General features: G+C 71.2%; 52 protein-coding genes (2 of these 52 only partly in view). 17 read left to right on the top strand and 35 right to left on the bottom strand.

Translation table 11 applies throughout. From position 1 onward, the window contains the following. The 3 genes from OG776_RS30925 to OG776_RS30915 all read left to right on the top strand — a co-directional run. Positions 1–386, top strand: partial view of a carbohydrate ABC transporter permease gene (locus tag OG776_RS30925; RefSeq protein WP_148011977.1) — the final stretch only. 466 nt of this gene lie to the left of the window's left edge; the window shows 386 of its 852 coding nt (coding positions 467–852); its start codon lies beyond the left edge, outside the window; the stop codon is at positions 384–386. After that, positions 383–1,372 (top strand): zinc-dependent alcohol dehydrogenase family protein, encoded by a 990-nt coding sequence (locus tag OG776_RS30920; protein ID WP_148011976.1) that lies wholly within the window; start codon positions 383–385, stop codon positions 1,370–1,372. The genes OG776_RS30925 and OG776_RS30920 overlap by 4 nt, the downstream gene beginning before the upstream one ends. A gap of 200 nt (positions 1,373–1,572) precedes the next feature. Then, complete coding sequence (locus OG776_RS30915) at positions 1,573–2,763, top strand: TerD family protein (RefSeq protein WP_329322886.1); 1,191 nt, start codon at positions 1,573–1,575, stop codon at positions 2,761–2,763. A 136-nt stretch (positions 2,764–2,899) separates the two neighbouring features. Here the strand turns inward: OG776_RS30915 and OG776_RS30910 are convergent, their stop codons facing one another. Next, positions 2,900–3,466, bottom strand: a complete 567-nt coding sequence (locus OG776_RS30910; protein WP_148007454.1) for a TetR/AcrR family transcriptional regulator — start codon at positions 3,464–3,466, stop codon at positions 2,900–2,902. Between the two features lie 136 nt (positions 3,467–3,602). Here OG776_RS30910 and OG776_RS30905 point away from each other — a divergent pair, with 136 nt between their 5' ends. After that, positions 3,603–5,156 carry an MFS transporter gene (locus OG776_RS30905; protein WP_329322885.1) on the top strand — a complete coding sequence of 518 codons (1,554 nt, stop codon included), beginning with the start codon at positions 3,603–3,605 and terminating at the stop codon, positions 5,154–5,156. On the opposite strand, the gene OG776_RS30900 is transcribed toward OG776_RS30905, so the two are convergent. The 4 genes from OG776_RS30900 to OG776_RS30885 all read right to left on the bottom strand — a co-directional run bounded on the left by OG776_RS30900 (position 5,138) and on the right by OG776_RS30885 (position 11,461). Beyond that, positions 5,138–6,154 carry a 1-aminocyclopropane-1-carboxylate deaminase gene (locus OG776_RS30900; RefSeq protein WP_329322884.1) on the bottom strand — a complete coding sequence of 339 codons (1,017 nt, stop codon included), beginning with the start codon at positions 6,152–6,154 and terminating at the stop codon, positions 5,138–5,140. The genes OG776_RS30905 and OG776_RS30900 overlap by 19 nt on opposite strands. 79 nt (positions 6,155–6,233) lie before the next feature. Continuing rightward, a complete protein-coding gene (locus tag OG776_RS30895; protein WP_329322883.1) occupies positions 6,234–7,820 on the bottom strand; it encodes a TROVE domain-containing protein in 1,587 nt (528 codons plus the stop codon). 516 nt (positions 7,821–8,336) lie between these two features. Continuing rightward, positions 8,337–9,782, bottom strand: a complete 1,446-nt coding sequence (locus tag OG776_RS30890; RefSeq protein ID WP_148007452.1) for an alkaline phosphatase PhoX — start codon at positions 9,780–9,782, stop codon at positions 8,337–8,339. A 257-nt stretch (positions 9,783–10,039) separates the two neighbouring features. Further along, positions 10,040–11,461 (bottom strand): hypothetical protein, encoded by a 1,422-nt coding sequence (locus OG776_RS30885; protein ID WP_329322882.1) that lies wholly within the window; start codon positions 11,459–11,461, stop codon positions 10,040–10,042. 363 nt (positions 11,462–11,824) lie between these two features. On the opposite strand from OG776_RS30885, the gene OG776_RS30880 reads away from it, so the two are divergent. Then, positions 11,825–13,651 carry an endonuclease/exonuclease/phosphatase family protein gene (locus OG776_RS30880; RefSeq protein ID WP_148007450.1) on the top strand — a complete coding sequence of 609 codons (1,827 nt, stop codon included), beginning with the start codon at positions 11,825–11,827 and terminating at the stop codon, positions 13,649–13,651. 61 nt (positions 13,652–13,712) lie between these two features. Here the strand turns inward: OG776_RS30880 and OG776_RS30875 are convergent, their stop codons facing one another. From OG776_RS30875 to OG776_RS30860, 4 genes are all read right to left on the bottom strand, one after another. Then, positions 13,713–14,447, bottom strand: a complete 735-nt coding sequence (locus tag OG776_RS30875) for an SRPBCC family protein (RefSeq protein ID WP_329322881.1) — start codon at positions 14,445–14,447, stop codon at positions 13,713–13,715. Between the two features lie 19 nt (positions 14,448–14,466). Continuing rightward, a complete protein-coding gene (locus tag OG776_RS30870; protein ID WP_329322880.1) occupies positions 14,467–15,159 on the bottom strand; it encodes an ArsR/SmtB family transcription factor in 693 nt (230 codons plus the stop codon). A 225-nt stretch (positions 15,160–15,384) separates the two neighbouring features. Then, the gene (locus tag OG776_RS30865) at positions 15,385–16,053 is read right to left on the bottom strand and encodes a hypothetical protein (RefSeq protein ID WP_148013407.1); all 669 of its coding nucleotides are present in this window, start codon (positions 16,051–16,053) and stop codon (positions 15,385–15,387) included. Further along, positions 16,050–16,211 (bottom strand): hypothetical protein, encoded by a 162-nt coding sequence (locus tag OG776_RS30860; protein ID WP_187285979.1) that lies wholly within the window; start codon positions 16,209–16,211, stop codon positions 16,050–16,052. The genes OG776_RS30865 and OG776_RS30860 overlap by 4 nt, the downstream gene beginning before the upstream one ends. 176 nt (positions 16,212–16,387) lie before the next feature. On the opposite strand from OG776_RS30860, the gene dapA reads away from it, so the two are divergent. Together dapA and OG776_RS30850 are read left to right on the top strand one after the other, a co-directional pair. Continuing rightward, entirely contained in the window at positions 16,388–17,314 is a 927-nt protein-coding gene (dapA, locus tag OG776_RS30855) for a 4-hydroxy-tetrahydrodipicolinate synthase (protein WP_187285980.1), read from the top strand. Positions 17,315–17,624: 310 nt separating this feature from the next. Then, positions 17,625–18,128: an HAD domain-containing protein gene (locus OG776_RS30850; protein ID WP_148013409.1), complete on the top strand. Its 504-nt coding sequence runs from the start codon at positions 17,625–17,627 to the stop codon at positions 18,126–18,128. Between the two features lie 433 nt (positions 18,129–18,561). Here OG776_RS30850 and OG776_RS30845 read toward each other — a convergent pair whose 3' ends face one another. Beyond that, on the bottom strand, positions 18,562–19,176 hold the full coding sequence (locus OG776_RS30845; RefSeq protein ID WP_329322879.1) for a hypothetical protein: 615 nt from the start codon (positions 19,174–19,176) through the stop codon (positions 18,562–18,564). Between the two features lie 316 nt (positions 19,177–19,492). On the opposite strand from OG776_RS30845, the gene OG776_RS30840 reads away from it, so the two are divergent. After that, positions 19,493–20,143 (top strand): tetratricopeptide repeat protein, encoded by a 651-nt coding sequence (locus tag OG776_RS30840; protein WP_329322878.1) that lies wholly within the window; start codon positions 19,493–19,495, stop codon positions 20,141–20,143. 390 nt (positions 20,144–20,533) lie between these two features. Here the strand turns inward: OG776_RS30840 and dapD are convergent, their stop codons facing one another. From dapD to OG776_RS30785, 11 genes are all read right to left on the bottom strand, one after another. Beyond that, entirely contained in the window at positions 20,534–21,529 is a 996-nt protein-coding gene (gene dapD / locus OG776_RS30835; protein WP_148013411.1) for a 2,3,4,5-tetrahydropyridine-2,6-dicarboxylate N-succinyltransferase, read from the bottom strand. A 242-nt stretch (positions 21,530–21,771) separates the two neighbouring features. Then, positions 21,772–22,341 (bottom strand): TetR/AcrR family transcriptional regulator, encoded by a 570-nt coding sequence (locus OG776_RS30830; RefSeq protein WP_329322877.1) that lies wholly within the window; start codon positions 22,339–22,341, stop codon positions 21,772–21,774. Continuing rightward, complete coding sequence (locus OG776_RS30825; RefSeq protein WP_148013413.1) at positions 22,341–22,661, bottom strand: DMT family transporter; 321 nt, start codon at positions 22,659–22,661, stop codon at positions 22,341–22,343. Before OG776_RS30825 ends, OG776_RS30830 begins: the two co-directional genes overlap by 1 nt. A 262-nt stretch (positions 22,662–22,923) precedes the next feature. Beyond that, complete coding sequence (locus OG776_RS30820) at positions 22,924–23,262, bottom strand: metal-sulfur cluster assembly factor (protein ID WP_101405825.1); 339 nt, start codon at positions 23,260–23,262, stop codon at positions 22,924–22,926. Further along, positions 23,259–23,723, bottom strand: coding sequence for a Fe-S cluster assembly sulfur transfer protein SufU (gene sufU, locus OG776_RS30815; protein ID WP_148013414.1), 465 nt, complete (start codon positions 23,721–23,723; stop codon positions 23,259–23,261). Before sufU ends, OG776_RS30820 begins: the two co-directional genes overlap by 4 nt. Before the next feature lie 15 nt (positions 23,724–23,738). Next, the gene (locus tag OG776_RS30810) at positions 23,739–24,995 is read right to left on the bottom strand and encodes a cysteine desulfurase (protein ID WP_148013415.1); all 1,257 of its coding nucleotides are present in this window, start codon (positions 24,993–24,995) and stop codon (positions 23,739–23,741) included. Continuing rightward, positions 24,992–25,756 carry a Fe-S cluster assembly ATPase SufC gene (sufC, locus tag OG776_RS30805; protein WP_148013416.1) on the bottom strand — a complete coding sequence of 255 codons (765 nt, stop codon included), beginning with the start codon at positions 25,754–25,756 and terminating at the stop codon, positions 24,992–24,994. The genes OG776_RS30810 and sufC overlap by 4 nt, the downstream gene beginning before the upstream one ends. 7 nt (positions 25,757–25,763) lie before the next feature. After that, the gene (locus tag OG776_RS30800; RefSeq protein WP_148013417.1) at positions 25,764–26,093 is read right to left on the bottom strand and encodes a bifunctional 3-phenylpropionate/cinnamic acid dioxygenase ferredoxin subunit; all 330 of its coding nucleotides are present in this window, start codon (positions 26,091–26,093) and stop codon (positions 25,764–25,766) included. Then, positions 26,093–27,310 carry a Fe-S cluster assembly protein SufD gene (gene sufD / locus OG776_RS30795; RefSeq protein WP_148013418.1) on the bottom strand — a complete coding sequence of 406 codons (1,218 nt, stop codon included), beginning with the start codon at positions 27,308–27,310 and terminating at the stop codon, positions 26,093–26,095. The genes OG776_RS30800 and sufD overlap by 1 nt, the downstream gene beginning before the upstream one ends. A gap of 88 nt (positions 27,311–27,398) precedes the next feature. Beyond that, positions 27,399–28,823 (bottom strand): Fe-S cluster assembly protein SufB, encoded by a 1,425-nt coding sequence (gene sufB, locus OG776_RS30790; protein ID WP_148013419.1) that lies wholly within the window; start codon positions 28,821–28,823, stop codon positions 27,399–27,401. Beyond that, the gene (locus OG776_RS30785) at positions 28,820–29,572 is read right to left on the bottom strand and encodes a helix-turn-helix transcriptional regulator (RefSeq protein ID WP_329322876.1); all 753 of its coding nucleotides are present in this window, start codon (positions 29,570–29,572) and stop codon (positions 28,820–28,822) included. The genes sufB and OG776_RS30785 overlap by 4 nt, the downstream gene beginning before the upstream one ends. Before the next feature lie 161 nt (positions 29,573–29,733). On the opposite strand from OG776_RS30785, the gene OG776_RS30780 reads away from it, so the two are divergent. The 4 genes from OG776_RS30780 to OG776_RS30765 all read left to right on the top strand — a co-directional run bounded on the left by OG776_RS30780 (position 29,734) and on the right by OG776_RS30765 (position 33,420). Then, positions 29,734–30,585, top strand: coding sequence for an aminoglycoside N(3)-acetyltransferase (locus tag OG776_RS30780; protein ID WP_329322875.1), 852 nt, complete (start codon positions 29,734–29,736; stop codon positions 30,583–30,585). 11 nt (positions 30,586–30,596) lie between these two features. Continuing rightward, positions 30,597–31,520 (top strand): ABC transporter ATP-binding protein, encoded by a 924-nt coding sequence (locus OG776_RS30775; RefSeq protein WP_148013421.1) that lies wholly within the window; start codon positions 30,597–30,599, stop codon positions 31,518–31,520. Next, the gene (locus OG776_RS30770; protein ID WP_148013422.1) at positions 31,517–32,287 is read left to right on the top strand and encodes an ABC transporter permease; all 771 of its coding nucleotides are present in this window, start codon (positions 31,517–31,519) and stop codon (positions 32,285–32,287) included. Before OG776_RS30775 ends, OG776_RS30770 begins: the two co-directional genes overlap by 4 nt. 125 nt (positions 32,288–32,412) lie before the next feature. Next, positions 32,413–33,420, top strand: coding sequence for a COX15/CtaA family protein (locus tag OG776_RS30765; protein WP_148013423.1), 1,008 nt, complete (start codon positions 32,413–32,415; stop codon positions 33,418–33,420). A gap of 137 nt (positions 33,421–33,557) precedes the next feature. On the opposite strand, the gene OG776_RS30760 is transcribed toward OG776_RS30765, so the two are convergent. The 3 genes from OG776_RS30760 to OG776_RS30750 all read right to left on the bottom strand — a co-directional run bounded on the left by OG776_RS30760 (position 33,558) and on the right by OG776_RS30750 (position 36,343). After that, a complete protein-coding gene (locus OG776_RS30760) occupies positions 33,558–34,664 on the bottom strand; it encodes an amidohydrolase family protein (RefSeq protein WP_148013424.1) in 1,107 nt (368 codons plus the stop codon). 267 nt (positions 34,665–34,931) lie between these two features. Continuing rightward, on the bottom strand, positions 34,932–35,288 hold the full coding sequence (locus OG776_RS30755) for a hypothetical protein (protein WP_329322874.1): 357 nt from the start codon (positions 35,286–35,288) through the stop codon (positions 34,932–34,934). 101 nt (positions 35,289–35,389) lie between these two features. After that, positions 35,390–36,343: a heme o synthase gene (locus OG776_RS30750; RefSeq protein ID WP_148014081.1), complete on the bottom strand. Its 954-nt coding sequence runs from the start codon at positions 36,341–36,343 to the stop codon at positions 35,390–35,392. A 379-nt stretch (positions 36,344–36,722) separates the two neighbouring features. Between OG776_RS30750 and tkt the strand changes: the two genes are divergently transcribed. The 5 genes from tkt to pgl are packed head-to-tail and all read left to right on the top strand — an operon-like array spanning position 36,723 to position 43,325. Then, on the top strand, positions 36,723–38,810 hold the full coding sequence (gene tkt / locus OG776_RS30745) for a transketolase (RefSeq protein ID WP_148013426.1): 2,088 nt from the start codon (positions 36,723–36,725) through the stop codon (positions 38,808–38,810). A gap of 34 nt (positions 38,811–38,844) precedes the next feature. Next, positions 38,845–39,963 (top strand): transaldolase, encoded by a 1,119-nt coding sequence (gene tal, locus OG776_RS30740; protein ID WP_148013427.1) that lies wholly within the window; start codon positions 38,845–38,847, stop codon positions 39,961–39,963. 4 nt (positions 39,964–39,967) lie between these two features. Next, complete coding sequence (gene zwf / locus OG776_RS30735; RefSeq protein WP_148013428.1) at positions 39,968–41,491, top strand: glucose-6-phosphate dehydrogenase; 1,524 nt, start codon at positions 39,968–39,970, stop codon at positions 41,489–41,491. After that, the gene (gene opcA / locus OG776_RS30730) at positions 41,488–42,546 is read left to right on the top strand and encodes a glucose-6-phosphate dehydrogenase assembly protein OpcA (protein ID WP_148013429.1); all 1,059 of its coding nucleotides are present in this window, start codon (positions 41,488–41,490) and stop codon (positions 42,544–42,546) included. Before zwf ends, opcA begins: the two co-directional genes overlap by 4 nt. After that, on the top strand, positions 42,543–43,325 hold the full coding sequence (pgl, locus tag OG776_RS30725) for a 6-phosphogluconolactonase (RefSeq protein WP_148013430.1): 783 nt from the start codon (positions 42,543–42,545) through the stop codon (positions 43,323–43,325). Before opcA ends, pgl begins: the two co-directional genes overlap by 4 nt. Positions 43,326–43,397: 72 nt before the next feature. On the opposite strand, the gene pgi is transcribed toward pgl, so the two are convergent. From pgi to rapZ, 11 genes are all read right to left on the bottom strand, one after another. After that, positions 43,398–45,050 carry a glucose-6-phosphate isomerase gene (pgi, locus tag OG776_RS30720; protein ID WP_329322873.1) on the bottom strand — a complete coding sequence of 551 codons (1,653 nt, stop codon included), beginning with the start codon at positions 45,048–45,050 and terminating at the stop codon, positions 43,398–43,400. Between the two features lie 71 nt (positions 45,051–45,121). Beyond that, positions 45,122–46,393: an MFS transporter gene (locus tag OG776_RS30715; protein WP_187286112.1), complete on the bottom strand. Its 1,272-nt coding sequence runs from the start codon at positions 46,391–46,393 to the stop codon at positions 45,122–45,124. Between the two features lie 543 nt (positions 46,394–46,936). Beyond that, positions 46,937–47,272: an RNA polymerase-binding protein RbpA gene (locus OG776_RS30710; protein WP_003957010.1), complete on the bottom strand. Its 336-nt coding sequence runs from the start codon at positions 47,270–47,272 to the stop codon at positions 46,937–46,939. A gap of 235 nt (positions 47,273–47,507) precedes the next feature. Next, positions 47,508–47,744 (bottom strand): preprotein translocase subunit SecG, encoded by a 237-nt coding sequence (secG, locus tag OG776_RS30705; RefSeq protein ID WP_094052663.1) that lies wholly within the window; start codon positions 47,742–47,744, stop codon positions 47,508–47,510. Between the two features lie 97 nt (positions 47,745–47,841). Further along, on the bottom strand, positions 47,842–48,618 hold the full coding sequence (gene tpiA / locus OG776_RS30700) for a triose-phosphate isomerase (RefSeq protein ID WP_148013432.1): 777 nt from the start codon (positions 48,616–48,618) through the stop codon (positions 47,842–47,844). A gap of 6 nt (positions 48,619–48,624) precedes the next feature. After that, on the bottom strand, positions 48,625–49,836 hold the full coding sequence (locus OG776_RS30695; RefSeq protein WP_148013433.1) for a phosphoglycerate kinase: 1,212 nt from the start codon (positions 49,834–49,836) through the stop codon (positions 48,625–48,627). A 129-nt stretch (positions 49,837–49,965) separates the two neighbouring features. Continuing rightward, positions 49,966–50,976, bottom strand: a complete 1,011-nt coding sequence (gap, locus tag OG776_RS30690) for a type I glyceraldehyde-3-phosphate dehydrogenase (RefSeq protein WP_148013434.1) — start codon at positions 50,974–50,976, stop codon at positions 49,966–49,968. A gap of 189 nt (positions 50,977–51,165) precedes the next feature. Continuing rightward, the gene (locus OG776_RS30685) at positions 51,166–54,123 is read right to left on the bottom strand and encodes a M14 family metallopeptidase (protein ID WP_148013435.1); all 2,958 of its coding nucleotides are present in this window, start codon (positions 54,121–54,123) and stop codon (positions 51,166–51,168) included. Between the two features lie 163 nt (positions 54,124–54,286). Continuing rightward, a complete protein-coding gene (whiA, locus tag OG776_RS30680) occupies positions 54,287–55,276 on the bottom strand; it encodes a DNA-binding protein WhiA (RefSeq protein ID WP_148013436.1) in 990 nt (329 codons plus the stop codon). After that, entirely contained in the window at positions 55,267–56,337 is a 1,071-nt protein-coding gene (locus tag OG776_RS30675; RefSeq protein WP_148013437.1) for a gluconeogenesis factor YvcK family protein, read from the bottom strand. Before OG776_RS30675 ends, whiA begins: the two co-directional genes overlap by 10 nt. Further along, on the bottom strand, positions 56,334–56,665 hold the end of the coding sequence (rapZ, locus tag OG776_RS30670) for an RNase adapter RapZ (protein ID WP_148013438.1). 640 nt of this gene lie beyond the right edge of the window; 332 of the gene's 972 nt are visible here — the last part of the coding sequence; its start codon lies beyond the right edge, outside the window; it ends in the stop codon at positions 56,334–56,336. The genes OG776_RS30675 and rapZ overlap by 4 nt, the downstream gene beginning before the upstream one ends.

The raw sequence follows: 56,665 nt of genomic DNA, 5'->3' as shown, positions 1-56,665 counted from the left end.
CGATGAACCTGCCGATCGCGGTGTGGATGATGCAGTCCTTCCTCGCCGAGGTGCCGGTGGCGGTGATCGAGGCGGCCCAGATCGACGGCGCGCGCCTGCCCACGATCCTGGCCCGGGTGGTGGCCCCCATCGCCCTGCCGGGCATCGCCGCCACGGCCCTCATCTGCTTCATCTTCAGCTGGAACGAGCTGCTGTTCGCACGGGTCCTGACGGGCGTGGTCGCGGAGACCGCCCCCGTCTTCCTGACGGGATTCATCACCAGCCAGGGCCTCTTCCTGGCCAAGGTGTGCGCCGCGTCGCTCGTCATCTCCCTGCCGGTGCTCGCCGCGGGGTTCGCCGCCCAGGACAAGCTGGTCCAGGGCCTCTCACTGGGAGCCGTGAAATGAAGGCCGCCGTCATCGAGTCCGTGGGCCGCGCCGTCGTCACCGAGGTCCCGGACCCGACGCCGGGCCCGCGCGAGGTCGTCGTCGAGGTCGCGGCGTGCGGACTGTGCGGTACGGATCTGCACATCCTCCAGGGCGAGTTCGCGCCGAAGCTGCCGATCGTGCCGGGCCACGAGTTCGCCGGCACAGTGGTCGCCGTGGGCACCCAGGTCACGGAGATCGCGACCGGCGACCGGGTGGCGGTGGATCCCTCGCTCTACTGCCACGAGTGCCGGTACTGCCGTACCGGCCACAACAACCTCTGCGAGCGGTGGGCAGCGATCGGTGTCACGACGGCGGGCGGGGCCGCGCAGTACGCGACCGCTCCCGTGGCCAACTGCGTCAAGCTCCCCGAGCACGTCCGCACCCAGGACGCGGCGCTCGTCGAACCGCTCTCCTGCGCGGTACGCGGCTACGACGTCCTGAACTCCCGGCTGGGGGCGCACGTCCTGATCTACGGCTCCGGGACGATGGGCCTGATGATGCTGGAACTGGCGAAGCGGACCGGAGCCGCGAGCGTGGACGTGGTCGACGTGAACGCCCAGCGTCTCGCCACGGCGCGGCTGCTGGGGGCCTCGGCCTCGGCGGCGAACGCGGACGAGCTGGACCGGCCGCGGGGGTGGGACGTGGTGATCGACGCGACGGGGAACGCGGCGGCGATCCAGGACGGCCTGGACCGGGTCGCCAAGGCCGGCACCTTTCTCCAGTTCGGGGTCGCGGACTACGCGACGCGGGTGTCGATCGACCCGTACCGCATCTACAACCAGGAGATCACCATCACCGGTTCCATGGCCGTCCTGCACAGCTTCGAACGGGCGGCCGAGCTGTTTGCCGGGGGTGTCCTCGATCCGGACGTCTTCATCAGCGACCGCATCCCGCTGGCCGACTATCCCCAGGCGCTGGAACAGTTCGCCGCGGGCATCGGCCGCAAGATCGTCGTGGTCCCGTAGGGGGTTCTCGACCCCGCCGCCCCTGCCCGACCCGACCCTGGGGGCTCCGCCCCCTGGCGGGGGTCTGGGGGCGGAGCCCCCAGGGATGGGAAGGGCAGGGGCGGAGGGGGCGAAAGACGCCTGAGCGACGCGAAGCGGAAGTCATCCTTGGGTAAGGGAACGGTAAAGCGCCCCCGCTCGTTACCTCAGTCATGACAGCTATGACCCCTGGCTCGAACATCCCTCTCCCCGTCACCCGCGTGACGGTGGACGTCACCGCTCCGGTGCGGCTAGACGTATCGGGCCTGCTGCTCACCGCCGACGGCAAGGTGCGCTCCGACGACGACTTCATCTTCTACAACCAGCCCACCGGCCCCGGCGTCACCTACCGCTCGGGCGGCGGCACCTCCCCGGACGCGATCACGGTCGACACGGCCGCGGTCCCCCCGGGCATCGAGAAGATCGTCGTCACCGCGAGCCCGGACGCGGCGGGCCAGACCTTCCAGGGCATCGAGCCCACGGCCACCCTCCGCAACGCGGACGACGGCGCCGTCCTCGCCACCTTCACCCCGCCCCAGCTCGGCAGTGAGACGGCCCTGGTGATCGTCGAGGTCTACCTCCGCAACGGCGCCTGGAAGGCCCGCGCGGTGGGCCAGGGCTACGCGAACGGCCTGGCGGGCATCGCCACGGACTTCGGGGTGTCGGTGGAGGAGCCGGCCCCCGCCGCTCCCCCGGCCCCGCCGATGCAGGCCCCCGCGGTCCCGGTGGCCGCCGCGCCCCCCATGGCACCCCCTGCCCCGGCGGCTCCCCCCGCGCCCCCCGCCCCGCCCTCCGGGAAGATCAACCTCGACAAGGGCCGGGTCTCCCTCCAGAAGAACCAGACCGTGTCGCTGGTCAAGGGCGGCCGCCCGCTGCTCTCCCAGGTCAAGATGGGCCTCGGCTGGGAGCCCGCGTACCGCGGCAAGGACATCGACCTGGACGCCTCGGTCATCGCCTACGGCCCGCAGCGCAACCACATCGACAGCTGCTACTTCGGCAAGCTCTCCATCGTGGGCGGCGCGATCAAGCACTCCGGCGACAACCTCACGGGCGAGGGCGGCGGTGACGACGAGGTGATCGTCGTCGACCTCGGCCGGCTGCCGCAGGAGGTCACCGGCCTGGTCTTCACCGTCAACTCCTTCTCCGGCCAGAAGTTCACGGAGGTCGCCAAGGCCTACTGCCGTCTGGTCGACGCGGCCAGCGGAGAGGAACTGGTCCGCTTCGACCTCACCAGCGCCGAGGCGCAGACCGGCGTGATGATGGCCAAGCTGATCAAGCAGTTCTCCGGCGAGTGGGAGATGACGGCCATGGGCGACTTCGTGAAGTCCCGCACGGTCCGTGGCATGGTGAAACCGGCGGCCCAGGCACTCTGACCCGCGGCAGCCACGAGCGCCACCGGCCCGGCCCCGTCACCCGCCCCGAGCGGAACGGGCCGGGCCGGGCCGGTGTCCGTACCCCGGCGCCAGGCCTACCGCGCCACCCGCGCCGCCGCGCGCGGTCCACCCGGCGCTAGGCCCGCAGCCCCTCCGTCAGCAGCGACAGGTACCGCCGGATGTGCTTCCCCTGACCGTCCGCCAGTTCCGAGGCCGTGGCGACCCCGTGCGCCAGCCGCAGCACCTCGATCGGCTCCACGTCCGTCCGCAGCGTGCCTTCCCGCTGGGCCGCCTCGACCAGCCGCTCGGCCGCGCCCTTCACGGACGTCCCGCACGCGGTCAGCACCGCACTGCTCCCGTCCGTGACCGCCGATCCGAGCAGCGCCTTCAGGCCGCGGACCTGGATCATCATCCCGCTCAGCTCGTTGAGCCACTCCACCAGCGCCTCGCCGGGCGCGTGCTCCGCGGCGATCTCGTCCGCGCGGGCGGCGATGGCCTCGATGCTGTCGACGTAGACCGCCTCCAGCAGGGCCTGGCGGGTGGGGAAGTGCCGGTACAGCGTCCCTGAGCCCACCCCGGCCCGCTTGGCGATGTCATCGAGGGACGCACCCTCCCCGTGCTCGGCGAACGCCACGGCGGCCTCCTCGATCAGCCGCTCATAGTTCCGCCGCGCGTCCGCCCGCATCGGCTTGACCTGCGCCATTCAGATACTCCTTGCCGAACCGGGGACACTCTCCGTATATTGCGTGGACTAAACGGAGACAGTCCCCGCTTTCTTTCGCGGGCGGTCCGCGCTGCCCGCACGCCACTCACCGGGGACACCAGACAGGGAGCATCCCATGTCCACCCCGTCACTGCCTTCCACGCCGTCCGTACCCGCCCTCACCCCAGCACCCTCCACGCCGGCACCCTCCCCCGCGACGTCCGCGTCCGGTCCGCCGGTGGCCCCCGGAGCCCCCGGAGACCTCGAATCTCCCGAGCCGGGCACCGACGCCCGGCCGGCCCGGCCCGGCGCCGCCCTCCTCGTCATCGTCACCGCCTACCTCATGGTCGGCGTCGACTCCACCGTGGTCAATGTCGCGCTGCCCGACATCCAGCACGACCTGCGGTTCGGTCCCACCGGTCTGTCCTGGGTGCTCAACGCCTACACCCTCGCCTTCGGCGGCCTACTGCTGCTCGGCGGCCGCGTCGGCGACCTCGCGGGCCGCCGCCGCACGCTCACCCTCGGCGTCCTGCTCTTCGCGCTCTCCTCGCTCCTCGGCGGACTGGCCACCGACAGCGGTTGGCTGCTCGCGGCCCGCGCCCTCCAGGGCTGCGGCGCCGCGCTCACCGCGCCCAGCACCCTCGCCCTGATCACCACCAACTTCCCCGAGGGGCCCCGCCGTCACCACGCGCTCGGCGTCTACACCTCGATGGCGAGCATCGGCGCCTCCGTCGGCCTGGTCCTCGGCGGCATGCTCACCTCGTGGGCGTCCTGGCGCTGGGCCCTGCTGATCAACGTGCCGATCGGCATCGCGGTGGCCCTCGCGCTGCCCCGGGCCGTGGCCGAGACCCCCCGGCACGCGGGGCGGTTCGACGCGGCGGGCGCGCTCACCGGGACGGCCGGCACGACCTCACTGGTCTACGCGTTCATCCGGGTCTCGGAGACGGGCTGGGGCGACACCCGGGCGCTGCTCGGCTTCACGACCGCGGCCGCGCTCCTCGCGGGCTTCGCGCTGATCGAGTCCCGGGCCGAGCAGCCGGTCGTGCCTCCGCACCTGTTCCGGGACCGCGACCGCGCGGGTGCCTACGCGGGGGTACTGCTGCTGCCCGCAGGCATGTTCGGTGCCTTCTACTTCCTCACCCTGATCACCCAGCAGGTGCTCGGATACAGCCCGTTGCGCGCCGGACTCGCCTTCCTGCCGATGACCGCGGCGGTCTTCCTGCCGCTGCGCTTCGTTCCCCGGCTCCTGCGGCGCGTCGGCGCCAGACCCCTCCTGCTGACCGGCATGTCGCTGATCGCCGTCGCGGGCGGCCTGCTGACACGCACCGGTCCCCACATCGGCTACGCAGCGGGACTCCTCGGGCCGATGATCCTGATGGGCCTCGGTGTCGGCCTCAGCTTCATGCCGCTCAACGCCACCGTCCTGGCCGCCGTCGGCCCGCGCGAGGCGGGTGCCGCGTCCGGTCTGCTGCAGACCCTCCAGTGGCTCGGCGGGACTCTCGGACTCTCGGTCCTGGTCACGGTCTACGGCACGGCGACCCGGCACGCGGCCGGCTCCCCGGCCGCGGTGCTCACCGAGGGCGCGGCACGCGCGTTCGGTGTCGGCGCGCTGATCGCGGTGGCGGCGCTCCTCGTGACCGCCCTGACCCTCACCGGGCGCCGCCGGCCGGATCAGAACAGCGCGCTGTAGGCGTTCAGGGCGGGCTGGCCGCCGAGATGGGCGTAGAGGACGGTGGAGTCGCGCCCGATCTCGCCGCGCGCCACGAGGTCGATCATCCCGGCCATCGACTTCCCTTCGTAGACGGGGTCGGTGACCATCCCCTCGGTGCGCGCGGCGAGACGCATCGCCTCCAGGGTGGCCTCGTCCGGAATTCCGTACGTGCCGGCGTGGTACCGCTCGTCCAGTTCGACGTCGGCGTCGGTCAGTTCCCGCCCGGCACCGATCAGCCGGCCCGTGTTGCGCGCGATCCGGGTGATCTGTTCACGGGTGCGGGCGGGCGCTGCCGACGCGTCGACCCCGAGGACGCGCCGCGGTCTGCCGCCCGCCTCCTCCAGAGCGGCGAACCCGGCGACCATGCCCGCCTGCGTCGAGCCGGTGACCGAGCACACCACGACGGTGTCGAAGAAGACCCCCAGGTCCCCTTCCTGGGCGGCCACCTCATTCGCCCAGCCGGCGAAGCCCAGGCCGCCCAGCGGGTGGTCGGAGGCGCCCGCGGGAATGGCGTACGGCGTGCCGCCGGCCTCCTCCACCTCCCGCAGCGCCCGCTCCCAGCTCTCCTTGACGCCGATCCCGAACCCGGCCCGCACCAGGCGTACGTCCGCGCCGGCCAGCCGGCTGATCAGGATGTTCCCGACCCGGTCGTAGACGGAGTCCGGCCACTCGACCCAACTCTCCTGCACGAGAACGCACTTCAGCCCCGCGTGGGCGGCGACGGCGGCCACCTGCCGGGTGTGGTTGGGCTGCACCCCGCCGATCGAGACCAGGGTGTCGCAGCCCCTGGCGAGCGCGTCGGCGACGAGGTACTCCAGCTTGCGGGTCTTGTTCCCGCCGTACGCCACACCGGAGTTGCAGTCCTCCCGCTTCGCCCAGAGCGCGGCGCCCCCGAGGTGACGGGTCAGACGCTCCAGCGGATGCACCGGCGAGGGCCCGAAGAGCAGCGGGTAACGCTCGTACGAGGAAAGGGACATGGAGCCGTCCTGCCTCTGGTCGGCGCCGGCGCCGGGTGGGTCACCGTGTCGCCCGGTGACCTACCCGGCCGCCGCGCGCTCATTCACCCGTCCACGGCCAGCGCCCGTCCCTGCCGGACTCGAGCAGGGGGATCATCCGGAACGCGGTGTCCGACAGTCCGCCGAAGGTGTGCCGGTTGTCCCTGCCGCTCGGACCGTGCCCGGCCCGGTAACCGGCGAGGTTCCAGGTGTAGACCGGTACGTGCGTCGGGACCTGCTCCGTCGGGTCGCCGTAGTGGCTGTACGCGGCCTGCTCGTCCGTGACGACGATCACCCGGTCGTGCCCGCGGTAGTGGGCCCGTACCGCCTCGCTGGTGTTCGTGCCGCCGAGGTCGCCGAACCGCCCCAGCACCTTCAGGACCGACTCGCCCCGGCGGAACCGCACCCGGTCGCTGCCCGTGCCGAACTGGACGAGGTCCGCGTCCGCCGCGCGCAGCGCGAGCGCCGTGCCGAAGACCGCGGCCGCGTCGGCCCGGCTCAGCTCCGAGCGGTCCGACAGCCGCGAGAAGAACATCGAGCCCGACCGGTCCACGAGCACGAGCGTCCGTCCGGGCAGCGCCGGCACCTGGGCCAGCGAGTGCCCGAGCGCCTGCTCCAGCGGGTACGCCCAGCGCAGCGAGGGCGCGTGCCGGTAGGCGGCCAGGTAGCGGAAGGGGAACTGCCGCGACCGCGCCACCTCCGCCGGGTCGCTGATCCGCGCGGCGACCCGGGCCGCCACGTCGTCGCCGACACCCGCCTCGTCGAAGTTCCGCAGGTTCCGGACGAGCGCCATCGCGCCCATGGACGGGATGACGGCCTCCCAGGCCGCCTTGTCCATCGGGCCCTGCAGCCAGCCCGCCAGCGCCTCCCAGGTGAGTCCGGCCGCGGCGAGCCGCTCGGCGCCGCCCGGACCCGTCACGACCGCGCGCCGCTCGGCTACGGGCACCGCCATCAGCTCGCGGTGCGCGACGAGCACCGGGTTCGAGGCGGGCGGCTCGGCCGTGTCGGGGTGGTGGCGGCGGTCCAGGGCGTACCGGAACAGCTCGCCCTGCCACGGCTTGCCGGGGTCGGGCGCCGCGTGCACGAGGTTGAGGATGTCGCCGAAGCGGTAGCCCTTGGACGCGGTGTCGTACTTCAGCAGCGCCTTGCCGTTGTAGAGACGCCGTACGGCGTCGGCGATGCCGCGCTTGACCGGCTTGGGCACGGTCCGGCCGTACCGGGAGGTCCAGAGGGCGAGCAGCTCGCCGGGCTCGTCGGGGCGGCGCAGCACCGAGGCGATCACCTGGCGGTTGGCGGGGCCCTCGGTGGCGCCCGCGTCGAGGCGTGCCTTCACGTACTCGGCGGCACCCATGACCGAGGCGGAGCGCAGGTTGCCGTCGCCGCGCAGCCAGCCGAGCAGGGCCGCCGTCCAGGAGGGGTCGTGGACGGCGAGTTCGCGCACCAGCGCGACGAACCGGTCGTCGCGGTCGGCGCCGTTCTCGTAGAAGGTCTGCTGCGAGGCGAGGTGCGAGACGGCGAGGAGGAAGAGTTCGGAGCGCGCGTCCCGCTCGCGGCCGAGGCCGCCCTGGTGCGTCCGCAGCACGCGGCCGGTGGACGTCACGCGGGAAGTGGGCTGAGCCTTCGCCGCCTTGCTGTTGAAGCGTGCCATGGTGAATTCCCCCGAATTCGCGTGGGTTTCGGAGGAAGGCACAGCAAAGGGAGGGTGTCCGAGATCAGGGATCGGCGACGGTTGCCCATAAACTGGCGCGTCTTCCGTTCCGCCACACCGACCCGAAGTCGGTGACGGGATTCGAACCCGCACGAGGCCGTGGCCCCACCAGTTCCCGAAGTATCCGCTGCCTGCGCACCGGGCACCCACCATGTGCTGCGCCTCCCGAGATCAAGTCGGCCGCGGCGTGAATTCTTTGGGAGAGAAGTAGCCGTGGCCCGCGCACCGGGAGGTGCGTGAAGTTGTGGTGTCCAGAGATCGAAGCCGGCGGAACCGACGTAGGTGCTCTAACCCCTGAGCTACATCGGCGCGTTGTGCCGACGGCGGGACTCGAACCCGCGACCGCCCCATTATCAGTGGAAGTAGGTCCTGCCTTCGCACCTGGACGTTCACCACTGTAGGAGGGCGGTCGCGACCCGGGCGAGCGATTTAATCCGACGGGAATGCGGCGGGAGTTCAGCCGCGCTTCTGGCGCTTCCAGGGGCCGGTGATCGCGAGCATGATTCCGGGTTCCTGGATGTTGGCGAACAGCGTCCGGCCGTCGGGCGAGAAGGTGACGCCGGTGAACTCGCTGTAGGCGGGCTCCTCTTCGGTGCCGATGTTGAGCTCGTTGCGGGCGATGGGGTAGGTGCGGCCGCTGTCGGTGGCGCCGAAGAGGTGCTGGACGCCTTCGCCGTCCTCGGCGATGACCAGTCCTCCGTAGGGAGAGACCGTGATGTTGTCGGGGCCGTCGAAGGCGCCGTCGGCGGACGGGTCCGGGTTCACCCCGATGAGAACCTTCAGGGTGAGGGTGCGGCGCTTGGGGTCGTAGAACCAGACCTGTCCGTCGTGCTGGACGGGGCTCTCCTCACGGGCGTACGAGGAGACGATGTAGATGCCCCCGTCGCCCCACCACATGCCTTCGAGCTTGCGGGCGCGGGTGACCTCACCGGCGGCGAACTGCTTGCGTACGGAGACGGTCCTGGCGTCGCGGTCGGGGACGTCCACCCAGTCGACGCCGTACACGGTGCCGATCTTCGTGGCGCGGGAGAGGTCGTCGACGAAGCGTCCGCCGGAGTCGAAGCACTTGAAGGCCTGGAGGGCACCCGCGTCGTCGGCGAGGGTGCGCAGTTGTCCGTGGCCGTGCTCGAAGCCCTGTGGCGGGGTCCAGCGGTACAGCAGGCCGTTGGGTGTCGCGGCGTCCTCGGTGAGATAGAGCCGGCCGCGCTTGGGGTCGACGACGACGGCCTCGTGGGCGTACCGTCCGAGCGCCTTGACCGGCTTGGGGTTCCGGTTGCGGCGGCGGTCGGCGGGGTCGACCTCGAAGACGTAGCCGTGGTCCTTGGTCATGCCGTTCTGGCCGGCCTTGTCCTCGGTCTCCTCGCAGGTGAGCCAGGTGTCCCAAGGGGTGTTGCCGCCCGCGCAGTTGGTGGAGGTGCCGGCGATGCCGACCCACTCCGCGACCTTGTCGTGGCGTACCTCGACGACCGTGCAGCCGCCGGAGGCCGCGGGGTCGTAGACCAGGCCCTCGGTGAGCGGCACGGGGTACTTCCAGGTGTCGCGGGTGCCCTTGAGCTCGTGGTTGTTGACGAGGAGGGTGGTGCCGCGCGGGCCGTCGAAGGTGGACGTGCCGTCGTGGTTGGACGGCGTGAACTCACCGGATTCCAGCTTGGTCCGGCCGCTGTAGGTGATGACGCGGTAGGAGAAGCCGGCGGGCAGCGCGAGGACGCCCTCGGGGTCGGGGACCAGGGGTCCGTACCCCACCCCGCCGTGCCGGTCCGCGGACTCCTCGCCGACGCTCTCGGTGTCGGTGGAGGCGAGGGCGTTCGGGGCGGTGGCGAGGGCACCCACGCTTCCGGCCAGCGCCACTCCGGCACCGGTGATCGCGGATCGTCTGGCGAAGTCCCTGCGGGTGAGCGACATGGGTGTCTCCTGTGACGGTGAGGACGACCGTGCGGACGACGTTGCGGGCACACCGTCCCGCCCATGGCTGAACGGGAGTTGAACGCCCGGCGACTTCACCGGACTCCCTTCCATGAATCCGTAAGGACTCGGCCACAGGAGCCCAAAGCCCTCTCACCCACCCCGTCGCGCGGCGCCCACCCCGTCGCGCGCCGCCGTCCACCCGGTCGCGCGCCGCCCCCGTCGGCGCGCGGCGCGCGGACGCCCGCTCGGCGGCCTCAGCCGCCCTGTTGCGAGCGGGCCTTGAAGGCGGCCTTGCGGGCCTCCTTGGCCACCTTCTTGTCGGGGTGCAGCCGCCCCATCGCCTCCAGGACGTCCGGTGTGGCGGGGTGGTCGACGCGCCAGGCGGCGGCGAAGAAGCCGCCGTGCTGCCGTGCCAGGCCCTCCACGAGACCCTGCAGCTCGGCGGAGTTGCCCTCGGCCGCGAGCTGAGCGGCGACCGTGTCGATGGTGAGCCAGAAGATCATCGCCTCGGACGGCGGGGGCACGTCCGCGGCGCCGTGCTCGGAGAGCCAGACCCGGGCGAGGCCGCCCAGCTCCGCGTCGTCGAGGACCTCACGCAGCGCGGGCTCGGCCGCCGCGCCGACGAGCGAGAGCGCCTGCTGACAGCGCAGCCGCCGCAGCGGCGCGCCGGCGTCGCCGCCCCGGGCCGCGGCGAGCAGTTCCCGCGCGGCCGCGAGGGGTTCGCGCCGGGCCAGCCACTGTTCGGTCTCGGCGCGGGCCGCGTCCGGCGGGAAGAGACCGGTGCCGTCCAGCAGCGTGTCCGCGCCCTTGTCCACCAGGTCGCCCACCGCGGGAGCGGAGAATCCCGCCTCCAGCAGCCGGGCCCGCAGCCCGTACAGGCCGAGCGGGGTCAGCTGCACCATTCCGTACCGCGAGACGTCCGTCTCGTCGAGGGGGCCGGCCGGCTCCTCGTCGGTGTCCGCCATCAGCGCCTCGTCGACCGGCTGGAAGTCGACGAGTCCGACCGGTTCCAGCAGCCGGAACTGGTCGTCGAGCCGCATCATCGCGTCCGACACCTGCTCCAGCACGTCGTTGCTGGGGTCTCCCATGTCGTCGGGGACGATCATCGACGCGGCGAGCGCCGGCAGCGGCACGGGCCCCTCCCCGCCGTCGCTCACGGTCAGCAGGTACAGATTGCCGAGCACTCCGTCGAGGAACTCGGCCTCGGCCTCGGGGTCCCAGTCCAGCGAGGAGAGGTCGACCTCCCCGCCGTCCTCCACCGCTCCGACCAGTTCGTCGAGGTCGGGCACGGAGGCGTCGGCGAGGACCGCCTCCAGGGCCACGAGCCACACCCCGAGGACGTCCTGCGGCCCTCCGGAGGTGAGCAGGTCGAGGTCCGCGCCCGCGGCGACGGCGCCCTCGTCCTCGTCCACGATCTCCACGAGGCCGGTGTCGACGGCGATCCGCCAGGCCTCGCTCGCGAAGGCCGCGGCGTCGTCCCCGGTCAGCCCGAGCGCGTCGGCCGCACCGGCGAGCTGCTCCTCGACGAGTTCACCGCCCGCGCCGACCCGCGTCTCCGGGCCGGCCCAGCGGGCCAGCCGCGCGGCGCGGGAGAGCAGCGGTGTGGCGAGCGCGTCCCGCGCCAGTTCCGCTTCGGAGGGCAGCCGCACCGGCGGCAGGGGGGAGCTGTCTGACATCGGCTGGGTTCTCCTCCGAACGATCAGGACCCGACGGGCGGGGCCGGACAGGCCCGACGGACCGGACCGGTACAAGCATGGCGGACAGGGGCGGGCGGGACGGACGAGGGCGGGCGGGGCGCGCGGACGACTCAGCCTAGACGGATTTCCACCCATGCCGCCCGTTTCATGTCCCTGCCAAGAGTCCGACCTCGCCGAATCCTTGACAACTCCCCCACCCACACACGAGATTGACGCGCGTAGAAGTTCAACGGGGGTTGGGCTCGCCGCTTTTCTACGCGCGTCACCAGCCCGTACGCGGGTCGTGCTCCCCCACCGCTTCGCCCTCGTCCCGGCGCTCAAGCAAGTCCCCGGAGGATTCCCTTGCCGACCAGGAGAACCGCGCGCATCGGCGCGCTGACCGTAGCCGCGGTCTGTTCCACCGTCTCCGCCGTCGTGCTCACCGCACCGGCCCACGCGGACACGGTCCGCATCCACGACATCCAGGGCACCACCCGGGTGTCCCCGTACGCGGGCCGGCCGGTCACGGACGTGGCGGGCGTGGTGACGGGTGTGCGGACCTACGGCTCGTCCAAGGGCTTCTGGATCCAGGACCCCACCCCGGACGCCGACCCCGCCACCAGTGAGGGCGTCTTCGTCTTCACCGGCTCCGCCCCGAAGGTGGCGGTCGGGGACTCGGTCACGGTCTCGGGCACGGTCTCGGAGTTCGTGCCCGGCGGCGCCGCGAGCGGCAACCAGTCGGTGACGGAGATCACCAAGCCGACGGTCACGGTGCTCTCGTCCGGCAATGCGGTCCCCGCCGCCACGGTGATCGACAGCCGTTCGGTGCCGTCCGCCTACGCTCCCGCCGGTGACACGGCGGCGGGCGGCTCGATCGACGCGCTCACCCTGGAGCCGAGCAAGTACGCGCTGGACCGCTACGAGTCCCTGGAGGGCATGAACGTCCAAGTCTCCGACACCCGTGTGGTCACCGCGACCGACCCGTACAGCGAGCTGTGGGTCACCGTGAAGCCGCACGAGCACGCGAGCCGGCGCGGCGGCACGGTCTACGGCGCGTACACCTCGCAGAACACCGGCCGGCTGCAGATCCAGTCGCTGGGCGCGACCGCCGACTTCCCCACCGCCGAGGTCGGCGACGAGCTCGCCGGCGTCACGGAGGGCCCTCTCGACTTCAACCAGTTCGGCGGTTACACGCTCGTCGCGAACCGGCTGGGCACCCTGGACAAGGGCGGCCTGCAGCGCGAGACGACCCGCAGGCAGTCGCCCGGCGAGCTGGCGGTCGCGACGTACAACGTGGAGAACCTGGACCCGGGTGACGGCACGTTCGCCGCCCACGCGGCCGCGATCGTGAACAACCTGCGGTCGCCCGACATCGTGTCCCTGGAGGAGATCCAGGACAACAACGGCGCGACGGACGACGGCACGGTCGCCGCCGACCAGACGGTGAACAAGCTGATCGACGCGATCGTCGCGGCGGGCGGCCCGAAGTACGACTGGCGTTCCATCGACCCGGTCGACGACCAGGACGGCGGCGAGCCGGGCGGCAACATCCGTCAGGTGTTCCTGTTCAACCCGCAGCGGGTCTCCTTCACCGACCGCGCGGGCGGCGACGCGACGACCGCCGTCGGCGTCACCAAGGTGCGCGGCAAGGCGCGGCTGACCGCGTCCCCGGGCCGTATCGCCCCGGCCGACACCGCCTGGACGTCCAGCCGCAAGCCGCTCGCCGGGGAGTTCGTCTTCCGCGGCCGGACGGTCTTCGTGATCGCCAACCACTTCGCCTCCAAGGGCGGCGACCAGGCGCTGACCGCGCGGTTCCAGCCGCCGGTGCGCAGCTCGGAGACCCAGCGTCACCTCCAGGCGACCGCGGAGAACACCTTCGTCAACCAGATCCTGAAGGCCCAGAAGGACGCCGACGTGATCGCGCTCGGCGACCTGAACGACTTCGAGTTCTCGGACACGGCGAAGATCCTGGAGGGCCACGGCGAGCTCTGGTCGGCCATCAAGTCGCTGCCCAGGAGCGAGCGTTACACGTACGACTACCAGGGCAACGAGCAGGTGCTCGACCAGATCCTGGTCAGCCCCTCGATCCGTCGCGACTGCGGCCTCGACTACGACAGCGTGCACATCAACTCGGAGTTCTCCGACCAGATCAGCGACCACGACCCGCAGGTGCTGAGGTTCAGGCCGTAACCCCGGATGCGGAAGAGCCCGGCCCCGTCGTCCGGGGGGCCGGGCTCTTTCCTGTGGCGGCTCAGGCCGCGAACGCGCCGTTCAGCCAGCCTCGCCAGGCGGTCTCGTCGCGCTTGGCATCGGCGTCGGCCGCGAAGTCGTGGACGCTGATGCCGACGGGGGCACCCCAGTGGTTGCGTCCGAAGAAGCGCAGCAACTGGTCCGCGGTGCGCAGGCCGATGAAGTACGGGTTGCGGAAGTCGACCACGGCGTCGAGGAGCCGGCCCTCGGGTCCCCGTGCCCGTACGCGCGCCCCCGCCTCGGTGTCGTCGCCCAGTCCGAGCGCCCGGCCCACCGTGGTGAAGGCGTCGGACGCCATGGAGGCCTCGGGTCCGTCGAAGGTGGCGAAGGCGACCGGGCGGCCCGCGAAGTGCGTCACGTACTCGCGCAGGGTGTGCAGATAGAAGTCCGTGTGCCGGCTCGCCCCGTCGTACTGGTTGTCCCAGTCCTCGACGAAGATGCCGCTGTGCACGTAACGCATCCAGGACCGGCGGCCGTCGTCGCGCGGCTCGATGGTCTCGTCGATCTGGTTGAGGGTCTGCTGGGAGATGCCCTGGACGTCCTCGACCCTGCTGGTCAGGCGGTGCGGCGGGTCCCAGTTGGTGAGGGTGGAACCGAAGGGGCCGGTGCCGCCCCGGCGCGGCTCGAACTCCATCGGCCACAGCCAGCCGCCGGTGCCGCTGGTGATGGCGTCCCACATCTGTTCCGGGGTGGCGTCGACCTCGAACTCGCGGGCGATCTCGAATTCCTTGGACATGGCGGTGGTTCTCCTGGGGTCAGCCCTGGGCGGGCGGGAGCGGGGCGGCGGGCGCGGCCGTGACGGGCGCGGTGTCGGGGAGGGGGGTGTCGGGGAGCACGGCCGCCCCGGCGGCCTCCTGGGCGGACTCCGGTTTGACCGTCGGATGGACGGCGACGACGATCCGGTGGGGCCGCCCGCCCTCCGCGTGCCCGTCGTGGTACTTGCGGACGAGCGCGCCGACGCCCTGCGTCAGCTCCTCGATGAACGCGGCACGGTCGGCCGCGGTCGCGAAGGTCACCTCGCCGTCGAGCGCGAACGTGGCGAGCCGCTTGCGGGCCCTGGTCGCGCCGGTGATCAGCGACCCGACGTCCCGGACCAGCCGGGCGCCGAGCGCGAGCAGCCAGCGGGCCGAGAGCTGGTCCCGGAACCGGTCCGGATCGGGCTGCACGGCGGCGAGCGCGAGCGGCGAGATGACGTACGACGCCGCGGTCGCGCGCATCAGCCGCTCGGTGACGTTGCCCTTCCGGCGCTCGCCCGCCAGCTCCACCAGGCCGTGCCGCTCCAGCGTCTTCAGGTGGTAGTTCACCTTCTGCCGCGGCAGCCCGACCTTTCCGGCCAGCATGGCGGCCGACGCGGGTCCGGCGGCCAGCTCGGCCAGCAACCGGGCCCGTATCGGGTCCAGCGAGACGGCGGCGGCCTCCGCGTCCTCGATCACGGTCACATCCAACATGTCTCCACCGTCTCACCGAAAATTTTATTTGTCCAGGCGGGTGGAGTTGTCGGCGTCGGCGAGGCGGGTGAGGGGTTCGGGTGATCCGGGTGATCCCGGTGGTCCGGGGCGGGGTGATGTGGGGTGCGCGGGATGGGGTGCGCGGGCTGCGAGGAAGGGGCCGGGCACACGAAGTCGGGGGCGCCGACGGGCGGGCCACCCGCCCGCCACCGTACGGTCGGCCCCCTACCCCCGTTCCCCGCTCTCGTCCAGACGCGTCAGCTGGGTCTGGAACCAGTCGAGCCGGGCCTGCAACAGGGCTGCCTCGGCGACGAGTTCGGACACTCCGAGCCCGCCGGCCGGATCCGCCGGCGCACTTCCGCTCCCGGCGCGGACCCGCAGTCCCTCGCCGGCAAGCCGGGCGAACCCCGCGAGGGACACGGACCTGCGGCCGCGCACACACCCCGCGCACGCCGCCGCGAGGCCGCACCAGCCCGGCCGCCCCCAGCCCGCGTCCGCGAGGGCGGCGGCCACCGCACCGCACGCGCAGGGACCGACCGTCGCGGTCCGCACCCGCTGGCGGGCGTAACGGAATCCCCGCTCGAAGCGGATGTACGCGCCGAGGACGGTGACCTCCAGCAGGGCCGCCGCCCGGTGTTCGGTGGTGCTCAGCAGCGCCTCGGCCGTTTCACGGTCGTGCACGCAGTGGAAGCCGCAGTCGCAGCGGCGGTGCGGCGTACGGTGCCGGAGTCCGTAGACACAGCGCGCCTCGTCCAGCACTCCGTACGGCAGCGCGCCGCCCAGGGACACGCCGGTGAACCCGGCCCGGGTGCCGTCCTGGGACAGCACCGGGTGGGCGATCTTGTATCCGGTCGGCGGCTCCGTCGGGCGTTCCTCGGGGAGCCGCAGCCTCATCCGGCGACCGGGACCTCTTCGGCCGGGGCCGCCTCGGACCCCGCGATCCCGTCGATCTCCGCGACCGCTCCGTTCTCCTCGGCCGGCCGGAGATCCACTCCGTCCGTGCCCGCCTGCTCCTCCGCGACTCCGGTGGCGAGTGCCCTTCCCAGCCTCATGACGCCTCCCGCGATCTGCCGTCGACTTCCGTCCTCGCCATGGTGGCCCATGGGAGGCCGAGTTGGCACCAGTGCCTCCGAGAAGCCCCCGAAAGAGGCACCTCGTAGCGGTACTTCCCGTCATTTCGTAGAAGAATTAAGTGGAGCTTCACCATGCGGGTGCCGAGACTGCTCGCATGACGCACACCGCTCGCACCCCGGCCCCGGCCGCGGCCGTCCCTCTCTTCGGCCGTGCGCTCTGCGCGATGGTCACGCCCTTCACGGAAGCAGGCGCGCTCGACCTCGACGGGGCGGGGCGGCTCGCCGACCGGCTGGTCAGCGAGGGGTGCGACGGTCTGGTCCTGTCCGGCACCACAGGCGAGTCCCCGACCACGACGGACGCGGAGAAGTCCGCGCTCGTACGGGCCGTGCGGGAGGCGGTCGGCGACCGCGCGTCGATTCTCGCGGGCGTCGGCACCGCCGACACACGGCACACCGTGGAGCTCGCCCGTGCGGCCGAAAAGGCAGGCGCGGACGGCCTGTTGGCCGTCACTCCCTACTACAGCAGGCCGCCGCAGGACGCCGTCGAGGCCCATTTCCGCGAGGTCGCCGACGCCACCGGACTGCCGCTCGCCCTCTACGACATCCCGGGCCGCACCGGCACCCGTATCGAGCCCGACACCCTGATCCGGCTCGCCGGGCACCCTCGGATCGTCGCGGTCAAGGACTGCGCGTACGACCTGCTCGGCACCCAGAAGGTGCTGGCACACACGGAGTTGGCGTACTACACCGGGTGCGACGAGTACGTGCTCGCGCTGCGGGCGATCGGCGGGACGGGTTACGTCAGCACGGTGGCGAACGCCGCGCCCGGCGCGTTCCGCGCGATCCTCGACGCGTTCGACTCCGGTGACACCGCAGGGGCGGCCCGCCTCCAGCGCCGGGTGATCCCACTGGTCGAGGCGATGATGGCGGCGGGTCTGCCCGGCGCGGTCACGGCGAAGGCACTGCTCGGCCGGCTCGGCCTGCCCGCGGGCCCGGTCCGCGCGCCGCTGCGGTCCGCCGGCCGGGAGACGGCCGACGGACTGCTGCGGGTGTACGAGGAGGTGGCGGCCGGTGAAGGCTGACGGCCGGCGGCCGGCCGCGAGGGGTGACCGGCAGATCAGCGCCTCGCGAAGACGGGCGTCCACTCCTGACGCTCCGGGTCGCTGCCCGGTGCGGGGCCACCGCTCAGCGGGACGACCTTGTCGCTGCCGATCGTGACCAGCACGAGCCGGGGCCGGTAGCGCGTTCCGGTCCGTCCCGGGAGCCTCCTCCGACGGCCCCATGCGGCCACCCCCTGTGCCCCGGGTGACGCGTGCGACGGGCCGCCGCTGTGCCTCCGGCCGGAGGGAAATTATCCGCACCCCTCCGCCCGGCGTCCCTTACGGTGGCCGCGTGAGCCGACCGCTGCTGTTCCTCGATGTCGACGGCCCGCTGAACCCGTACGCCGCCCAGCCGGAACGCCGGCCCGAGGGCTACACGACGATCCGGGTGACGCTGACCCCCGGCAGGCCCCTGCGCGTCTGGCTCCATCCCGGGCACGGCCGCGCCCTTCTGGACCTGGGCTACGACCTGTGCTGGGCGACCACCTGGATGGACGCCGCCAACCAGCACATCGCGCCGGTCATCGGCCTGCCCACCCTCCCCTATGTCGACTTCACCGGCGCCCTGTTCGCCGTGAGGCCGGAGGGTGTGCACTGGAAGACGGAACGGATCGTGGCGTACGCGGCCGGCCGGCCCTTCGCGTGGATCGACGACGAACAGTCCCCGGCCGACGACGGCTACGTGGCCGAACACCACCCCGCTCCCGCGCTCCTGCACCACGTCGACCCCCGACGGGGCCTGCTCGCAGGGGACTTCACGGCGCTGAGGGAGTTCGCGGCGGGACTGCCCGGGTGACCGAGATCCCCGGGCGACGGGTCCGGGGCCCGCGCACGGGCGAGGCCGGGTACGAAGTGCCGGGTCGCGGCCCCGACGCGATCGCGCGGAGCGACGGCAGGATGGTCGGCCTCGGTCCGTACCTGCTGCTGCGACCCGGCGGACCGCTCTGTCCGACGGACGCGCCGCGCGAGGTGGAGGTGGCGGCCGAGGCGGGGCCCGAACCGGGTCCGGACCGGCTGACCGTCCGGATCCGGCTGCGGGGCGGAACGGTCGTCCGGTCGGGCCTCGCGTACCCGGGCCCCTACGGGATCCCGTCTAGGAGGTCCGCTTCCACCTGGCGCGGTACCTGGCCGAGGTCGAGCGCGCGGGCGCGGCGGCGCGGGAGGGACCCGCGAACTCGCCTCCCGGCTCGCCGGGGTGAGCGCCGGGGCCATCCGCCTCCTGCCCGTGCTCAGCCGATGTCGTAGGAGGCGATGACGCGGGCCGGGGTGCGCAGGGTGGTTCCACCGGGGGCGCGTTCGACCAGGACGCCGACCCCCGGGCCGCTGCCTCGGCTCCGGTAGCTCCAGACGGGTCCCTTGAGCTCCGGGCCGCACAGCCCGTCGGGCATGTCGTGCCCGTCGTCGGCCCACCCGTACGCACCGCCGTAGTCCTCGTCCATCAGGGGCTCCCCCTCCGGGACCAGACCGACGCGGTGGAGATAGTCCGGCACGCGGCCGCTCCGGAAGGAGACCTCGGCGAGGCCGTGCCGGGTGAGGTAGTGGATGTCCGTGGCGTCCTCGGGAAGCGGCACGCCTCCGGGCGCGATCCTCCCGGTCAGCGCGGCGTCGCTGCCCGCACAGGCCCGTGCGTCACCGAACGGGTGCGACCACTCGTCGTGGAACAGCCAGAACACCCCGCCCGCCACCACCGCCAGGAAGGCGAGGCCGACGGCCACGACCGCCGGACCCGGCCGCCGTCGCCGTACGTGCCCCTCGTGATCCGCGCCCCCTGCGCCCTCCGCATCCGACGCCCCGCCCGGCTCCTCCGCGACGACGCCTCCGGCGCCCTTACCCGCGTCCCGCACGAAAGCCCCCTGGATCCGCCCGCTCGTGATCACGACAGCGTAGACGGCGCCGGCGGTCCGAACTCCGTTGTCTTCCGGTCCCGTTCAGCCACGGAGCGGCGGGCCGGACCGCCCGTGACCGCACCCACGACGTCCGCCTCCGCCGAAGGAAGGCCGCCGCCCCGCGCACGAGTCCCCTCCGCCGTCATGGCGACGACGGACCACCACCGCCACGGCACGCCGCCGCCGGTGCCGGCACCGGCGGCGGCGGCGGATGGAGGCACGTGCGGTCGTCATGGCTCGACATGCCGTCGAGCGGTGATCGTACGATGGGCGCATGACTGCGGACGCGCGAATCGAGCAGGCACAACTCCTCTACGAGCGCGCCGTGTTCGGTGGCGACACCGACGCACTCGCCACCGCCGAGCTGGGACTCGACGCGGTCGAGGCGGACACGGCCCTGGCCCGTGGCCGCCTGGAACACGCCCGATTCCTGGAGACCCGGGTCGAGAACGCCCACGAACTCGCACTCTTCGAGCGCGCTGCGGAACTGTACGGGCGGATCGGCGACGTACGGGGCGAAGGCGAGGCGCTGTTCTGGGCCGGCGCCTTCCACCAGGTGGTCCGCGACGACAACGAGCGCGCTCTCCCCGCCTTCCTGCGGGCCCGCGATCTCGCCACCCGGGCCGGTGACCGGCTGACCCTGTCCTACGTCCTGCGCCACCTCGGCTTCGCCGAGCACATGGCCGGACGTCCGGACTCGGCGGGAGAACACTTCGAGGAGTCCACCCGCCTCCGCCGGGACCTGGGTTTCCTGCCGGGAGTCGCGGCCAATCTGATCACCCTCGCCGAGTTCGCCGCCGAGCAGGACCGGCGGGACGACGCGGCGGCACTGCTCAAGGAGGCCGACGAGTTGGCCGAGTCCACGGAATCCCACGGCGTGCTGCGCTGGGTGGCGGCAGCACGCGAGAGGCTCGACCTGCCGTAGGAGTGACGACATCCGACAGGAATGACGGCACCCGGCAGAGCGCCCCGGGACCGGACGCGCTCTCCCGCTCCCTCCACCCTCTCGGCGTCACCGCCGAGGTCGTCGACCGGCACCTCGAACCGCACCCGCGGGAGCCCTCCGCGGCGTGCACGGGAGCCGGCCGACAGCACATGGACCGCTCGTCGGTCCGACGTCACCGGCTGGCCCTCAACCCGCGCCGCGAGCGAACCCGCGACGCGACTGTCTCCCTCGACGCACGAGCGCCCTCCCCGCCCTCGTCGGGGCCGTGGGAGGGCGCTCGTCGGTGACCAGCGCCGACAACTGGCGACGGGTGCAACGCAGTTCAGACCGGTGATCCAGCAGGCGGCCGCAACCCACGGCCGCCGAGGATCAGTTGTGGCTGTGCAGGATCTCGTTCAGGCCGTCCCACACCGCGTTGTTCGGTCGCGCCTCGACCGTTCCGGTGACCGAGTTGCGGCGGAAGAGGATGTTGGACGCGCCGGAGAGTTCGCGGGCCTTCACGATCTGTCCGTCCGGCATGGTCACGCGGGTGCCCGCGGTGACGTACAGGCCCGCCTCGACCACGCACTCGTCGCCGAGGGCGATGCCGACGCCGGCCTCCGCGCCGACCAGGCAGCGCTCGCCGATGGTGATGCGGACGTTGCCGCCGCCGGACAGGGTGCCCATGGTGGAGGCGCCCCCGCCGATGTCCGAGCCGTCACCGACCACGACACCTGCCGAGATGCGGCCCTCGACCATCGACGTGCCGAGGGTGCCCGCGTTGAAGTTCACGAAGCCCTCGTGCATCACGGTGGTGCCCTCGGCGAGGTGCGCGCCGAGCCGGACGCGGTCGGCGTCGGCGATGCGGACGCCCTTGGGCGCGACGTAATCCGTCATGCGCGGGAACTTGTCGACGGAGGTCACCTGGAGGTGCAGCCCCTCGGCGCGGGCGTTGAGCCGGACCTTCTCGATGTCGTCGACCGCGACCGGGCCGAGGGAGGTCCAGGCGACGTTGGCGAGGTGGCCGAAGATGCCGTCCAGGCTCTGCCCGTGCGGCCGGACGAGCCGGTGCGAGAGCAGGTGCAGTCGCAGGTAGGCGTCGTGCGCGTCGAGCGGCTTCTCGTCCAGCGAGGCGATGACCGTGCGGACCGCGACCACTTCGACGCCCCGGCGGGCGTCGGGCCCGATCGCCTTGGCGGCGCCTTCACCGAGCAGTTCGACGGCACGTTCGGCGGACAGCCGCTCGGTGCCGGCCGGGCCGGGTTCGGTGGACAGTTCGGGCGCGGGGAACCAGGTGTCGAGAACGGTGCCGTCGGCGGTGAGGGTGGCGAGGCCCGCGGCTACGGCGCCGGTGGTGCGCGGAGCGGTGGAAGTCGTGTCGGTCATGGGTGAAACCTAACGTGGCCCGGGCCGCGCGGGCCAACCGATGCCCCGCCGTCTCAGGTCCCGGGCGGACCGCACCGGCACCTCAGGCGCGCCGTGGCGCGCGGGGACGGGCCGTCACATCCGTCGTGGCGCGGGCGCGGGCGCCGATCGTCACGTCCGCCATGGCGCGTGGACGGGCCGTCACGTCCGCCAAGCCCCGCCGGGCTCCCCGCACATCTGCCGCAACGCACGTCGCCGCGGCCTCAGTCCCGGACCCCGTCCTGGGCGTCGCTCCCGCCGATCAGCCGGCTCAGCACTTCGCGCGCATACGTCTCGTCGTACGACCCTCCGGTCAGCAGCACCTGGAGGCAGATGCCGTCCACCAGGGCCACGAGCGCCCGGGCCGTGACGGTGTCGGTGCGGCGGGCGAGGGGGTCGGCCAGACCCTCGACCCAGGCCGCGGCGACGGGGCGCAGGGCGGGGCGGCGCAGGGCGGCGAGGTACAGCTCGTACTCCAGCTCGACCCCCGTACGGTCTCCGGCGAGCCACGCGCCCATGAGTCCGGCGAGTTCGCCCGCGAGGTCGACGTGGGGGTCCTCCAGCGCGCCGCGCGCGGCGACCATCTCGGCGAAGCCCTCGTTCGTCTGGCGCAGGGCCGCGACCATGAGTTCGTCGAGGGTCTTGAAGTGGTACGTGGTGGAGCCGAGCGGTACATCGGCCTCGGCGGCGACGGAGCGGTGGCTCAGTCCGGCGAGGCCCTTGCTGCCGACGACCCGGATCGCCGCGTCGATGATGCGCTGGCGTCGCTCGGGATCGTAGCGGCGCGTGGCCATCAGTGGGTCCCGCCCAGGTTCAGCACCACGACGCCGCCGATGATCAGCAGTATCCCGGCCACCTTGGTGGCGGTGAGCGCCTCCCCCAGGAAGAGCATGCCGATCGCGGCGATGACGGCGGTCCCGGCGCCGGCCCAGATCGCGTAGGCCGTGCCCACCTGGACGGTCTTGAGGCACTGGGCCAGCAGGAGGAAGGCGACCACGTAGCCGGTGGCGGTCACCAGTGACGGCCACAGTCTGCTGAAGCCCTCGCTGTACTTCATGGCGGTCGTGGCGGCCACCTCGGAGACGATGGCTCCGGCGAGCAGCAGATATCCCATGTGTACAAGAGTACACATCGATGCGTACGGTCGTACACAAGAGGGTTCGGAGGGTGGCGTCCGGGGCTCCCGGCCCCCCGGGCGGACTCGGTGTTCCGGATGGTGGACGGACCGGCCCGAGACCGGACGCCTGGGACCGGACCGGGAGCGGGCCGTCACGGCCGGGACCGAAACAGGTGTGGCCCCCGGCGGACTGCCGGGGGCCACACCTGTACGTGACGGGGGATGCCCGATCGGACGGACGACCGGGCGGGACGGACCGTCAGACGTTGAAGCCGAGCGCCCGAAGCTGCTCGCGGCCGTCGTCCGTGATCTTGTCCGGGCCCCACGGCGGCATCCACACCCAGTTGATGCGCAGTTCGTTGACGATGCCGTCGGTGGCGGACTTCGCCTGGTCCTCGATGACGTCGGTGAGCGGGCAGGCCGCGGACGTCAGCGTCATGTCGATCGTCGCGATGTTCGCGTCGTCGATGTGGATGCCGTAGATCAGGCCGAGGTTGACGACGTCGATGCCCAGTTCAGGGTCGACGACGTCGTACAGCGCCTCGCGGAGTTCCTCCTCCGAGGCCGGCTTCGTCGTCAGGGTCTCGTTCTCGCTCATGCCGTCTTCCTCTCGGCGCTCTCGCCCAGGGCCTGGGCGGTCGCGTCCTTCCACGCCATCCAGCTGAGGAGGGCGCACTTGACCCGGGCCGGGTACTTGGAGACACCGGCGAACGCGACCGCGTCCTCCAGCACCTCCTCCATCGCGTCGTCCGGCTCGATACGGCCCTTGGACTGCATCAGCTCCAGGAACGTCTCCTGGACCTTCTGCGCCTCGGACACGTCCTTGCCGACGAGCAGGTCGTTGAGCACGGACGCCGAGGCCTGGCTGATCGAGCAGCCCTGCCCCTCGTACGAGATGTCCGCGATCCGGTCGCCGTCGTACTTCACGCGCAGCGTGATCTCGTCACCGCACGTCGGGTTGACGTGGTGCACCTCGGCGTCGCCATCCCGCAAGCCCCGCCCGTGCGGGTGCTTGTAGTGGTCCAGGATGACTTCCTGGTACATCGAATCCAGCTTCACGATCCAGCCAGCCCCTCAGCCGAAGAAGTTCCGGACGTGCTCCAGGCCGTCGACCAGAGCGTCGATCTCGGCCGGCGTGGAGTACAGGTAGAACGACGCTCGCGTGGTCGCAGGAATTCCGTACCGCAGGCAGACCGGGCGGGCGCAGTGATGTCCGACCCGCACCGCGATGCCCTGCTCGTCCAGGACCTGGCCCACGTCGTGCGGGTGGATGTCACCCAGCGTGAACGAGATCGCCGCGCCGCGGTCCTCGGCCGTGGTCGGGCCGATGATGCGCAGGTCGGGGACCGCGGTGAGCCGCTTCACCGCGTACTCGGTGAGCGCGTGCTCGTGGGCGAGGATCTTGTCCATGCCGATGGAGTTCAGGTAGTCGATGGCCGCGCCGAGACCGATCGCCTGGGCGATCGGCGGGGTGCCCGCCTCGAACTTGTGAGGTGCCGGGGCGTAGGTCGACGAGTGCATCGACACCGTCTCGATCATCTCGCCGCCGCCCAGGAACGGGGGCAGGTCCTCCAGCAGCTCCTGGCGGCCCCAGAGGACGCCGATGCCGGTCGGGCCGCACATCTTGTGGCCGGTGAAGGCCACGAAGTCGGCCTGGAGGGCCTGGACGTCCAGCGGCATGTGCGGAGCGGCCTGGGAGGCGTCGATGCAGACCAGCGCGCCGACCTCCTGGGCGCGGCGCACTATCGCCTCGACCGGGTTCACGGTGCCCAGGATGTTCGACACCAGCACGAAGGAGACGATCTTCGTCTTCTCGGTGATGATCTCGTCGATGTTCGACAGGTCGAGACGGCCGTCGTCGGTCAGGCCGAACCACTTCAGCTTCGCGCCCGTGCGCTGCGCGAGCAGCTGCCAGGGGACGATGTTGGAGTGGTGCTCCATCTCCGTGATGACGATCTCGGTCTCGTGGTCGACCCGGTAGGGCTCGTCGGCCCAGCCGAGCATGTTGGCCACGAGGTTGAGCGACTCGGAGGCGTTCTTGGTGAAGATCACCTCGTCGCGGCTCGGCGCGTTGACGAACGCGGCGACCTTGTCGCGCGCGCCCTCGTACAGCGCCGTGGCCTCCTCGGCGAGCACATGCACACCGCGGTGGACGTTGGCGTTGTACCGCTCGTAGTAACCACTGAGGGCGTCCAGCACCTGGCGCGGCTTCTGCGAGGTCGCCGCGTTGTCCAGGTACACGAGCTTCCTGCCGTCGTGGACCTGTCGGTCCAGGATGGGGAAGTCCTTGCGGATCGCCTCGGTGTCGAGGAGGCCCGGCAGCTGCGTCACGCTGATACGCCACCCTTCGTGTAGGCCTCGTAGCCCTCGTTCTCCAGCTTGTCGGCGAGCTCGGCACCGCCGGACTCGACGATGCGGCCGCCGGAGAAGACGTGGACGAAGTCGGGCTTGATGTAGCGCAGGATGCGCGTGTAGTGCGTGATGAGCAGGGTGCCCACCTCGCCGGTCTCGCGGACGCGGTTCACGCCCTCGGACACGATGCGCAGGGCGTCGACGTCCAGGCCGGAGTCCGTCTCGTCGAGGATCGCGATCTTCGGCTTGAGGAGCTCCAGCTGGAGGATCTCGTGGCGCTTCTTCTCACCGCCGGAGAAGCCCTCGTTCACGTTGCGCTCGGCGAAGGAGGGGTCCATGGAGAGGCGCTCCATGGTCTCCTTGACCTCCTTGACCCAGGTACGCAGCTTGGGGGCCTCGCCGCGGACGGCGGTGGCGGAGGTGCGCAGGAAGTTGGAGACCGAGACACCGGGGATCTCGACCGGGTACTGCATCGCCAGGAAGAGGCCGGCGCGGGCGCGCTCGTCGACGGACATCTCCAGGACGTCCTCGCCGTCGAGGGTCACGGTGCCACTGGTGATCGTGTACTTCGGGTGGCCCGCGAGGGAGTAGGCGAGGGTCGACTTGCCAGAGCCGTTGGGGCCCATGATGGCGTGGGTCTCGCCCTGCCGGACGGTGAGGTCGACGCCCTTGAGGATCTCCTTCGTGGCGTTGTCGGCCTCGACGGTGACGTGCAGGTCGTGGATTTCAAGCGTAGCCATGGGTTCCTCAGGACTCCTGGGAGAGGGAGACGAGCACGTCGTCCCCTTCGATCTTTACGGGGTAAACGGGGACGGGGCGCGTCGCGGGAAGGCCGGACGGTTTGCCGGTGCGGAGGTCGAACGCGGAGCCGTGCAGCCAGCACTCGATCTGACAGTCCTCCACCTCGCCCTCGGAGAGCGAGACGTTCGCGTGCGAGCAGATGTCGTTGATCGCGAACACCTCCCCCTCGGTCTTCACGACCGAGACCGGCGTGCCGTCGAGTTCCACCCGCTTCGGGGTGTCCTCCTCCAGCTCGCTCAGCCCACAGGCGCGTACGAACGTCGTCGAGGCGCTCATCAGACGGACGCCTCCAGCTCCTCGTCGATCTTCACGAGAAGCCGTTCCTCGATGTCGTCGACGCCGATCTGCTGGACCAGCTCGGCGAAGAAGCCGCGCACGACGAGCCGACGGGCCTCGTCGGCCGGGATACCGCGGGCCATCAGGTAGAAGAGCTGCTCGTCGTCGAAGCGGCCGGTGGCGGAGGCGTGACCGGCGCCGACGATCTCGCCCGTCTCGATCTCCAGGTTCGGCACGGAGTCGACGCGGGCGCCGTCGGTCAGAACCAGGTTGCGGTTCATCTCGTAGGTGTCCGTGCCCTCGGCCTTGGCCTCGATCAGGACGTCGCCGATCCACACCGCGTGGGCGCCGTCACCCTGGAGCGCGCCCTTGTACATGACGTTGGACTTGCAGTGCGGGGTGTTGTGGTCCACCAGGAGGCGGTGCTCCTGGTGCTGCCCGGCGTCCGTGAAGTACAGGCCGAACAGCTCGGCCTCGCCGCCGGTGCCCGCGTAGGCGACCCGCGGGTGCAGGCGTACGACGTCGCCGCCGAAGGTGACCACGAACGACTTGAAGGTGGCGTCGCGGCCGATGAGGGCGTTGTGCTGGCCCACGTGCACGGCGCTGTCGTCCCAGTCCTGGACGGAGACGACGGTGAGCTTGGCCCCGTCGCCGAGCACGAAGTCGACGTTGGCGGCGAGCACCGCGTCGCCCGTGTGGTCGATGACCACGACGGCCTCGGCGAAGGCTCCGAGCTCGACGACCTGGTGGCCGTAGGCGACCCCGCCCTGACCGTGCACGGCGATGCGGATCGGCTCGGTGAGCACCGTCTCCTTGGGGACGGTGACGACACCGGCCTTCTCGAACGCCGAGTACGCCTGGGCGGCGACGCGGTCGACCGGGGTGCCGGCCGTGCCCAGCCGGGCGTCGTCGCGGCCGACGGTCTCCACGAGGACGCCCTCGGGCGCCTCGATGTCGACCTTCACACCGTCGCCGGTGGCGACCGCGGTGCCGTCGTGCAGGCCCCGCAGGCGCTCCAGCGGGGTGAAGCGCCATTCCTCCTCACGGCCGTGGGGGACGGGGAAGTCCGCCACGTCGAAGGACGGGGGCGCGCTCATGCGGGTGGCGACGGTCGACTCGGCGGCCACCGCGATCTGCCCGGCGGTGGTGGAACCCAGCGGTGGGGGTCCCCCCGCCCGAACGGAGTTGAGGGTGGGGGAGTTCTGAGCCTCGGCCATGGCTGTCGGTCTGCTCTCTTTCCTGCGTCGGTGGAGATCCTGGGCCCGCCGGGGGAGGCGGGCCACCAGCTGTTTCGGAAGGCGGTGCTTAGCCGACCGCGCCTTCCATCTGCAGCTCGATCAGCCGGTTGAGTTCGAGGGCGTACTCCATCGGGAGCTCCTTGGCGATCGGCTCGACGAAGCCGCGCACGATCATCGCCATGGCCTCGAACTCGGTCATGCCGCGGCTCATCAGGTAGAAGAGCTGGTCCTCGGAGACCTTGGAGACGGTCGCCTCGTGACCCATGGACACGTCGTCCTCACGGACGTCCACGTAGGGGTACGTGTCCGAGCGGGAGATCGTGTCGACGAGCAGCGCGTCGCACAGCACGTTGGACTTCGAGCCGTGGGCGCCCTCGCCGATCTCGACCAGACCGCGGTACGAGGTCCGGCCACCGCCGCGCGCCACCGACTTGGAGACGATGTTCGACGAGGTGTTCGGCGCCATGTGGACCATCTTGGAGCCGGCGTCCTGGTGCTGGCCCTCGCCCGCGAAGGCGATGGACAGGGTCTCGCCCTTGGCGTGCTCGCCCATCAGGTAGACGGCCGGGTACTTCATGGTGACCTTGGAGCCGATGTTGCCGTCGATCCACTCCATGGTCGCGCCCTCGTACGCCACGGCGCGCTTGGTGACCAGGTTGTAGACGTTGTTCGACCAGTTCTGGATGGTCGTGTAACGGCAGCGGGCGCCCTTCTTCACGATGATCTCGACGACCGCGGAGTGCAGGGAGTCCGACTTGTAGATCGGCGCGGTGCAGCCCTCGACGTAGTGGACGTAGGCGTCCTCGTCGACGATGATCAGCGTCCGCTCGAACTGGCCCATGTTCTCCGTGTTGATGCGGAAGTAGGCCTGGAGCGGGATCTCGACGTGCACGCCCTTCGGCACGTAGATGAAGGAGCCGCCGGACCACACCGCGGTGTTCAGCGACGCGAACTTGTTGTCGCCGACCGGGATGACCGTGCCGAAGTACTCCTTGAAGAGCTCCGGGTGCTCCTTGAGCGCGGTGTCGGTGTCCAGGAAGATGACGCCCTGCTCCTCCAGGTCCTCGCGGATCTGGTGGTAGACGACCTCGGACTCGTACTGCGCCGCGACACCGGCGACGAGGCGCTGCTTCTCCGCCTCCGGGATGCCGAGCTTGTCGTACGTGTTCTTGATGTCCTCGGGCAGGTCCTCCCAGGACTCCGCCTGCTTCTCCGTGGAGCGCACGAAGTACTTGATGTTGTCGAAGTCGATGCCCGACAGGTCCGAGCCCCAGTTGGGCATGGGCTTCTTCTCGAACAGGCGCAGGCCCTTGAGGCGGAGCTTGGTCATCCACTCCGGCTCGTTCTTCTTGGCCGAGATGTCGCGGACGACGTCCTCGTTGATGCCGCGCTTGGCAGAGGCACCGGCCACGTCGGAGTCGGCCCAGCCGTATTCGTACGTACCCAGTCCCTCGAGCTCGGGGTGGGCAGTCTCCTCGATGGGGAGCGTCATGCGGGGTTCCTCCCGGCGGTGCTTGCAGATGCGTGGGGATCGCGCTGATCGGACTTGGAAATCTTGGGGATGAACGTCGTGCACACACCGTCGCCGTGGGCGATGGTGGCCAGTCGCTGGACATGCGTGCCGAGCAGCTGGGAGAAGAACTCGGTCTCCGCCTCGCACAGCTGCGGGAACTGCTCGGCGACATGCGCGACCGGGCAGTGGTGCTGGCAGAGCTGCTCGCCGACCGGTGCGCTACGCGCCGTAGCAGCGTACCCGTCCGCGCTCAGGGCCTTGGCCAACGCTTCGGTGCGTCCCTCGGGGGGCGCGGAGCCGATGGCCTCGCGGTACGCCTCCGCCTGGGCGGCGATGCGGGCGCGGGCGAAGGCGACGACCGCCTCGTCCCCGCCCTCACGCTCCGCGATCCAGCGCAGGGCGTCCGCGGCGAGCGTGTCGTAGGACTGGTCGAAGGCGTCCCGGCCGCAGTCGGTCAGGGCGAACACCTTGGCGGGCCGGCCGCGCGTCCGTGCGCCGTAGACCCGCTGCTCACGTGCTTCCACGACGTCGTCGGCGACGAGCGCGTCGAGGTGGCGGCGCACGGCGGCCTGGGTCAGCCCCAGCCGTCCCGCGAGGTCGGCCACCGTCGACGGGCCGTGGTCCAGGATGGACCGCGCGACCCGGTTGCGGGTGGACCGCTCACCGGTCGCGAGTTCCTCCTGCGGGGCCCCCGTGGGGGTCTCCCGAGCCTCGCCAACGTTTTTCACAACGCCATTGTTGCGTAATTCCTCAGGGCCTGACAAGCCGCGTCCCGAGGGGCGGACGGTGCGCTGCATCACTTAGGTATACCTAAGCTGACCTGCGGAAACGATCTTCGGCCGGGCAGAGGGGTGGCATCCCGGCGAGGTCTCCGGGAAACTCGCCAGGCATGTCGACACCCCTTCCCACCGGCCCTCTCGTCACCCGGGGCAGCCTCGCCGCCGAGCTGCGCGCCCTCGGCGTACGCCCCGGGGAGGCACTCCTCGTGCACTCCTCGCTCCGGTCCCTCGGATGGGTCAGCGGCGGACCCGTCGCGGTCGTCCAGAGCCTGCTCGACGCGCTGGGTCCCGACGGCACGCTGGTGGTCCCCACACAGTCCGGCGACCTGTCCGACCCGGCCCTGTGGAGCCGTCCGCCGGTGCCCGAGGAGTGGTGGCCCGCCATCCGGGCGACGATGCCCGCCTACGACCCCCTCGTCACCCCCAGCCACGGACTCGGCGTGATCCCGGAGACGGTCCGCACCTGGCCCGGCGCCCTGCGCAGCGCGCACCCGCACACCTCCTTCGCGGCGCTCGGTCCACGGGCGGCCGAGATCGTCGACGGGCACGCCCCGGACTGCCGGCTGGGCGAGCGCAGCCCGCTGGCCCGGCTGGAGGCCCTCGGCGCCCGGGTGCTCCTGCTCGGCTCGGGCTACGACACGTGCACCAGCTTCCACCTCGCCGAGTACCGGATACCGGCGCCGCTCGTCGAGGTGGGACGCCCGGTACGGACGGAAGGGGGAGCGACCCGGTGGGAGGTGGTCATGGAGGTCGCCATCGACTCCGACCGCTTCGACCAGCTGGGTGCCGACTTCGAGCGGGACCGCCCCGTCGTGCGCGGGCGGGTGGGCGCCGCCGACGTCCGCCTGTTCCCGGTCGCGGACGCGGTGGCGTACGCGGAGCGCTGGCTCGCGCTGCACCGCCCCGGTGCGCCCTTCCCCGATGCGGCCCCCGGCGCCCGCCGCCACCGGACACGTCCCTAGACTTGCTCCTCATGCGAAGCGACCCCGTGGTCCAGGTCCAGGCCCTGGTGAAGCGCTACGGCACGAAGACCGCGGTGGACGGCCTCGACCTGGTGGCCGGGGCGGGCGTCACCGCCGTCCTCGGTCCCAACGGCGCCGGCAAGACGACCACGGTCGAGACCTGCGAGGGGTACCGGAGGCCGGATTCCGGCACGGTGCGCGTCCTGGGCCTCGACCCGGTGAGACAGTCCCGCGAGCTGCACACCCGTATCGGGGTGATGCTCCAGTCCGGAGGGGTGTACTCCGGCGCGCGGGCCGACGAGATGCTCCGGCACGTGGCGAAACTGCACGCCCGCCCGCTGGACGTCGACGCGCTCATCACGCGCCTGGGTCTCGACGGCTGCGGCCGCACCACCTACCGGCGGCTGTCCGGCGGCCAGCAGCAGCGGCTCGCGCTCGCGATGGCCGTGGTCGGCCGCCCCGAACTGGTCTTCCTCGACGAGCCGACCGCGGGCCTCGACCCGCAGGCCCGCCGTGCCACCTGGGACCTGGTCCGCGACCTGCGGGACGACGGGGTCTCCGTCATCCTCACCACGCACCACATGGACGAGGCCGAGCAGCTCGCCGACGACGTCGCGATCATCGACGCGGGCAGGGTCGTCGCCCAGGGCTCCCCGGAGGAGCTGTGCCGCGGCGGCGCCGAGAACACCCTGCGGTTCAGCGGCCGCCCCGGCCTCGACGTGGGCTCCCTGCTCAAGGCCCTCCCGGCGGACTGCACGGCGGCCGAGCTGACCCCCGGCTCCTACCGGGTGGGCGGGAAGGTCGATCCGCAGCTGCTGGCCACCGTCACTTCCTGGTGCGCCCAGCACGGGGTGATGCCGGAGAAGATCTCCGTCGAACGGCACACCCTCGAAGACGTGTTTCTGGAACTGACCGGCAGGGAGCTGCGTTCATGACCACCGCCGGCACCTACACCCCGAGCCCGGGGGCGGCCCCGCTCCCCCGCATGATCGGCGCGCAGGCCGCGCTCGAGACGAGGATGCTGCTGCGCAACGGCGAGCAGCTCCTGCTCACGGTCGTCATCCCGGCGCTCCTGCTGGTCCTGTTCGGCTCGGTGGACATCGTCGACACCGGCAAGGGCAAGGCCGTCGACTTCCTGACCCCCGGCATCCTGGCGCTCGCGGTGATGTCGACGGCCTTCACCGGCCAGGCCATCGCCACGGGCTTCGAGCGGCGCTACGGGGTCCTGAAGCGGCTGGCCGCCTCGCCGCTCCCCCGTTGGGGCCTGATGACCGCGAAGACGGCGTCGGTGCTGGTCACGGAGATCCTCCAGGTCGTCCTGCTGACGGCGATCGCCTTCGCGCTGGGCTGGTCGCCGCACGGCGGCCCGGCCGCCGTCCTGCTCCTGCTGGTCCTCGGCACGGCCGCGTTCTCCGGGCTCGGCCTGCTGATGGCCGGCACGCTGAAGGCGGAGGCGACCCTGGCCGCCGCGAACCTGGTGTTCCTGCTGCTGCTGGTGGGCGGCGGAGTGGTCGTCCCGATGGACAAGTTCCCCGCCGGCGTCCAGGACGTGCTGGGTCTGCTGCCGATCTCGGCGCTCTCGGACGGCCTGCGGGACGTGCTCCAGCACGGCGCGGGCATGCCGTGGGGCGACCTCGGGATCCTGGCCGTCTGGGCGGTCGTCGCGCTGACGGCCGCGGCACGCTTCTTCCGCTGGGAGTGACGGCCCGCGCGGGCCGGGCGCCAGGCCGCGGCGAGGGCCCCGCGTGGTCCGCGGCAGGCCCGTGAGCTGCGACGCGCGGGACTGCCCGGGGCCCTCGTGAAGGCGTGCACAAGCGGCCGCCTACGATGGGGGCCGTGCCAAACGTGACCCGAGCCGACGCCGTAGCCCTCGTGCGCAACCCGCTCGCCCTCATCGCCGAACGCTGGACCCCGACCCCGCGGACGGTGCGCCGCGCGGCGCTCGCCGCGCTGGTCATGTCCGTGGTCATCGTGGTCACGGGCGGCGCGGTACGGCTGACCGGCTCGGGGCTCGGCTGCCCGACCTGGCCCAAGTGCACCGACGACTCGCTCACCGCGACGAGCGCGATGGGCTTCCACGGGGTCATCGAGTTCACCAACCGCATGCTGACCTACGTGCTGTGCGCCGCGGTCGGCTGGGCGATCATCGCCGCGCGTTCCGAGAAGCCGTGGCGGCGCGACCTCACCCGGCTCGGCTGGGCGCAGTTCTGGATCGTCATGAGCAACGCGGTCCTCGGGGGCATCGTCGTCCTGGTCGGCCTCAACCCGTACACGGTCGCCGCGCACTTCCTGCTCTCGACCGCGCTCATCACCGTCGCCGCGGTGATGTGGCAGCGCACCCGTGAGGGGTCCGCCGCGCCGCGCCCGCTCGTCGGCAAGGCGGTGCAGCAGCTCGTGTGGTGCCTGGTCGCCGCGACCGTGCTGCTGATCGCCCTCGGCACGGTGGTGACGGGCGCGGGTCCGCACGCGGGCGACTCCAGCGAGGTCGACCGGATGCACGTGAGCTGGGAGAACGTCGCCAAGCTGCACGCCGTGCTGGCCTGGATCGTGGTCACGCTGACCTTCGCGCTGTGGTTCGTCCTCAAGGCGGTCGACGCCCCCAGGGGCCCGCTGGACCGGACCCGCGACCTCTTCGTGATCCTGCTCGGGCAGGGTGTCATCGGTTACGTCCAGTACTTCACGGACCTTCCCGAGGCGCTGGTCGGGCTGCACATGCTCGGCTCGTGCCTGGTGTGGATCGGCGTGCTGCGCGTCCTGCTGTCCCTGCGCGAGCGGCCCGCCCACGGGGCCGACCTGCCGGGACCGGCCGCGGAGTCGGCGCTCACCCGCGCGTGAGCGGTCGGTGGGCGCCCACGGGCGCCCACCCTGGCCCGCCTCCGCTCGGCCCCCGCGTCCGGCGAGCCGTGCGGCGCCGACGGCCCGGCCCGGACGCCCTCCCGCGGCCCGTCACGGCACCCCGTCGTCACGGCGTGTCACCGCACCCCGTACACCCGTCGCGCGTTCTCCGCCGCGATCAGCCCGGCCACCCGCTGCGCGTCCGCCGGTGACCAGGCACCCTCCGCGACCCAGGTGCCGAGCACCCGGGTCAGCGCCTCGCGGAAGAGACGGGCGCCGACCACATGGAGTTCGGGCAGGCCGTGCGCTCCGCTGGAGAAGAGGAGCTTGCCGAAGGGCGCGAGCTCCAGGATCTCGGAGAGGACGGCCGCGGCGCGGGCCCCGGTGCGCACCAGCGCGGCGCCCAGGTCGGCGTACACGTGCGGGAAGACCCCGGCGAGGTGCGCCGCGTGCCGGTGGTACGGATAGCCGTGCAGCAGCACCAGGTCGGTGCCGAGACCGGCCGTGGCGCGCGCGAAGTCGGTGAGCAGGACGGGGTCGGTGCGGTCGATCCGCAGCCCCGGTTCGCCGAGGCCCGCGTGGAGCTGCAGGGGCAGTCCCGAGGCGACCGCGATCCACAGCAGATGGCGCAGCAGGACGGGGTCGCTGAGCGCCCCGCCGACCCGTCGGTCCGCGAGCCACCGGCCCGCCGCACCCCGTACCTCGCCTGGCCCGGGGGGTTCGGGAGCGAGGGCGAGGCCGTGCCGTCCGCCCGCCACCGAGGTGAAGGCGACGGCGTTCGCGGCGGCTCCGTGGACCGACTCGGCGAGATTGGCGAGGAAGGACTCGACGGTGCCGGAGGTGTCCGCGACCTGTTCCGCCAGCAGTTCCAGACGGACGATCTCGTGGGCGTCGGCGGCCCCGGTGGAGGCCATCTCGCCCGGCCCGGTCAGGTCGCCGGGAAGTCCGGTGTCCACGAGGAAGGTGGTGACGCCGCTGCCGCGCAGCAGCCTGCGGCCCGCTTCCAGGACGCCGAGTTCGCGCCGCCGGGCGAGATAGCGGGCGGGCGGGCAGTGCGGCTCCAGGTCGAGCAGGGGCGGGCACCAGCGGCGTACCGCGAAGCCGGTCTGGGTGTCGAAGAGCGTGGTGCCGGGGGCCGGGGGCCCCTCGGTTCTGGCGAGGTGGGCCTCGAAGGTGCCGAGGCCCAGCTCCGTCCTCAGCACCCCGTGGCAGTACTGGTCCACCAGGGACGGCGTTTCGATCATCCGGACTCCCCCGCGACTGGACCGAGCTTTCTCAGGTCCTAACGGGTGAGCCGGGTGTCAGGTGTTGGTCGCCCGCGCTCCCGGCGCGTCGCTCCACCGTTCGTACGAGCGGGCGACCGCCGGCGGCACGGACCCCGTACCCCGTGGGCGCCCGGGACCGGCGGCCCGCGGGTGCCGTTCACGGCGCCGGCCGGGAGCTCCGTACGCGCGGACCCGGTATCGGCCGATCGGGTGAGGCCGCGCCCTGGGACACCTCACCCGTACGGGTCAGTCGTTGCGCGGGCCACCCACCTGGATCCCCGCCATCCGCTTCCACTCGTACGGCCCGGTCCGCACCTTCGCGGCGAACTCCCCGTCGAACTCCTGGTGAACGGTGATGCCCGCGTTCTTCACGGCTTCCTCGGCGATCGCGTAGCTCGGCGCCACCAGATCGCCCCATTCGCCGTCCTCGCCGACGAGCACGATGCGCGCGCCGCGCTCCCCGATGTACGCCACCTGGCCCTCGGCCCCGCCGTGCGCGCCGGCGAAGGCGCGGATCTGCTTTGCGAGCCGGGCCGCCTTGCGCTCGGCGCCGGTGTCCCGGGGGGTGCCGGTGGTCTCGTCAGTCTGCTCGGTGTCTGCCATGGCCAGGATGCTACCGACGGGTAGATCGAACGGCGACGGGCGGGGTGCGTGGCCTTGACCACGCGCCCCGCCCGTCGGCGGAAAGACTTTGCGTACACGGCCTAGCGGAGGAAGGGGTCCACCGCGACGGCCACGAAGAGGATCGACACATAGGTGATCGACCAGTGGAACAGCCGCATCTCCTTGAGCTTCCCGCCGGTCACCTCGGCCTTGGCGCGGTTCTGCAGACCGTGCGCCTCCCACAGCCAGAACCCGCCGGCGCCCAACGCGACCGCCGTGTAGAACCAGCCGGTGTAGCCGAGCGGGGTGAGCAGCAGCGAGACCGCGACCATCACCCAGCTGTAGATGACGATCTGGCGGGCGACCACCTTGTTGGAGGCGACCACCGGCAGCATCGGCACGCCGACGCGCGCGTAGTCGTCCTTGACCTTCATGGACAGCGGCCAGTAGTGCGGCGGCGTCCAGAAGAACATGACGAGGAAGAGGATGACGGGCGCCCAGGAGAGGGAGTCCGTGACGGACGACCAGCCGATGAGGACCGGGAGACAGCCCGCGATGCCGCCCCAGACGATGTTCTGGGACGTACGCCGCTTGAGGAGCATCGTGTAGACGACGACGTAGAAGAGGAGCGCTCCGAGTGACAGCCACGCGGACAGCCAGTTGACGGTCAGCCCGAACAGCAGTGTCGAGACGACCGCCAGCGTGATGCCGAAGGCCAGGCACTCCCGAGGACTGACCATGCCGGTCACCAGGGGACGCTGCGAGGTCCGCTCCATCAGGGCGTCGATGTCACGGTCGATGTACATGTTGAGCGCGTTGGCGCCGCCCGCGGACAGATAGCCGCCGAGGCAGGTGAGCAGGACCAGCCCGAGGTCCGGTACACCCTGCTGGGCCAGGAACATCACCGGAACGGTGGTGATCAGGAGCAGTTCGATGATTCGTGGCTTGGTGAGCGCCACGAACGCCTTGACACGGGCCCCGAACGGCCGGTGGCTTGGGCTGCTGCTCGTCCCGAGCACCCCCGCTGGACGGGATTCGACGGCCGTCACGCACACCCCTGACAGAGACATCCCAGCAAGCCCCCGGGTGTGAACTCCCCGTAAAGGCTCGCGCGTACCACGCCACTGTAGACGTTGCCCAGACCCCGGCCTTCGCGGGGGTGGGGTCGTGTTGAGCCCACCCGCACCACCTCCCCGGCGACGCTCGCGCAACGGGCGTCGGGTGGCTCGATTGAGCACTCTTACGAGCGGCTCCGTATTCAGTTGCCGAAGACGGAACTGACCGGTCGGGAGGCGGATTCCGCCGAGTCCCGGCAGTCTGGAATGACTCGAAAAAACGCAGGTACCTACGGGGGTAGGCTCGACAACGGCCGGTGGGCGCCCAGTGCACCGGCATTCGACATGCGTGACATGTGGAGAGGAGCCCTGACCCAGGGTGAGCACCAAGCCGACCACCACAGACCTCGAGTGGACCGAGTTGGACCAGCGGGCCGTCGACACCGCCCGTGTCCTGGCCGCCGATGCCGTACAGAAGGTCGGCAACGGCCATCCCGGTACGGCGATGAGTCTGGCGCCTGCCGCGTACACCCTCTTCCAGAAGGTGATGCGGCACGACCCGGCGGATCCCGACTGGACCGGACGCGACCGCTTCGTACTGTCCGCCGGCCATTCGTCCCTGACCCTCTACACGCAGCTCTACCTGGCCGGGTTCGGCCTGGAGCTGGACGACCTGGAGTCCTTCCGCACCTGGGGCTCGCGCACTCCGGGCCACCCCGAGTACGGACACACCCCCGGCGTGGAGACCACGACGGGCCCGCTGGGCCAGGGTGTCGCCAACGCGGTGGGCTTCGCGATGGCCTCGCGATACGAGCGCGGTCTGTTCGACCCGGACACGCCGCAGGGCGAGTCCCCGTTCGACCACTTCATCTACTGCATCGCCGGTGACGGCTGCCTCCAGGAGGGCATCTCCGCGGAGGCGTCCTCCATGGCCGGGCACCAGGAGCTCGGCAACCTGATCCTGCTGTGGGACGACAACCACATCTCGATCGAGGGCGACACGGAGACGGCGGTCTCCGAGGACACCGTCAAGCGGTACGAGGCCTACGGCTGGCACGTGCAGCGGGTGGCCCCGAAGCCGGACGGCGACCTCGACCCGCACGCCATCTACAACGCGATCCAGGCCGCCAAGCTGGTGACCGACAAGCCGTCGTTCATCGCGATGCGGTCGATCATCGCCTGGCCCGCCCCGAACGCGCAGAACACCGAGGCCGCGCACGGCTCGGCGCTGGGCGACGACGAGGTCGCGGCGACCAAGCGGGTGCTGGGCTTCGACCCGGAGCTGTCCTTCGCGGTGGCCGACGAGGTCCTCGCCCACACCCGTCAGGCGCTCGACCGGGGCCGTGAGCAGCGGGCCGAGTGGGAGAAGGGCTACCAGGAGTGGCGCGCCGCCCAGCCCGCGCGCGCGGCCGAGTTCGACCGCATCGCCGCGTGCGAGCTGCCCGAGGGCTGGGAGGACAAGCTCCCGGCGTTCGAGACCGGCAAGGGTGTCGCGACCCGTGCCGCGTCCGGCAAGGTGCTCCAGGCGCTCGGCGCGGTCATCCCCGAGCTGTGGGGCGGCTCCGCCGACCTTGCGGGCTCGAACAACACGACGATCGACAAGAACTCCTCGTTCCTGCCGGCCGACAACCCGCTGCCGGGCGCGAACCCGTACGGGCGAACGATCCACTTCGGTATCCGCGAGCACTCCATGGCCGCGGAGATGAACGGGATCACGCTGCACGGCAACACCCGCGTCTACGGCGGCACCTTCCTGACGTTCTCCGACTACATGCGCAACTCGGTGCGGCTGTCCGCGCTGATGCACCTGCCGGTCACCTACGTCTGGACGCACGACTCGATCGGCCTCGGCGAGGACGGTCCGACCCACCAGCCGGTCGAGCACATCGCCTCGCTGCGCGCCATCCCCGGCCTCAACGTCGTCCGTCCCGCGGACGCCAACGAGACGGCGATCGCCTGGCGGGAGATCCTCAAGCGCTACACCAAGGTGTTCGGCGAGGGCGCCCCGCACGGCCTCGCGCTGACCCGGCAGGGTGTGCCGACCTACGACCGGGACGAGAACGCCGCGAAGGGCGGCTACGTCCTGTTCGAGGCGGAGGGCGGCGAGCCCGAGGTCATCCTCATCGCCACCGGTTCCGAGGTGCACGTGGCCGTGGAGGCGCGCGAGCAGCTCCAGGCCGACGGTGTGCCGACGCGGGTCGTCTCGATGCCCTGTGTGGAGTGGTTCGACGAGCAGGACCAGGCCTACCGGGACAGCGTGCTGCCGCCGTCGGTGCGGGCGCGGGTCTCGGTCGAGGCCGGTATCGGTCTGACCTGGCACCGGTTCGTCGGAGACGCGGGACGCATTGTTTCGCTGGAGCACTTCGGTGCTTCCGCCGACGGCAAGGTGCTCTTCCGCGAGTACGGCTTCACTGCCGAGAACGTCGCCGCCGCCGCCCGGGAATCGATCGCCGCAGCCCAGCTCTGACGCTGACATACGACACGTAGGAGATGCATTTTCCATGACAGACGCACTCAAGCGCCTCTCCGAGGAAGGCGTCGCGATCTGGCTGGACGACCTGTCGCGCAAGCGGATCACGTCCGGCAACCTCGCCGAACTGATCGACCAGCAGCACGTCGTGGGCGTCACCACCAACCCGTCGATCTTCCAGAAGGCGATCAGCAGCGGCGACGGCTACGAGCAGCAGCTCGCCGACCTGGCCGCGCGCAAGGTCACCGTCGAAGAGGCCATCCGCATGATCACGACGGCGGACGTCCGGGACGCCGCCGACATCCTGCGCCCGGTCTTCGACGCGACGCAGGGCCAGGACGGCCGGGTCTCCATCGAGGTCGACCCGCGCCTGGCCCACGACACCACCGCGACGGTCGCCGAGGCCAAGCAGCTGGCCTGGCTGGTGGACCGCCCCAACACGCTCATCAAGATCCCGGCGACCAGGGCGGGCCTGCCCGCGATCACCGAGGTCATCGGCAGGGGCATCAGCGTCAACGTCACGCTGATCTTCTCGCTGGAGCGCTACCGCGAGGTCATGGACGCCTACCTGGCGGGCCTGGAGAAGGCGAAGGCCGCGGGCCTGGACCTCTCCAAGATCCACTCGGTGGCGTCCTTCTTCGTGTCCCGGGTGGACACCGAGATCGACAAGCGGCTCGACGCCCTGGGCACCCCCGAGGCCAAGGCCGCCCGCGGCAAGGCCGCCCTGGCCAACGCCCGGCTCGCCTACGAGGCGTACGAGGAGGTCTTCTCCTCGGAGCGCTGGGCCGCCCTCGACAAGGCGCAGGCGAACAAGCAGCGTCCGCTGTGGGCGTCGACCGGTGTGAAGGACCCGGCGTACAAGGACACCCTGTACGTCGACGACCTGGTGGCGCCGAACACGGTGAACACCATGCCGGAGGCCACCCTGCAGGCCACCGAGGACCACGGCGGGATCACCGGCAACACCATCGCCGGTACGTACGAGCAGTCCCGGGCCGAGCTCGACGCGGTCGAGAAGCTCGGGATCTCGTACGACGACGTGGTCCAGCTCCTCGAGGACGAGGGCGTCGAGAAGTTCGCGGCGTCCTGGAACGACCTGCTCAAGTCCACAGAGGCGGAGCTCAAGCGCCTCGCCCCTTCGGAGGGCTGAAACCTTGTCGAGCAGCAACCCGCTGCGTGACCCCGCAGACCGACGGCTCCCGCGCATCGCGGGACCGTCGGGCCTGGTCATCTTCGGCGTCACGGGCGATTTGTCACGTAAAAAGCTGATGCCCGCCGTGTACGACCTCGCCAATCGCGGACTGCTGCCGCCGGGCTTCTCGCTCGTCGGTTTCGCGCGCCGCGAGTGGAAGAACGAGGACTTCGCCCAGGAGGTCCACGACGCCGTCAAGGAACACGCCCGTACGGAGTTCCGCGAGGAGGTCTGGCAGCAGCTCATCCAGGGGATGCGCTTCGTCCAGGGCACCTTCGACGACGACGACGCGTTCGAGCGGCTGCGCGCCACGATCGAGGAGCTGGACAAGGCGCAGGGGACGGGCGGCAACTTCGCCTTCTACCTCTCCGTGCCGCCGTCCGCGTTCCCGGTGGTCATCAAGCAGCTGAAGAAGCACCACCTGGCCGACCAGTCGAACGGCTCCTGGCGGCGCGCGGTCATCGAGAAGCCCTTCGGGCACGACCTGAAGTCGGCCGAGGACCTCAACGCGATCGTGCACGAGGTCTTCGCCTCGGACCAGGTCTTCCGGATCGACCACTACCTCGGCAAGGAGACCGTCCAGAACATCCTGGCGCTCCGCTTCGCCAACACGATGTTCGAGCCGATCTGGAACCGGTCCTTCGTCGACCATGTGCAGATCACCATGGCCGAGGACATCGGCATCGGCGGCCGGGCCGGCTACTACGACGGCATCGGCGCGGCCCGTGACGTCATCCAGAACCACCTGCTCCAGCTGATGGCGCTGACCGCCATGGAGGAGCCCGCGTCGTTCGACGCGGACGCGCTCGCCGCCGAGAAGACCAAGGTGCTCGGCGCGGTCCGGATCCCGAAGGACCTGGGCCGCGACACCGTCCGCGGGCAGTACGCGGCCGGCTGGCAGGGCGGCGAGAAGGCCGTCGGCTACCTCCAGGAAGACGGCATCGACGCCAAGTCGAAGACCGACACCTACGCGGCCATCAAGGTCGAGGTCGACAACCGCCGCTGGGCGGGCGTCCCCTTCTACCTGCGGACCGGCAAGCGTCTGGGCCGGCGGGTCACCGAGATCGCGGTGGTCTTCCAGCGCGCTCCGCACTCCCCCTTCGACCACACGGCGACGGAGGAGCTGGGCCAGAACGCGATCGTCATCCGTGTCCAGCCCGACGAGGGCATCACGGTCCGCTTCGGCTCGAAGGTGCCCGGCACCTCCATGGAGATCCGGGACGTCTCGATGGACTTCGCCTACGGCGAGTCGTTCACCGAGTCCAGCCCGGAGGCGTACGAGCGGCTCATCCTCGATGTGCTGCTCGGCGACTCGAACCTCTTCCCGCGCACCGAGGAGGTCGAGCTGTCCTGGAAGATCCTCGACCCGATCGAGCGGTACTGGGACAAGCACGGCAAGCCCGCGCAGTACCCCTCGGGCACCTGGGGCCCCGTCGAGGCGGACGAAATGCTCGAACGAGACGGACGGAGCTGGCGTCGCCCATGAAGATAGACCTCACCGACTCCACTGCCAGCAAGATCAACAAGGCGCTCGTGCAGGGCCGCCGGGCCATCGGCACCCCCGCGGTCGGCATGGTCCTGACCCTCGTCATCGTCACCGACGAGGAGAACGCCTACGACGCCCTGAAGGCCGCCAACGAGGCGTCCCGCGAGCACCCCTCGCGCACCCTCGTGGTCATCAGGCGTGTCTCGCGCTCGCCCCGCGACCGCACAAAGTCGCGCCTGGACGCCGAGGTGCGGCTCGGCGCGGAGGCGGGCACCGGCGAGACCGTCGTGCTCCGTCTCTACGGCGAGGTGGTCGACCACGCCGACTCGGTCGTCCTGCCCCTGCTGCTGCCCGACGCGCCGGTCGTCGTCTGGTGGCCGGTGAACTCGCCGCTCGACCCGGCGAAGGACCCGCTGGGCGCGCTGGCCCAGCGCCGGGTCACGGACACCTACGCGGCCGAGGCGCCGGTACGGGAGCTCAACGCCCGCGCCGACGCCTACGCCCCCGGGGACACCGACCTCTCCTGGACCCGCATCACCCCGTGGCGCTCGATGCTGGCCGCGGCCCTGGACCAGGTCGTCTGCGACGTGAGCGCGGTCGAGGTGGAGGGCGAGGAGTTCAACCCGAGCTGCGAGCTGCTCGCCATGTGGCTCGCGGACCGGCTGAACGTCCCGGTCACGCGGTCGCAGTCGGCCGGCCCCGGCCTCACGGCCGTCCGGATGCAGACCACCTGCGGTCCGATCGTCCTGGACCGTGCCGACGGCTCCCTCGCCACGCTGTCCATCGACGGCCAGCCCGACCGTGCCGTGGCGCTCAAGCGCCGCGACACGTCCGAGCTGATCGCGGAGGAGCTGCGCCGGCTCGACCCGGACGACACGTACGCCTCGGCGCTGCGGTACGGGGTGGACCGGCTGAACGCCTCGTCGGGCGAGTCCTCCGGCCAGACCGCGGCTCCGGCCGGCACGGCGGTCAAGGCCGCCGCCAAGGCACCGGCGAAGAAGGCCGCGGCCGGGACCGGCGCCTCGGCCACGGCCAAGAAGGCGGCCTCCAAGTGATCACTCCGCAGCTTGTCGTGCACCGCGACAAGGAGCTGATGGCCCAGGCCGCGGCGGCCCGGCTGATCACCAAGGTCGTGGACGCGCAGGCCTCGCGCGGCTACGCCTCGGTGGTCCTGACCGGCGGGCGCAACGGCAACGGGCTCCTCGCGGCGCTCGCGGCCGCGCCCGCCCGGGACGCCGTCGACTGGGGCCGTCTCGACCTGTGGTGGGGTGACGAGCGGTTCCTGCCCGCGGGCGACCCGGAACGGAACGACACCCAGGCCCGTGCGGCACTGCTCGACGCGGTGCCGCTGGACCCGGCGCGGGTGCACCCGATGCCGGCGTCCGACGGCCTGTACGGCGCGGACGCGGACGCGGCGGCCGAGGCGTACGCCGCCGAGCTCGCGAAGAACGCCGGTCCGGAGAACCACGGTCAGGTCCCGAGCTTCGACGTCCTGATGCTGGGCGTCGGCCCGGACACGCACGTGGCGTCGCTCTTCCCCGAGCTGCCCGCGGTGCGCGAGACGGAGCGGACGGTGGTGGGTGTGCACGGCGCGCCGAAGCCCCCGCCGACCCGGATCTCGCTCACGCTGCCCGCGATCCGCTCGGCCCGTGAGGTGTGGCTGCTCGCGGCGGGCGAGGACAAGGCGCAGGCCGCGGCGATCGCCCTGTCGGGCGCGGGTGAGGTACAGGCCCCGGCGGCGGGCGCCCACGGGCGCTCGCGGACGCTGTGGCTGCTGGACGCGGCGGCCGCTTCCCAGCTGCCGCGCTCGCTGTATCCGCCGGCTTCGGCCTGAGCCGGACGGACCGGGGCCGCGGGGCGTCTCACGCCCTCACGGCCCCGGTCCGTCGTCCGGCGGACACGGACCCTAACGGCCGCGCAGCTCCCGGTACTTGGCGACCAGCGCCTGTGTGGAGGGGTCGAGGCCGGGGACGGGGGTGCCGTCGGTGAGGGCGGGTTCGATGCGTTTGGCGAGGACCTTGCCGAGTTCGACGCCCCACTGGTCGAAGGAGTCGATGTCCCAGACCGCGCCCTGGACGAACACCTTGTGCTCGTACAGCGCGATGAGCTGGCCCAGGACCGAGGGCGTCAGCTCCCGGGCCAGGATCGTGGTCGTGGGGTGGTCACCCCGGAACGTCTTGTGCGCGACGAGTTCCTCGGGCACCCCCTCCGCACGGACCTCCTCCGGCGTCTTGCCGAACGCCAGCGCCTGGGTCTGCGCGAAGAAGTTCGCCATCAGCAGGTCGTGCTGCGCGGCCAGCCCCTCCTCCAGCTCCCCGACCGGGTTCGCGAACCCGATGAAGTCCGCCGGGATCAGCTTCGTGCCCTGATGGATCAACTGGTAGTACGCGTGCTGCCCGTTCGTCCCCGGCGTGCCCCACACCACCGGACCCGTCTGCCAGCCCACCGGCTCACCCCGCCGGTCCACCGACTTCCCGTTCGACTCCATGTCCAACTGCTGCAGATACGCCGTGAACCGGCTCAGATAATGCGAGTACGGCAGCACCGCGTGCGACTGCGCGTCATGGAAGTTCCCGTACCAGATCCCCAGCAGCCCCATCAGCAACGGCGCGTTCGCCTCCGCCGGAGCCGAACGGAAATGCTCGTCGACCAGCCGGAACCCCTCCAGCATCTCCCCGAAACGCTCCGGACCGATCGCGATCATCAACGACAGACCGATCGCCGAATCGAACGAGTACCGGCCCCCCACCCAGTCCCAGAACTCGAACATGTTGTCCGTGTCGATCCCGAAGTCCGACACCTTCCCCGCGTTCGTCGACAACGCCACGAAATGCCGCGCCACCGCCTCCGGACCCGCCTTCAGCCCCGACAGCAGCCACGCCCGCGCCGACGTCGCGTTCGTGATCGTCTCGATCGTCGTGAACGTCTTCGACGCCACGATGAACAGCGTCTCCGCCGGATCCAGATCCCGCACCGCCTCGTGCAGATCCGCCCCGTCCACGTTCGACACGAACCGCACCACCAGACCACGGTCGGTGAACGCCCGCAACGCGTCGTACGCCATCGCCGGCCCCAGATCGGACCCGCCGATCCCGACGTTCACCACATTCCTGATCCGCCGCCCGGTATGACCCGTCCACTCACCCGAACGCACCCGCTCGGCGAACCCCGCCATCCGCTCCAGCACCGCATGCACCCCGGGGACCACATCCTCCCCGTCGACCTCCACCACCGCACCCCGCGCCGCACGCAACGCGGTGTGCAACACCGCACGCCCCTCGGTCGAATTGATCTTCTCACCACGGAACATCGCGTCCCGCAACCCGAACACGTCCGTCGCGACCGCGAGTTCCTGGAGCAGGGCGAGGGTCTCGTCGGTGACGAGGTGCTTGGAGTAATCGACGTGCAGATCGCCGACCTGGAGGGTGTATCCGGAGCCGCGCCCGGGGTCCGCCGCGAACAGGTCCCGCAGATGGGTGCCCGCGAGCTCCTCGCGGTGCTCTCCCAGCGCGGTCCACTCGGGCGTCCGGTCGAGCCTGGTACGGGTGTCTGCGTTCATCTCTGACTTCCGCCTTCTCTCCTGCGTGTGCCGCTGCGTACTCGCCCCGCTGCCGGTCCCAACCTAGTTGATCAGGAGGTGACGTGAGCTGTCGTCACGCCGTCGTCCGGCTCGACAACAGATACGTCCGACGGGAGCGCGGGTATCAGCGAGACGACCGCGAGCGCGAAGAGGACGGCCGCGAACAGTGCGGGTCCGTTCAGCCCGTACGCCGTCGCGACGGCCCCACCGAGCAGGGCGCCGACCGGGGCTCCCGAGGTGGAGGCGGTACGGAACGCCGCGCTGATGCGTCCGACCATCGCCCGGGGACTGCGCTGCTGCATCAGGGTGACCTGGCTGACGTTCCACACCATGTTCATCACCCCGAGCAGGGCCATGCCCACGAGGAGGGCACCCAGGTGGCGGACGGTGCCGATGAGCACGAGGGACGCCGTCTGGACAGCGCCGCCCAGGAGCAGGCCCCGGACGCGCCCGAACCGGCGTGCGACACGCTGGGCCAGCAGCACTCCGCCGGCCAGGCTTCCGGCCGAGAAGGCCGTCATCGCGGCGGCGAATCCCGCGTTCCCGGCGTGCAGCCAGCCGGTCACGTGCAGGACCAGCGTGGCGATGAGGGCACCCATCCCGATGTTGCAGAGCAGCGTGGCCGTGCAGACGGCGCGCAGCACCCGGTCGTGCCACAGGGCGCGAAGTCCCTCGGCGACCTCCGTCCGCAGGGTGCTCCCGGGCTTCCGGGGCTCGCGCCGCGGTGCCGCGATCCGCAGGGACGCCACGAGCGCGGCGGCCAGCAGATAGGTGGCGGCGTCCGCGAAGAACGGCACGGCGGCCCCGGCGGCGAGCAACAGCGGCACGAACGGGCCGGCCAGGAAGCCGCCGGCGAGCTGCTGACCGGTCATCAAGCGGGCGTTGGCGCTGCCCAGGGCTTCCTTGTCCACCAGGGACGGCAGCAGGGCCGTGGACGCGTTGTCGAAGAGGGTCTGGAGGCCGGTCAGGGCGAACGCGAGCGCGATCAGCAGCCCGATCGAGGCGTGGCCGAGCCCGACGGCGAGGCCGAAACAGGCGACGAGCGCGCCCCTCAGGGTGTCCACGGCCCACATCGCCCGGCGCTGGTCCACCCGGTCCGCGACCGCGCCGCCGAGCAGGCCGAAGAGCAGCCACGGGAGGTAGCCGCAGGCCGTGACGGAGGCGACGACCAGCGGGTCGTCCGTGAGACGCACGGCGATCAGCGGCAGCGCGGCGGTGCGCAGCGCGTCCCCGAAGCGCGACACCACGGCCGCGCTCCACAGCCGCCCGAATCCCCCGCGCCACGCGGGCACCCGCACGCCCGCCGCCTCGACCGCCGTCACAACGCCCCCTCCACCGCCGCCATTTCCCCCACGGTAGGGGCCACCACTGACAATCGGTCCCGGGCGAGGACGGGGGCGGGGGCAGAGGTACAGGTGGAGGGCGTGGGGGGTGGGGATGGGAGGTGCGCGGACGGGCGCCGCGGTCACGCTCCGCGACCTGGCCGGCAGACCGCCCCCAGCGGGTGAGGACGATCGCGGTCCGTCACCCGTACGAGATCGGCTGCCCCCCCCCGGTCGGCCGTACGGGACCGCTCGCGTCCCGTCAGTCCCACGGGACGCGACACGCTCACGGGAAGCGACATCACGGACACACATGGTTGACGCGGGCCCACTCGCGTCCGCGGCACGGTCCGGCGCGCCCGCCGCAGGGGCCGGAGACCCGGCCCCGAGTCCCGGGCGCCCGGAGACGCGGCTGTACACCGACACGACACGCCCGAGCGGTCGGACAGGGCGGGTGTTCGCGGGCACGTCGATTCCGCAGGCGGGCGTCGTGCGAAACAGCTCCGGCCAGACACCCCTCGGTGTCCGGCCGGTTCACAACTCCTAGATCTCGCCCCGCAGTTTGGCGAGCGCCTCGGCGAGGATCGCCTCGCCGTCCGCGTCGCTGCGCCGCTCCCGTACGTACGCCAGGTGCGTCTTGTAGGGCTCGGTGCGCGGCGGGTCCGGCGGGTTGTCCCGGTCCTGTCCGGCGGGGAAGCCGCAGCGCGGGCAGTCCCAGGTGTCGGGGACCTGCGCGTCGCTGGCGAAGCTGGGCTGCGTCTCGTGCCCGTTGGAGCACCAGAAGGAGATGCGCAGCCGGGGCGCGGACTCGCCACGCTCGGCCTCGCCCATCGGCCCCGCCCCGACCCGGCTTCCTCGGATCGCGTTGCCACTTGCCACGGTCGTAACTCCCTGCGTGATGGTGCCGCGAAGCGAGTCGGCGTGACGCTTCGCTGCGAGCGCCTCAGTCTACGTAAGGCCCAACGCGCGTCCAGTGATGGGAGTTACCGCCCTCCCCTAGACGCAAGCCCCATGATAGGCCGCGCTCGCGGGCGCGTACCGGACATGGGGCCTTACGTATGGATCGTGCTTGCGTACTGTGCGATGGTGCGGCCGTACCGACGTCAGCCGATGATCAGTTGTTGACCTTCATCAGGATGCCGAGCACGACGATGCACGCGAACCAGAGCAGACCGATCACCACGGTGATGCGGTCGAGGTTGCGCTCGGCGACCGAGGAGCCACCGACGGACGACTGCATGCCGCCACCGAACATGTCGGAGAGGCCGCCGCCCTTCCCCTTGTGCATCAGCACCAGCAGCATCAGCAGCAGGCTGAAGACGATCAGGGCGATCGAGAACCCCAAAACCACGGCTGGACCAACTTCCTCGGAACTGGATGGACGACGGGGGCCCGGTGACACTCACCAGACCCCCGCAAGGGTACGACGGATCGCCGCTACCGCATACTCACTGGTCGCGGAAGCGGACGATCTTGACGAACTCGTCGGCGTCCAGGGACGCGCCACCGACCAGTGCGCCGTCGATGTCGGGCTTCGCCATGATCTCGGCGACATTGCCGGACTTCACCGAGCCGCCGTACTGGATGCGGACCTTGTCGGCCAGCTCCTGGGTGTACAGCTCGGCCAGCCGGCCGCGGATCGCCGCGCAGACCTCCTGGGCGTCGTCGGCGCCGCAGACCTTGCCGGTTCCGATGGCCCAGACCGGCTCGTAGGCGATCACGATCGTCTCGGCCTGCTCGGCCGGGACGTCCTTGAGACCGCCGTCGACCTGCGCGAGCGTGTGGGAGACATGGTTGCCCGCCTCGCGGACCTCCAGCTCCTCGCCGACGCAGAGGATCGGGGTCAGACCGTGCTTGAACGCGGACTTGACCTTGGCGTTGACGATCTCGTCGCTCTCCGCGTGGTACTGGCGTCGCTCGGAGTGACCGACCGCCACGTACGTGCACTTCAGCTTGGCCAGCATGGGGCCGGAGATCTCGCCGGTGAAGGCGCCGGAGTCGTGCGCCGAGAGGTCCTGGGCACCGTACTTGATCTTGAGTTTGTCGCCGTCGACCAGGGTCTGCACGGAACGCAGGTCGGTGAAGGGCGGCAGGACGGCGACCTCACAGGCCTCGTAGTCCTTGTCGGCCAGGGCGAAGGCGAGCTTCTGGACGTGCGCGATGGCCTCGAGGTGGTTGAGGTTCATCTTCCAGTTGCCCGCCATCAGCGGCGTGCGCGTGCTCATAAAAGGTCAGTCCTCCAGTGCGGCGAGGCCGGGGAGCGTCTTGCCCTCGAGGTATTCGAGGGAGGCGCCGCCACCGGTCGAGATGTGGCCGAATGCCTTCTCGTCGAAGCCCAGGGTGCGGACGGCCGCGGCGGAGTCGCCACCGCCGACCACCGTGAAGGCCGGGGAGTCGACGAGGGCCTGGGCGACCGCCTTGGTGCCCTCGGCGTAGTCGGGGTGCTCGAAGACGCCCATCGGACCGTTCCAGAAGACGGTGGCCGCGTCGGCGAGCTTCGAGGCGTACAGGGCACCGGTCTCGGGACCGATGTCGAGGCCCATCCGGTCCGCCGGGATGGCGTCCGCGGCGACGGTGCTGGGGTGGGACGGGGCCTTGGTCTTCAGGTCCGGGAACTGCGCCGCGGTCACGACGTCGACCGGTACGACCAGTTCGACACCGTTCTTCTCGGCGCGCTCGACGTACTCGGTGACGGCGGGCAGCTGGTCGTCCTGGACCAGGGAGGCGCCGATCTCGTAGCCCTTCGCCTTGAGGAAGGTGAAGGCCATGCCGCCGCCGATGAGCAGCCGGTCGGCCTTGCCGAGCAGTTCGTCGATGACGGCGAGCTTGTCGGAGACCTTGGAGCCGCCGAGGGCGACGACGTAGGGGCGCTCGACGTCCTCGGTGAGCTGCTTCAGGACGCCGACCTCGGTGGCGATGAGGTAGCCGGCGTAGTGCGGCAGGCGGGCCGGGAGGTCGTACACGGAGGCGTGCTTGCGGTGCACGGCACCGAAACCGTCGCCCACGTAGACATCGGCCAGGGCCGCGAGCCGGTCGGCGAACTCGCCGCGCTCGGTGTCGTCCTTGGACGTCTCGCCCGCGTTGAAGCGCAGGTTCTCGATGACCGCGACCTGGCCGGGCTCCAGGCCGTTCACGGCGTCGTGGGCGGCGGGGCCCACGGTGTCCTGGGCGAACGCGACGGGGGCGCCGAGGAGTTCACCGAGGCGCTCGGCGGGCTGCAGCAGGGAGAAGGCGGGGTCCGGGGCGCCCTTGGGCCGGCCCAGGTGGGAGGCGACGATCACCTTGGCGCCCGCCTCGGCCAGCGCCTTGACGGTGGGCAGGACGGCGCGGATGCGGCCGTCGTCGGTGATGAGGCCGTCGGCCAGCGGCACGTTCAGGTCGGCGCGGACGAAGACCCGCTTGCCGTCCACGCCTTCGGCGATGAGTTCGTCGATCGTCTTCATGAAGGGACTCCTAGGAGGGCTCTTGAGATCCGGGAGGGCTGATCGATCCGTACACGAGACAGGGCCCGGACAGCGCGGCCTTGCGCTGCCCGAGCCCTGTGCTCACATCGAGGTGCCTGGCTCCGGGACTTAGAGCTGGCCGCCGACGAAGACCGTGAGGTCGACGAGACGGTTGGAGTAGCCCCACTCGTTGTCGTACCAGCCGAGGATCTTCACCGAGTTGCCCTCCTGGACCATGGTCAGGGAGGAGTCGAAGGTGCAGGAGGCCGGGTCGCCGACGATGTCCGAGGAGACGATCGGGTCCTCGGTGTAGGCCAGGTAGCCCTTGAGGTCGCCGTCGTCGGACGCCTTCTTGAACGCGGCGTTGACCTCGTCCTTGGTGACCTCGCGCTGCAGCGTCACGACCAGGTCGGTGGCCGAGCCGGTCGGGACCGGGACGCGCATCGCGATGCCGTCGAGCTTGCCCTTGAGCTGCGGGAGGACCAGGGCGGTGGCCTTGGCGGCGCCGGTCGTGGTCGGGATGATGTTCTCGGCGGCGGCGCGGGCGCGGCGCAGGTCCGAGTGCGGGAAGTCCAGGATGCGCTGGTCGTTCGTGTACGCGTGGACCGTCGTCATCAGGCCCTTGACGATGCCGAAGTTCTCGTCGAGCACCTTGGCCATCGGCGCCACACAGTTGGTGGTGCAGGAGGCGTTGGAGATGATGTTGTGCTGCGCCGGGTCGTACTTGTCCTGGTTGACGCCCATCACGATGGTGATGTCCTCGTCCTTGGCCGGAGCCGAGATCAGGACCTTCTTGGCGCCGCCGGCGATGTGCTTCTCGGCGTCGGCCTTCTTGGTGAAGATGCCCGTGGACTCGATGACGATGTCGACGCCGAGCTCGCCCCACGGGATGTCGGCGGGGTTGCGCTCGGAGAGCACCTTGATGGTGTGGCCGTCGACGGTGATCGTGTCGGCGGTGTGCGACACCTCGGCCTTGAGGCGGCCCAGGATGGTGTCGTACTTGAGCAGGTGAGCGGTGGTCGCGGTGTCACCCAGGTCGTTGACAGCCACGATCTCGATGTCAGCACCCTGCTCCAGCAGCGCGCGGAAGTAGTTACGACCGATGCGGCCAAAGCCGTTGATGCCTACGCGGATCGTCACGAACCGATCTCCTCGTTGGTACGCCGGCTCACGTGCCGGCGAGTTGTATGGGATGTCCCCGACCGCCTAGAACCCTACCTCCCTGAGAGGTCTGGAGTGACATTGAGATGCCCCATACACGGCAGGGTGTTCCGTACCCACCAGTAGGGGTACGGAACACCCTCGATGTTGACGCGTCGTTCACCTGGATCAGCTCTTCAGAGCGGTGAGCGCCTTCCTCATCAGGGCCGTGCGGTCGGCCGCCGTGGTGACGTGCTCCAGGCCGAAGCCGAGGAGCACGGTGTCCCCGGTGGTGATCCCTCCGTACGTCTTGAACAACTCTCCGTAGCGCGCCCAGTCCTTGAGGACGGCCGGGCTGCCCGGGGGCGGTCCGGCGACGCTCCAGGGGCCGAGGGAGGTCTCGAAGCCCTCCGTCTCGGTGGCCGCCCCGGCGACGACGAGGGAGGTGTCGTCCGCGAGGACGCCGTGCCCGCCGCTGCTCGGGTCGGTGACGTAGCTCAGGGACACCTCCACCGACTTCCCGGCGTACGCGCTCAGGTCGAAGGCGACCTGCTGCCAGCCGCTGGAGGCGCCGGTGAAGCTGTTCCAGGACCCGCTGGTGCCGGTGGCGGCGCAGCCGGAGGCGTTGACGGTCAGATAGTGCTTGAGCCACGGGTGCTCGTGGACCAGGAATCCGGCCTCGCACTCCGTGGGCGGCTCGTTGCTGGTGGCGCCGCCCGCTTCGGGCAGCGTCGTCCAGTCGTCGGCCCCGGTGGTGTGGATCTCGACCACGGCGTGGTCGTAGCCGGGCTCGGTGTCCCACAGGAGCTGGGTGCGCAGCGCCGGCTTGTCGGCGGCGCTGACGTGGGTGAGGTCGATGGTGCGGGTGAGGCGCTTGTACGCGTCGTCGGTGTGCACCGCGGCGGCCATCGACGAGCCGGCGTAGGGCCCGTAGGGGTTGACGGTGCCGGCGAACTGTCCGGCGCCCGCGCTGGACGCGAACTGCGGGTACTGGGCCGCGGGCAGCGAGTCCGAGGTGACGCCGTAGGTGCCCGCGGTGTTCAGCGGGTTGCCGGGAGCGTCCCCGAGGGCCCCCGTGAAGCCGGCGAGCCGGCCGGAGCCGGTGAAGCCGTTGGCTCCCGCGGTGGAGGTGCGGGAGTAGGCGCCGAGGTAGTACTGGCTGAAGTCGTTGGAGAGGTTGCCTCCGCCGAGGTCGACGTTGCCGCCGGCCTGTTCGCCCGCCTCGATCAGCTTTCCGCCGTCGTTGAGGAAGGCGCGGAGCTGGAGCTGGGTGGCGTTCGCGGGGCGCGCGGCCCCGGTGTAGTGGACGACCGTCCTGAAGTGGTCGAGCACGCCGAGCGCGTCGGGCGCGCCGAGGGTGGCCACGTCCCAGACGAGGGGCTTCTTCCCGTTGGCCTTCAGCGCGTCGACGTACGCCTGGGCCTGCGTGGCGGCCGCGCCCTCCTCGGCGACGACGAGGGTGTCGGCGACGGGCCGGTCGGCCACGGTGTAGGTGAAGTGCGGACTTGAGGTCTTCTTGCCGCTCCTGGTCTCGCCGGTGAACCAGACCTCGACCTTGGCGCCCCGGCCGGCGTCCTCGACCTTGGCGCGGTACTCGTCGAAGTAGAGGTTGTCGGCGCCGCCGTAGGTCTCACCGCCCCGCCAGGTCCTGAGCGCCGCGTCCCGGGTCCGGCCGCCGTCGACGCGGTACTTGAGTTCCTTGTGGCGTACGGACTTGCGGACGACGACGGAGACCTCCTGGTCCGCGCCGCGGGCGTAGGACGTGGTGAAGGTCGCCGGGGTGAAGTCGGGCGCGTCGATGCCGACGGAGGACGAGGGCTGGTCGGGGTGGGCTGCGGTCTCGGCGACGGAGAGCGCGAACGGGACGTTCTTCTCGAACTCCTGCTCGATCAGCTTCTCGTCGTCGGGGAAGGTGAAGACCGAGGCGCAGTCCGCCGCGTTCCAGGCGTCGTTCGGGTCGAGGTTCGACGCGGTCTGACAGGTCGACATCTCGGGGGTGAACATCGCCATGCCGTTGACGTTGCCCGCGTGGCCGTCCGCCTCGCCGTTGGTGGTGTAGAGCTCCGAGGAGACCTGCGGGTGGTAGCCGGGGATGGCCGAGTTCTCCGGGGTTCCGGCGAGCGACTTGTAGAGCACGTCGTCCGGGGTCGGCGTCGCCACCTGCCAGCCCACTCCGTAGAGGAGCAGTTCGGCGGCGGAGTGGTAGTTGATGCCGTACGTGAAGCCGATGCGCTTCTCGAAGGCGTCGAGGGCCCTGGTCTCCGGCTCGGAGTTCGGGCTCGCGCCGCGGTAGGTCTCGCTGGTGGGGTTGGGGGACGAACCCTCGTCGTCGTAGCCCCACTTGTAGCCGAAGTTGCGGTTGAGGTCGACGCCGTCACCGGTGGAGATGACGCCGTCGCCGTTCACGTCCCGCAGGTTCTTGCGCCACTGGCGCTCGTCCTCGCCCTGGAACGTGTAGTCGTAGCCGTCCGGGTTGGCCGACAGCACGAACCACAGTTCGGTCGAGTCGACTATCTTCTTGACGCGCTTGTCCGTGGAGTAGTTGTCCAGGTAATAGTGCATCAGGCGCCGGGTCATCTCGGGCGTGATCCACTCGCGCGCGTGCTGGTTGGACACGTACAGGACGGACGGCTTGGAGCCGTCCTTCGTCTTCTTCGCGCCCTTGGTGAGCTTCAGCGCGAGGATGTCCTGGCCCTTGAGGGTCTTGCCGATGGAGACGACCTTGGTGAGGTCGGGGTGGGCCGCGCCGGTCCTGACGATCTCCTCCTGGAGATTGCCCTTTCCGCTGTACGGCCGGAACACGCCCTGGGCCGCGTCCTCGACACGCGCCTCGGTCCTGGCCGAAAGCGTGTGCTCGGTGAGGTCGACGCCCTGCTTCTCCAGCTTCCGGGCCTGCCGGTCGGTCAGATAGACCTCGACCGCGCTCTTGCCGTTCTTCTCGGTCCGGTCGCCGAGTTCGTGGCCGTCCTGCCCGGCCGCGAGCAGCAGGGGTATCTGCTGCTTCGTGACCTCCGCGTGGAACACCTTCACGGCGTTCGCGTCGGGTTTCGGCGAACTCCCGCTCTGCGCCTGGGCGATGGGCGCCATGCCCGCGCCGCCCAGCAGGAGTGCGCCCGCAGCGAGGATCGCTCTCGCTCTTCGTCTCATGAGCCCCCCTTGCAAATGTCCGCCACAGTGGCGAACAGATGCCAGGCTCATGACACTTCATGGTCAAGTCAAGGGCGCCTCACAGACAGGCAAACGCCGGTGCCGATGTCCCAAGTGGGCATCGGCACCGGCGTGTTGGACTTCGAGGGACCGATCGGGCCGGTCAGACCGCGAGGTTGTCCGCCATCTCCTCGGTGAGGTTGGACTCCGTACCCGGGATCCCCAGGTCCTGGGCCCGCTTGTCGGCCATGGCCAGCAGCCGCCGGATACGGCCGGCGACGGCGTCCTTGGTCAGCGGCGGGTCGGCGAGCGCGCCGAGCTCCTCCAGGGATGCCTGCTTGTGCTCCATGCGCAGGCGCCCGGCTGCGGCGAGGTGTTCCGGCACCTCGTCGGCGAGGATCTCCAGGGCGCGCTGCACCCGCGCACCGGCGGCGACGGCCGCGCGGGCGGAGCGGCGCAGGTTGGCGTCGTCGAAGTTGGCGAGCCGGTTGGCCGTGGCCCGGACCTCGCGGCGCATCCGCCGCTCCTCCCAGGCCAGCACGGACTCGTGGGCGCCGAGGCGGGTCAGCAGCGCGCCGATCGCGTCCCCGTCCCGTACGACCACCCGGTCCACGCCGCGCACCTCGCGGGCCTTCGCCGCGATGGACAGCCTGCGGGCGGCGCCGACCAGCGCGAGCGCGGCCTCCGGGCCGGGGCAGGTCACCTCCAGCGAGGAGGAGCGGCCCGGCTCGGTCAGCGAGCCGTGTGCCAGGAAGGCACCCCGCCAGGCCGCCTCGGCGTCGCAGGTGGCCCCCGAGACCACCTGCGGCGGAAGGCCCCTGATCGGGCGTCCACGGCCGTCCACGAGCCCCGTCTGGCGGGCCAGCTGGTCACCGCCCGCCACCACGCGCACGACATAGCGGGAACCGCGGCGCAGGCCGCCGGGCGCCATCACGATCAGTTCGGAACTGTGGCCGAAGATCTCCAGGATGTCCCGCTTCAGCCGGCGTGCCGCCATCGCGGTGTCGAGCTCCGCCTCGATCACGATCCGGCCGCTCACCAGGTGAAGGCCGCCCGCGAACCGCAGAATGGCGGAGACCTCCGCCTTTCTGCAGCAGGTCCGGGTGACGGGTAGCCGGGAGATCTCATCCTTCACCGCTGCCGTCATCGCCATGGGCCGATCCTTCCATGCATCCGAAAAATACGGTCGTACGCGGCGGCCAACAGCTCCGGGTCGTGCCGCGGAGATCCGTCGGTCCGGGCCACCGGCGCCAGCTCGACCGCGGCGCCGAGCCGCTTGGCGGCGTCGGTCAGTGAGTCGCGGTCGGGCACGGCGGCCTCGTCGGCCAGCACCACGTCCAGGGCGAGTTTAGGGGCGTGTCGTCCCAAAACCTCCAAATGACGCTGCGGAGAGAAGCCCTCGGTTTCTCCGGGCTGCGGGGCGAGGTTCAGGGAGAGTACCCGGCGGGCCTTGGTCTGCGTGAGGGCATCCAGCAGCTCGGGAACGAGAAGGTGCGGAATCACCGAGGAGAACCAGGAGCCCGGCCCCAGCACCACCCAGTCCGCGTCGAGGACGGCAGCCACGGCCTCGGGGACGGCCGGCGGGTCGTGCGGTACGACGTGCACGGACTGCACCTCACCGGGGGTGAGGGCCACGGTGGCCTGCCCCCGGACCGTCTCCACCTCGTCGGGCCGCTCCGGCCGGTGGCCCTTGACCAGGGCCTGCAGCTCCAGGGGTACGGCGGACATGGGCAGCACCCGGCCGTGCGCGCCCAGCAGCCTGCCGACCAGGTCCAGGGCCTGGACGTGGTCGCCGAGCTGCTCCCACAGGGCGACGATCAGCAGATTGCCGACCGCGTGTTCGTGCAGGTCTCCCCTGGACTGGAAACGGTGCTGGATGACCCGGGCCCAGGTCTGGCCCCAGTCGTCGTCGCCGCACAGCGCGGCCAGGGCCTTGCGCAGATCGCCGGGGGGCAGCACGCCCAGCTCGTCACGGAGGCGGCCGCTGGAGCCGCCGTCGTCGGCCACGGTGACGACGGCGGTGAGATCGCCGGTGATCCGGCGCAGCGCGGCGAGCGAGGCGGACAGGCCCATGCCGCCGCCGAGGGCGACGACCTTGGGCTGGGCACCGCGACGGCGCGGCCGGGCGCCACGTGTCTCGGCGGCCCTGCCGCCCTGTTCCTCCGCGGTGATCCTCCGCAGCCTGCTCAGCCGCAGCGCGGCACGTCCTGTCATTCGCGGCCCATGTCCCGGTGGACGACCACGGTCTCCACGCCCTGCGAGACGAGGCGGGCGGCGAGCTTCTCGGAGGTGGCGACGGAGCGGTGCTTGCCGCCGGTGCAGCCGACCGCGATCGTCACGTACCGCTTGCCCTCGCGGCGGTAGCCGGCGGCGATCAGCTGGAGCAGTTCGGCGTACCGGTCGAGGAACTCCTTGGCGCCGGGCTGGTTGAAGACGTAGGCGGCGACCTCCTCGTTGAGGCCGGTGTAGGGGCGCAGCTCGGGGACCCAGTGGGGGTTCGGCAGGAAGCGCATGTCCACGACCAGGTCGGCGTCCACGGGGA

The sequence above is a fragment of the Streptomyces sp. NBC_01689 genome (assembly GCF_036250675.1).
GTDB lineage: Bacteria > Actinomycetota > Actinomycetes > Streptomycetales > Streptomycetaceae > Streptomyces.
The sequence above is the reverse complement of the archived record's forward strand: the minus strand, read 5'-3'. Positions and strand labels throughout refer to the sequence as shown.

Excerpts from the sequence above, each read along its gene's own strand:
- OG776_RS30920 (WP_148011976.1), top strand. The coding sequence starts at position 383 with ATGAAGGCCGCCGTCATCGAGTCCGTGGGCCGCGCCGTCGTCACCGAG.
- OG776_RS30915 (WP_329322886.1), top strand. The coding sequence starts at position 1,573 with ATGACCCCTGGCTCGAACATCCCTCTCCCCGTCACCCGCGTGACGGTG.
- OG776_RS30910 (WP_148007454.1), bottom strand. The coding sequence starts at position 3,466 with ATGGCGCAGGTCAAGCCGATGCGGGCGGACGCGCGGCGGAACTATGAG.
- OG776_RS30905 (WP_329322885.1), top strand. The coding sequence starts at position 3,603 with ATGTCCACCCCGTCACTGCCTTCCACGCCGTCCGTACCCGCCCTCACC.
- OG776_RS30900 (WP_329322884.1), bottom strand. The coding sequence starts at position 6,154 with ATGTCCCTTTCCTCGTACGAGCGTTACCCGCTGCTCTTCGGGCCCTCG.
- OG776_RS30895 (WP_329322883.1), bottom strand. The coding sequence starts at position 7,820 with ATGGCACGCTTCAACAGCAAGGCGGCGAAGGCTCAGCCCACTTCCCGC.
- OG776_RS30890 (WP_148007452.1), bottom strand. The coding sequence starts at position 9,782 with ATGTCGCTCACCCGCAGGGACTTCGCCAGACGATCCGCGATCACCGGT.
- OG776_RS30885 (WP_329322882.1), bottom strand. The coding sequence starts at position 11,461 with ATGTCAGACAGCTCCCCCCTGCCGCCGGTGCGGCTGCCCTCCGAAGCG.
- OG776_RS30875 (WP_329322881.1), bottom strand. The coding sequence starts at position 14,447 with ATGTCCAAGGAATTCGAGATCGCCCGCGAGTTCGAGGTCGACGCCACC.
- OG776_RS30870 (WP_329322880.1), bottom strand. The coding sequence starts at position 15,159 with ATGTTGGATGTGACCGTGATCGAGGACGCGGAGGCCGCCGCCGTCTCG.
- OG776_RS30865 (WP_148013407.1), bottom strand. The coding sequence starts at position 16,053 with ATGAGGCTGCGGCTCCCCGAGGAACGCCCGACGGAGCCGCCGACCGGA.
- OG776_RS30860 (WP_187285979.1), bottom strand. The coding sequence starts at position 16,211 with ATGAGGCTGGGAAGGGCACTCGCCACCGGAGTCGCGGAGGAGCAGGCG.
- dapA (WP_187285980.1), top strand. The coding sequence starts at position 16,388 with ATGACGCACACCGCTCGCACCCCGGCCCCGGCCGCGGCCGTCCCTCTC.
- OG776_RS30840 (WP_329322878.1), top strand. The coding sequence starts at position 19,493 with ATGACTGCGGACGCGCGAATCGAGCAGGCACAACTCCTCTACGAGCGC.
- dapD (WP_148013411.1), bottom strand. The coding sequence starts at position 21,529 with ATGACCGACACGACTTCCACCGCTCCGCGCACCACCGGCGCCGTAGCC.
- OG776_RS30830 (WP_329322877.1), bottom strand. The coding sequence starts at position 22,341 with ATGGCCACGCGCCGCTACGATCCCGAGCGACGCCAGCGCATCATCGAC.
- OG776_RS30825 (WP_148013413.1), bottom strand. The coding sequence starts at position 22,661 with ATGGGATATCTGCTGCTCGCCGGAGCCATCGTCTCCGAGGTGGCCGCC.
- OG776_RS30820 (WP_101405825.1), bottom strand. The coding sequence starts at position 23,262 with ATGAGCGAGAACGAGACCCTGACGACGAAGCCGGCCTCGGAGGAGGAA.
- sufC (WP_148013416.1), bottom strand. The coding sequence starts at position 25,756 with ATGGCTACGCTTGAAATCCACGACCTGCACGTCACCGTCGAGGCCGAC.
- OG776_RS30800 (WP_148013417.1), bottom strand. The coding sequence starts at position 26,093 with ATGAGCGCCTCGACGACGTTCGTACGCGCCTGTGGGCTGAGCGAGCTG.
- sufD (WP_148013418.1), bottom strand. The coding sequence starts at position 27,310 with ATGGCCGAGGCTCAGAACTCCCCCACCCTCAACTCCGTTCGGGCGGGG.
- sufB (WP_148013419.1), bottom strand. The coding sequence starts at position 28,823 with ATGACGCTCCCCATCGAGGAGACTGCCCACCCCGAGCTCGAGGGACTG.
- OG776_RS30780 (WP_329322875.1), top strand. The coding sequence starts at position 29,734 with ATGTCGACACCCCTTCCCACCGGCCCTCTCGTCACCCGGGGCAGCCTC.
- OG776_RS30775 (WP_148013421.1), top strand. The coding sequence starts at position 30,597 with ATGCGAAGCGACCCCGTGGTCCAGGTCCAGGCCCTGGTGAAGCGCTAC.
- OG776_RS30770 (WP_148013422.1), top strand. The coding sequence starts at position 31,517 with ATGACCACCGCCGGCACCTACACCCCGAGCCCGGGGGCGGCCCCGCTC.
- OG776_RS30765 (WP_148013423.1), top strand. The coding sequence starts at position 32,413 with ATGGGGGCCGTGCCAAACGTGACCCGAGCCGACGCCGTAGCCCTCGTG.
- OG776_RS30760 (WP_148013424.1), bottom strand. The coding sequence starts at position 34,664 with ATGATCGAAACGCCGTCCCTGGTGGACCAGTACTGCCACGGGGTGCTG.
- OG776_RS30755 (WP_329322874.1), bottom strand. The coding sequence starts at position 35,288 with ATGGCAGACACCGAGCAGACTGACGAGACCACCGGCACCCCCCGGGAC.
- tal (WP_148013427.1), top strand. The coding sequence starts at position 38,845 with ATGACAGACGCACTCAAGCGCCTCTCCGAGGAAGGCGTCGCGATCTGG.
- opcA (WP_148013429.1), top strand. The coding sequence starts at position 41,488 with ATGAAGATAGACCTCACCGACTCCACTGCCAGCAAGATCAACAAGGCG.
- pgi (WP_329322873.1), bottom strand. The coding sequence starts at position 45,050 with ATGAACGCAGACACCCGTACCAGGCTCGACCGGACGCCCGAGTGGACC.
- tpiA (WP_148013432.1), bottom strand. The coding sequence starts at position 48,618 with ATGAGCACGCGCACGCCGCTGATGGCGGGCAACTGGAAGATGAACCTC.
- OG776_RS30695 (WP_148013433.1), bottom strand. The coding sequence starts at position 49,836 with ATGAAGACGATCGACGAACTCATCGCCGAAGGCGTGGACGGCAAGCGG.
- OG776_RS30685 (WP_148013435.1), bottom strand. The coding sequence starts at position 54,123 with ATGAGACGAAGAGCGAGAGCGATCCTCGCTGCGGGCGCACTCCTGCTG.
- whiA (WP_148013436.1), bottom strand. The coding sequence starts at position 55,276 with ATGGCGATGACGGCAGCGGTGAAGGATGAGATCTCCCGGCTACCCGTC.
- OG776_RS30675 (WP_148013437.1), bottom strand. The coding sequence starts at position 56,337 with ATGACAGGACGTGCCGCGCTGCGGCTGAGCAGGCTGCGGAGGATCACC.